The organism is Paraburkholderia atlantica (assembly GCF_000092885.1).
GTDB classification, from domain to species: domain Bacteria; phylum Pseudomonadota; class Gammaproteobacteria; order Burkholderiales; family Burkholderiaceae; genus Paraburkholderia; species Paraburkholderia atlantica.
The window spans coordinates 113354-167707 of sequence record NC_014119.1 but is presented as its reverse complement, the minus strand read 5'-3'; the positions used below and the strand labels follow the sequence as shown (position 1 = coordinate 167707).

The 54354-nt window shown below is 61.5% G+C and carries 56 protein-coding genes, 1 tRNA gene and 10 pseudogenes (2 of these 67 only partly in view); 38 read left to right on the top strand and 29 right to left on the bottom strand.

What is annotated here, in order from left to right:
• Positions 1-513: the 3' portion of a sterol desaturase family protein gene (locus BC1002_RS28385; RefSeq protein WP_013093425.1), read on the top strand. It extends 189 nt beyond the left edge of the window; 513 of the gene's 702 nt are visible here — the last part of the coding sequence; the start codon falls outside the window, past its left edge; its stop codon occupies positions 511-513.
• On the opposite strand, the gene BC1002_RS28380 is transcribed toward BC1002_RS28385, so the two are convergent.
• A complete protein-coding gene (locus BC1002_RS28380) occupies positions 510-1430 on the bottom strand; it encodes a LysR family transcriptional regulator (protein WP_013093424.1) in 921 nt (306 codons plus the stop codon). The genes BC1002_RS28385 and BC1002_RS28380 overlap by 4 nt on opposite strands.
• 117 nt (positions 1431-1547) lie before the next feature.
• Here BC1002_RS28380 and BC1002_RS38020 point away from each other — a divergent pair, with 117 nt between their 5' ends.
• Entirely contained in the window at positions 1548-1715 is a 168-nt protein-coding gene (locus BC1002_RS38020) for a hypothetical protein (RefSeq protein ID WP_013093423.1), read from the top strand.
• Here BC1002_RS38020 and BC1002_RS28375 read toward each other — a convergent pair.
• Complete coding sequence (locus tag BC1002_RS28375) at positions 1704-2279, bottom strand: hypothetical protein (protein ID WP_013093422.1); 576 nt, start codon at positions 2277-2279, stop codon at positions 1704-1706. The two genes, BC1002_RS38020 and BC1002_RS28375, sit on opposite strands and share 12 nt — an antisense overlap.
• A 107-nt stretch (positions 2280-2386) precedes the next feature.
• A complete protein-coding gene (locus tag BC1002_RS28370) occupies positions 2387-2629 on the bottom strand; it encodes a hypothetical protein (protein WP_013093421.1) in 243 nt (80 codons plus the stop codon).
• A 166-nt stretch (positions 2630-2795) separates the two neighbouring features.
• Here BC1002_RS28370 and BC1002_RS39135 point away from each other — a divergent pair.
• The 3 pseudogenes from BC1002_RS39135 to BC1002_RS35760 form a co-directional block, all read left to right on the top strand.
• Positions 2796-3593 (top strand): annotated as a pseudogene (locus BC1002_RS39135) (DDE-type integrase/transposase/recombinase); the annotation flags it as partial.
• Positions 3585-4006, top strand: a pseudogene (locus BC1002_RS39845) (ATP-binding protein); the annotation flags it as partial. The pseudogenes BC1002_RS39135 and BC1002_RS39845, both read left to right, overlap by 9 nt.
• 66 nt (positions 4007-4072) lie before the next feature.
• A pseudogene (locus BC1002_RS35760) lies at positions 4073-4327 on the top strand (transposase); the annotation flags it as partial.
• A gap of 21 nt (positions 4328-4348) precedes the next feature.
• Here BC1002_RS35760 and BC1002_RS28355 read toward each other — a convergent pair.
• Both BC1002_RS28355 and BC1002_RS28350 read right to left on the bottom strand, forming a co-directional pair.
• Positions 4349-5428 (bottom strand): annotated as a pseudogene (locus BC1002_RS28355) (IS30 family transposase); the annotation flags it as partial.
• Between the two features lie 284 nt (positions 5429-5712).
• Positions 5713-6780, bottom strand: a complete 1068-nt coding sequence (locus tag BC1002_RS28350) for a purine-nucleoside phosphorylase (protein ID WP_013093419.1) — start codon at positions 6778-6780, stop codon at positions 5713-5715.
• A 1005-nt stretch (positions 6781-7785) separates the two neighbouring features.
• Here BC1002_RS28350 and BC1002_RS28345 point away from each other — a divergent pair.
• Entirely contained in the window at positions 7786-8529 is a 744-nt protein-coding gene (locus tag BC1002_RS28345) for a ferredoxin reductase family protein (RefSeq protein WP_238538059.1), read from the top strand.
• Here BC1002_RS28345 and BC1002_RS28340 read toward each other — a convergent pair.
• Positions 8526-9086 (bottom strand): annotated as a pseudogene (locus tag BC1002_RS28340) (helix-turn-helix domain-containing protein). The gene BC1002_RS28345 and the pseudogene BC1002_RS28340 sit on opposite strands and share 4 nt — an antisense overlap.
• Positions 9087-9457: 371 nt before the next feature.
• On the opposite strand from BC1002_RS28340, the pseudogene BC1002_RS36840 reads away from it, so the two are divergent.
• The 4 genes and pseudogenes from BC1002_RS36840 to BC1002_RS39440 form a co-directional block, all read left to right on the top strand.
• Positions 9458-9675 (top strand): annotated as a pseudogene (locus BC1002_RS36840) (transposase domain-containing protein); the annotation flags it as partial.
• Between the two features lie 208 nt (positions 9676-9883).
• A complete protein-coding gene (locus BC1002_RS28335; RefSeq protein ID WP_013093415.1) occupies positions 9884-10555 on the top strand; it encodes a DedA family protein in 672 nt (223 codons plus the stop codon).
• A 47-nt stretch (positions 10556-10602) separates the two neighbouring features.
• Positions 10603-11634 (top strand): AI-2E family transporter, encoded by a 1032-nt coding sequence (locus BC1002_RS28330; protein WP_013093414.1) that lies wholly within the window; start codon positions 10603-10605, stop codon positions 11632-11634.
• 121 nt (positions 11635-11755) lie between these two features.
• Positions 11756-11884, top strand: a complete 129-nt coding sequence (locus tag BC1002_RS39440) for a hypothetical protein (RefSeq protein WP_274380070.1) — start codon at positions 11756-11758, stop codon at positions 11882-11884.
• 141 nt (positions 11885-12025) lie between these two features.
• Here the strand turns inward: BC1002_RS39440 and BC1002_RS28325 are convergent, their stop codons facing one another.
• Together BC1002_RS28325 and BC1002_RS28320 are read right to left on the bottom strand one after the other, a co-directional pair.
• Positions 12026-12334, bottom strand: coding sequence for a BON domain-containing protein (locus tag BC1002_RS28325; protein ID WP_083788774.1), 309 nt, complete (start codon positions 12332-12334; stop codon positions 12026-12028).
• Between the two features lie 973 nt (positions 12335-13307).
• Positions 13308-13598, bottom strand: a pseudogene (locus BC1002_RS28320) (SDR family oxidoreductase); the annotation flags it as partial.
• Between the two features lie 30 nt (positions 13599-13628).
• Between BC1002_RS28320 and BC1002_RS28315 the strand changes: the two are divergent.
• The 4 genes from BC1002_RS28315 to BC1002_RS28300 all read left to right on the top strand — a co-directional run bounded on the left by BC1002_RS28315 (position 13629) and on the right by BC1002_RS28300 (position 16037).
• On the top strand, positions 13629-14051 hold the full coding sequence (locus tag BC1002_RS28315) for a helix-turn-helix domain-containing protein (protein WP_083788773.1): 423 nt from the start codon (positions 13629-13631) through the stop codon (positions 14049-14051).
• 249 nt (positions 14052-14300) lie between these two features.
• On the top strand, positions 14301-14642 hold the full coding sequence (locus BC1002_RS28310) for a DUF4148 domain-containing protein (RefSeq protein WP_013093413.1): 342 nt from the start codon (positions 14301-14303) through the stop codon (positions 14640-14642).
• A gap of 155 nt (positions 14643-14797) precedes the next feature.
• Positions 14798-15196 (top strand): RcnB family protein, encoded by a 399-nt coding sequence (locus BC1002_RS38535; RefSeq protein WP_013093412.1) that lies wholly within the window; start codon positions 14798-14800, stop codon positions 15194-15196.
• 196 nt (positions 15197-15392) lie between these two features.
• On the top strand, positions 15393-16037 hold the full coding sequence (locus BC1002_RS28300; protein ID WP_238538058.1) for a hypothetical protein: 645 nt from the start codon (positions 15393-15395) through the stop codon (positions 16035-16037).
• 241 nt (positions 16038-16278) lie between these two features.
• Here BC1002_RS28300 and BC1002_RS28295 read toward each other — a convergent pair whose 3' ends face one another.
• The 6 genes from BC1002_RS28295 to BC1002_RS28270 all read right to left on the bottom strand — a co-directional run bounded on the left by BC1002_RS28295 (position 16279) and on the right by BC1002_RS28270 (position 22958).
• Complete coding sequence (locus BC1002_RS28295; protein WP_013093411.1) at positions 16279-16578, bottom strand: type II toxin-antitoxin system RelE/ParE family toxin; 300 nt, start codon at positions 16576-16578, stop codon at positions 16279-16281.
• On the bottom strand, positions 16575-16817 hold the full coding sequence (locus BC1002_RS36830) for a type II toxin-antitoxin system ParD family antitoxin (RefSeq protein ID WP_013093410.1): 243 nt from the start codon (positions 16815-16817) through the stop codon (positions 16575-16577). The genes BC1002_RS28295 and BC1002_RS36830 overlap by 4 nt, the downstream gene beginning before the upstream one ends.
• Before the next feature lie 1131 nt (positions 16818-17948).
• Positions 17949-19019 (bottom strand): substrate-binding domain-containing protein, encoded by a 1071-nt coding sequence (locus BC1002_RS28285; RefSeq protein ID WP_013093409.1) that lies wholly within the window; start codon positions 19017-19019, stop codon positions 17949-17951.
• A 38-nt stretch (positions 19020-19057) separates the two neighbouring features.
• On the bottom strand, positions 19058-20293 hold the full coding sequence (locus BC1002_RS28280) for an SfnB family sulfur acquisition oxidoreductase (protein ID WP_013093408.1): 1236 nt from the start codon (positions 20291-20293) through the stop codon (positions 19058-19060).
• A 110-nt stretch (positions 20294-20403) separates the two neighbouring features.
• Complete coding sequence (locus BC1002_RS28275; RefSeq protein ID WP_013093407.1) at positions 20404-21462, bottom strand: ABC transporter permease; 1059 nt, start codon at positions 21460-21462, stop codon at positions 20404-20406.
• Positions 21459-22958 (bottom strand): sugar ABC transporter ATP-binding protein, encoded by a 1500-nt coding sequence (locus BC1002_RS28270; protein WP_013093406.1) that lies wholly within the window; start codon positions 22956-22958, stop codon positions 21459-21461. Before BC1002_RS28270 ends, BC1002_RS28275 begins: the two co-directional genes overlap by 4 nt.
• A 277-nt stretch (positions 22959-23235) precedes the next feature.
• Here BC1002_RS28270 and BC1002_RS28265 point away from each other — a divergent pair, with 277 nt between their 5' ends.
• From BC1002_RS28265 to BC1002_RS38005, 3 genes are all read left to right on the top strand, one after another.
• Positions 23236-24477, top strand: coding sequence for an acyl-CoA dehydrogenase family protein (locus BC1002_RS28265; protein ID WP_013093405.1), 1242 nt, complete (start codon positions 23236-23238; stop codon positions 24475-24477).
• A gap of 5 nt (positions 24478-24482) precedes the next feature.
• Positions 24483-25919 carry an LLM class flavin-dependent oxidoreductase gene (locus tag BC1002_RS28260; protein ID WP_013093404.1) on the top strand — a complete coding sequence of 479 codons (1437 nt, stop codon included), beginning with the start codon at positions 24483-24485 and terminating at the stop codon, positions 25917-25919.
• Between the two features lie 153 nt (positions 25920-26072).
• On the top strand, positions 26073-26231 hold the full coding sequence (locus tag BC1002_RS38005; protein ID WP_162094075.1) for a hypothetical protein: 159 nt from the start codon (positions 26073-26075) through the stop codon (positions 26229-26231).
• On the opposite strand, the gene BC1002_RS28255 is transcribed toward BC1002_RS38005, so the two are convergent.
• Positions 26217-27029 carry a CmcJ/NvfI family oxidoreductase gene (locus BC1002_RS28255; RefSeq protein WP_041735848.1) on the bottom strand — a complete coding sequence of 271 codons (813 nt, stop codon included), beginning with the start codon at positions 27027-27029 and terminating at the stop codon, positions 26217-26219. The genes BC1002_RS38005 and BC1002_RS28255 overlap by 15 nt on opposite strands.
• Before the next feature lie 54 nt (positions 27030-27083).
• On the opposite strand from BC1002_RS28255, the gene BC1002_RS28250 reads away from it, so the two are divergent.
• Complete coding sequence (locus BC1002_RS28250) at positions 27084-28670, top strand: gamma-glutamyltransferase family protein (protein WP_013093402.1); 1587 nt, start codon at positions 27084-27086, stop codon at positions 28668-28670.
• A gap of 175 nt (positions 28671-28845) precedes the next feature.
• Here the strand turns inward: BC1002_RS28250 and BC1002_RS28245 are convergent, their stop codons facing one another.
• Genes BC1002_RS28245 through BC1002_RS28235 form a run of 3 tightly spaced genes read right to left on the bottom strand, consistent with a single transcriptional unit; the run spans position 28846 to position 31143 of the window.
• Entirely contained in the window at positions 28846-29436 is a 591-nt protein-coding gene (locus BC1002_RS28245; RefSeq protein WP_013093401.1) for a flavin reductase family protein, read from the bottom strand.
• Entirely contained in the window at positions 29426-30181 is a 756-nt protein-coding gene (locus BC1002_RS28240; RefSeq protein ID WP_013093400.1) for a GntR family transcriptional regulator, read from the bottom strand. Before BC1002_RS28240 ends, BC1002_RS28245 begins: the two co-directional genes overlap by 11 nt.
• Complete coding sequence (locus BC1002_RS28235) at positions 30178-31143, bottom strand: polysaccharide deacetylase family protein (RefSeq protein ID WP_035491589.1); 966 nt, start codon at positions 31141-31143, stop codon at positions 30178-30180. Before BC1002_RS28235 ends, BC1002_RS28240 begins: the two co-directional genes overlap by 4 nt.
• 318 nt (positions 31144-31461) lie before the next feature.
• Here BC1002_RS28235 and BC1002_RS28230 point away from each other — a divergent pair, with 318 nt between their 5' ends.
• The 4 genes from BC1002_RS28230 (at position 31462) to BC1002_RS28215 (ending at position 35848) form a co-directional block, all read left to right on the top strand.
• Positions 31462-32520 (top strand): ABC transporter ATP-binding protein, encoded by a 1059-nt coding sequence (locus BC1002_RS28230; RefSeq protein ID WP_013093398.1) that lies wholly within the window; start codon positions 31462-31464, stop codon positions 32518-32520.
• 81 nt (positions 32521-32601) lie between these two features.
• Complete coding sequence (locus tag BC1002_RS28225; protein WP_013093397.1) at positions 32602-33897, top strand: ABC transporter substrate-binding protein; 1296 nt, start codon at positions 32602-32604, stop codon at positions 33895-33897.
• Positions 33898-34025: 128 nt separating this feature from the next.
• Positions 34026-34940 (top strand): ABC transporter permease, encoded by a 915-nt coding sequence (locus BC1002_RS28220; protein WP_013093396.1) that lies wholly within the window; start codon positions 34026-34028, stop codon positions 34938-34940.
• Positions 34941-34942: 2 nt separating this feature from the next.
• Complete coding sequence (locus tag BC1002_RS28215) at positions 34943-35848, top strand: ABC transporter permease (protein WP_013093395.1); 906 nt, start codon at positions 34943-34945, stop codon at positions 35846-35848.
• A gap of 329 nt (positions 35849-36177) precedes the next feature.
• Here the strand turns inward: BC1002_RS28215 and BC1002_RS28210 are convergent, their stop codons facing one another.
• Complete coding sequence (locus BC1002_RS28210; protein WP_238538057.1) at positions 36178-36720, bottom strand: ABC transporter permease; 543 nt, start codon at positions 36718-36720, stop codon at positions 36178-36180.
• A gap of 142 nt (positions 36721-36862) precedes the next feature.
• Entirely contained in the window at positions 36863-37117 is a 255-nt protein-coding gene (locus tag BC1002_RS39435; protein ID WP_041735567.1) for an ATP-binding cassette domain-containing protein, read from the bottom strand.
• 713 nt (positions 37118-37830) lie between these two features.
• On the opposite strand from BC1002_RS39435, the pseudogene BC1002_RS39840 reads away from it, so the two are divergent.
• From BC1002_RS39840 to ddpX, 3 genes and pseudogenes are all read left to right on the top strand, one after another.
• Positions 37831-38107: pseudogene (locus BC1002_RS39840) on the top strand (MurR/RpiR family transcriptional regulator); the annotation flags it as partial.
• Between the two features lie 92 nt (positions 38108-38199).
• Positions 38200-38680, top strand: a pseudogene (locus BC1002_RS39835) (MurR/RpiR family transcriptional regulator); the annotation flags it as partial.
• Positions 38681-38749: 69 nt separating this feature from the next.
• Positions 38750-39313: a D-alanyl-D-alanine dipeptidase gene (gene ddpX, locus BC1002_RS28195; protein ID WP_013093394.1), complete on the top strand. Its 564-nt coding sequence runs from the start codon at positions 38750-38752 to the stop codon at positions 39311-39313.
• 50 nt (positions 39314-39363) lie between these two features.
• Here the strand turns inward: ddpX and BC1002_RS39430 are convergent, their stop codons facing one another.
• A complete protein-coding gene (locus BC1002_RS39430) occupies positions 39364-39492 on the bottom strand; it encodes a hypothetical protein (protein WP_274380073.1) in 129 nt (42 codons plus the stop codon).
• Here BC1002_RS39430 and BC1002_RS28190 point away from each other — a divergent pair.
• From BC1002_RS28190 to BC1002_RS28170, 5 genes are all read left to right on the top strand, one after another.
• Positions 39434-40984, top strand: coding sequence for an ABC transporter substrate-binding protein (locus BC1002_RS28190; RefSeq protein ID WP_238538082.1), 1551 nt, complete (start codon positions 39434-39436; stop codon positions 40982-40984). The genes BC1002_RS39430 and BC1002_RS28190 overlap by 59 nt on opposite strands.
• Before the next feature lie 55 nt (positions 40985-41039).
• Positions 41040-42110, top strand: coding sequence for an ABC transporter permease (locus tag BC1002_RS28185; RefSeq protein WP_013093392.1), 1071 nt, complete (start codon positions 41040-41042; stop codon positions 42108-42110).
• A 64-nt stretch (positions 42111-42174) separates the two neighbouring features.
• Positions 42175-43089 (top strand): nickel transporter permease, encoded by a 915-nt coding sequence (gene nikC / locus BC1002_RS28180; RefSeq protein WP_013093391.1) that lies wholly within the window; start codon positions 42175-42177, stop codon positions 43087-43089.
• A gap of 1 nt (position 43090) precedes the next feature.
• Positions 43091-43969 carry an ABC transporter ATP-binding protein gene (locus tag BC1002_RS28175; RefSeq protein WP_013093390.1) on the top strand — a complete coding sequence of 293 codons (879 nt, stop codon included), beginning with the start codon at positions 43091-43093 and terminating at the stop codon, positions 43967-43969.
• Positions 43966-44748: an ABC transporter ATP-binding protein gene (locus tag BC1002_RS28170; RefSeq protein ID WP_013093389.1), complete on the top strand. Its 783-nt coding sequence runs from the start codon at positions 43966-43968 to the stop codon at positions 44746-44748. Before BC1002_RS28175 ends, BC1002_RS28170 begins: the two co-directional genes overlap by 4 nt.
• Positions 44749-45329: 581 nt before the next feature.
• Here BC1002_RS28170 and BC1002_RS28165 read toward each other — a convergent pair.
• The 3 genes from BC1002_RS28165 to BC1002_RS28155 form a co-directional block, all read right to left on the bottom strand.
• The gene (locus tag BC1002_RS28165; protein WP_013093388.1) at positions 45330-45701 is read right to left on the bottom strand and encodes a hypothetical protein; all 372 of its coding nucleotides are present in this window, start codon (positions 45699-45701) and stop codon (positions 45330-45332) included.
• 154 nt (positions 45702-45855) lie between these two features.
• Positions 45856-46149, bottom strand: a complete 294-nt coding sequence (locus tag BC1002_RS28160; protein WP_013093387.1) for a hypothetical protein — start codon at positions 46147-46149, stop codon at positions 45856-45858.
• Positions 46150-46841: 692 nt separating this feature from the next.
• Positions 46842-47225, bottom strand: coding sequence for a hypothetical protein (locus BC1002_RS28155; protein WP_013093386.1), 384 nt, complete (start codon positions 47223-47225; stop codon positions 46842-46844).
• A 247-nt stretch (positions 47226-47472) separates the two neighbouring features.
• Here BC1002_RS28155 and BC1002_RS28150 point away from each other — a divergent pair, with 247 nt between their 5' ends.
• The 4 genes from BC1002_RS28150 to BC1002_RS28135 all read left to right on the top strand — a co-directional run bounded on the left by BC1002_RS28150 (position 47473) and on the right by BC1002_RS28135 (position 49163).
• A complete protein-coding gene (locus tag BC1002_RS28150) occupies positions 47473-47913 on the top strand; it encodes an Hsp20/alpha crystallin family protein (RefSeq protein ID WP_013093385.1) in 441 nt (146 codons plus the stop codon).
• Positions 47914-47928: 15 nt separating this feature from the next.
• Positions 47929-48336 (top strand): Hsp20/alpha crystallin family protein, encoded by a 408-nt coding sequence (locus BC1002_RS28145; protein ID WP_013093384.1) that lies wholly within the window; start codon positions 47929-47931, stop codon positions 48334-48336.
• A 148-nt stretch (positions 48337-48484) separates the two neighbouring features.
• Entirely contained in the window at positions 48485-49048 is a 564-nt protein-coding gene (locus BC1002_RS28140; RefSeq protein ID WP_013093383.1) for an Hsp20/alpha crystallin family protein, read from the top strand.
• Positions 49049-49090: 42 nt separating this feature from the next.
• A tRNA-Lys gene (locus BC1002_RS28135) sits at positions 49091-49163 on the top strand.
• A gap of 62 nt (positions 49164-49225) precedes the next feature.
• Here BC1002_RS28135 and groL read toward each other — a convergent pair.
• The 3 genes from groL to BC1002_RS28120 all read right to left on the bottom strand — a co-directional run bounded on the left by groL (position 49226) and on the right by BC1002_RS28120 (position 52049).
• Entirely contained in the window at positions 49226-50848 is a 1623-nt protein-coding gene (groL, locus tag BC1002_RS28130; RefSeq protein WP_013093382.1) for a chaperonin GroEL, read from the bottom strand.
• 76 nt (positions 50849-50924) lie between these two features.
• Positions 50925-51242 (bottom strand): co-chaperone GroES, encoded by a 318-nt coding sequence (locus tag BC1002_RS28125; protein WP_013093381.1) that lies wholly within the window; start codon positions 51240-51242, stop codon positions 50925-50927.
• Positions 51243-51410: 168 nt separating this feature from the next.
• Positions 51411-52049 (bottom strand): hypothetical protein, encoded by a 639-nt coding sequence (locus BC1002_RS28120; protein WP_013093380.1) that lies wholly within the window; start codon positions 52047-52049, stop codon positions 51411-51413.
• Positions 52050-52282: 233 nt separating this feature from the next.
• On the opposite strand from BC1002_RS28120, the gene BC1002_RS28115 reads away from it, so the two are divergent.
• The 3 genes and pseudogenes from BC1002_RS28115 to BC1002_RS39830 form a co-directional block, all read left to right on the top strand.
• Complete coding sequence (locus BC1002_RS28115; RefSeq protein WP_013093379.1) at positions 52283-52525, top strand: hypothetical protein; 243 nt, start codon at positions 52283-52285, stop codon at positions 52523-52525.
• A gap of 130 nt (positions 52526-52655) precedes the next feature.
• On the top strand, positions 52656-52892 hold the full coding sequence (locus tag BC1002_RS28110; RefSeq protein WP_013093378.1) for a hypothetical protein: 237 nt from the start codon (positions 52656-52658) through the stop codon (positions 52890-52892).
• 118 nt (positions 52893-53010) lie between these two features.
• A pseudogene (locus BC1002_RS39830) lies at positions 53011-53184 on the top strand (transposase); the annotation flags it as partial.
• Here BC1002_RS39830 and BC1002_RS38300 read toward each other — a convergent pair.
• Positions 53121-53336, bottom strand: coding sequence for a hypothetical protein (locus BC1002_RS38300; protein ID WP_041735565.1), 216 nt, complete (start codon positions 53334-53336; stop codon positions 53121-53123). The pseudogene BC1002_RS39830 and the gene BC1002_RS38300 sit on opposite strands and share 64 nt — an antisense overlap.
• Here BC1002_RS38300 and BC1002_RS37995 point away from each other — a divergent pair.
• A complete protein-coding gene (locus BC1002_RS37995) occupies positions 53327-53584 on the top strand; it encodes a hypothetical protein (protein WP_013093377.1) in 258 nt (85 codons plus the stop codon). The two genes, BC1002_RS38300 and BC1002_RS37995, sit on opposite strands and share 10 nt — an antisense overlap.
• Positions 53585-53847: 263 nt before the next feature.
• On the opposite strand, the gene BC1002_RS28100 is transcribed toward BC1002_RS37995, so the two are convergent.
• Positions 53848-54354, bottom strand: partial view of an ABC transporter ATP-binding protein gene (locus BC1002_RS28100; protein ID WP_013093376.1) — the end only. It continues 564 nt past the right edge of the window; 507 of the gene's 1071 nt are visible here — the last part of the coding sequence; its start codon lies off the right edge, out of view — the gene reads right to left on this strand; the stop codon is at positions 53848-53850.

The following is a 54354-nucleotide window of genomic DNA, read 5'->3' as shown; positions in this document are numbered from 1 at the left end:
CTCTTTCTGTTCGGCAACTGGGCGGAATGGGCGGCGCACCGCTACGTCCTGCATCGTCCGACGAAGTATTTCAGCATGATCTACAAGCGCCACTGCGCCGTCCATCACCGGTTCTTCACGCATGTGACGCTTGAATACAAGGGCCACCGTCATTGGCGCGCACTGCTGTTTCCGCCTTTTGCGCCGGTTGCGTTCGTGCTGGCGGCCGTGCCGTTCGCGCTCGTGATTGGGTTCGTATTCTCCCGCAACGCAGGTTACATCGCGCTGCTCACGATGGCGGCGTACTTTCTGATGTACGAGGGCCTGCATACGCTTTCACACGTCACCGACAGCCCGTTGCTCGACCGCGTTCCGTTCGTCAACACAGTGCGGCGCCTGCACGCCACACACCACGATCCCGAAGTGATGGCGACACAGAACTTCAACCTCACGTTCCCGATCTGCGACACGCTGTTCGGCACGCGCAGCGACGTTCCGAGCCGTGCGCGCGAACCGTTGGAACGTGGCCGCTAAGGCGCCTGTTTCCCCAAAACACCCGTCGTCACGCGCTTTATCTCTTCAGTGATAATCGTGATGAGCGCCTGGGCGGCCGGTCCGATCGGCCGCTTCGGGTGGGTAACCTGAATGATGTGGCGCACGATCTGCGGCGACGCTATCGTGCGTGCGCGCAAGCGCCCTTCGTCCACTTTCGCCTGCACGACGACGCGCGGCAGGATGGTCGCGACACCGCTCTGCTCGACGAACTGCACGATGGTGCTGAGCAGATCGATCTCGAACTTCGGCTTGATGACGACGTCAGCCGCCATCAGCGCGGCATCGAGCGCGCCGCGCAGGCCGTTGCGGCGCGTGGGCAACACGAATTCGATGTCCGACTGCTGCGTGAGATCGATCTCGTCGGGCAGCTTTGGGCCGTGCTCCACGCTCGTCACCAGCACCATTTCCTCGACCAGCAACGGCTCTACGTGGAGCGTCAGCCGTCCGCGCGGCTTGTTGATGATGGCGGCATCGAGCCGGCCCGATTCGACAGCGTCGATCAGCTGCGCGCTGAAGCCATCGGCGACGGAGACTTCGACTTGCGGGAAAAGCGCATCGAATCGGGCGAGCGATTCGGGCAATACGCTCTGCGCCTCCGACGACACCATTCCCAGCGACACGCGGCCTGTCACGATGACATCGCGACGGCTCAGGTGCTCGCGTGCGTGATCGATGTCGCGCATGATCGGCGTGTAAAGGCGGTACATCAACCGTGCGGCTTCGGTCGGCGCCATGCCGTGCGGCCCCCGCTCGAAGAGCTTCTGCCGGATCTCCGTTTCGAGCTTGGCGATCTGCATGCTGAGCGCCGGTTGCGCGATGTTGAGCCGCCTGGCGGCGCGCGTGACGGTGCCTTCTTCGAAAAGCGCGATGAAGTACTGGATCTGCTTCAGTTCCATGGGACAGGCGTATACGTGACGGGCCGACGAAGATAGTACCGCGCACTGTCTTTCATGAGGTGAGCGTCGGATGACTAACCCACGGTATCGAGTCGCTGTTCGCACCCGAGCGTCCCTATGCGTGCGACGATCGCGCAACTTATCGGCACCGATCTCTCCAGGATTCTGCCCGGCACGCTACGTACGGATGCGCTTGGGATGGTGGTGTGGGGCCAACCTGGCCAGCTTTCGCTCGCGCTGTACCGAGGCTGGCACCTGCCGTCGGCTGACACGTTAGATACTTGAACGAAAGACGCGCAGTTCAGGGTTGTTGAGGGCAACTCGCGAATCGGGCGAACCCTCAAGGTTCCGGCCGCGTTGGACCGAGCGGTGTACTTGCGGGAGCCTGTCGCGGCCGACCGGCAAGCCAATTGCCGAAAGAAAGTATCGGGCGTGCGAGAAGCCGCTTTCGGGGTAGCGCTCGAAAATCCGGTTAATCTCCGCGACAAGCGGACGGACACGCTCTGGCAACGGCGCGTCAGGCCCCAACGTCAACGCGGTCTGTCCAAACCTGACAGGTCCGGCCTTGATCATGGCTCGCAGCGCGGAATTCGCACTGCCGCGCCCAAACAGTTCAGTGCCATATGCACGGATCATGGCCCGCACAATTGCTTCGGCTGCCGGTGCAAGCGGCGGCATGACCTCAATGAGGCGCAGTTGCGATGAACGGACGTCCGGCGCGGTGAAGCGTCCGATATCGTCGATATCGGATTCCAAACGCTGCGCCGGCAGGTCCGCGCTAAAGAGCAGGATCCTGATGCGTTCATAGAGCGCGTCTTCGGCGGGATCGATGACAGCGGTGTCCGTCATTCTCTTTTCCTCGCGGTGAGTTGAGCCCAAGCGGCTCGGGATATCGAACCAGAAGCGGATCGACAGGTGTCCGACTCGCGTCCGGCCAGAGGTTGCTGACCGGCGCGCTAGATCCGTCGAACATACCGGTCCGAAACAACCGAGCGTTGCTGGATCCATGCGATAGCAAGCTCGAGTGCTTCGTCGCGACCCTCCTGGGCGTTGGCAAAGTCCACATCGACGCCGAGCGTGCGTGTATCGCCGGCCCGGTCGGTGACAATTGCCGCCGCCGCGTAGCGACCCGTCTCCGTGGGGGTTACCATCGGCCGGATCTCGTAGCCGTGATACTCCATCACTTTGTCCGTTTGCATATGACACCTCCGCAAAGCGTCGCGGCGCATCCGAGACGCGCGAGGCGACGCGGTTCTTCAACCAGTCCTGCAGCCCGCGGCTTGCCGCGTAGACCTAAGCCCGCGACACCGGCATGCGCGAGCAACGTTTCAATGACCGCGGGCGTCGCCCGCGCGTCCGCCCGGCCTGCTCGAGCAGGTCCATACTGACGGGCACCTACGCACGCGCCTGCGCGGCCTGCAATCGCTGCACGGCAATTTCCTGCGCCAATGCCGCTCGGTCGGCTTGACCGCGGCCGACTATCCGCTGAACACAGCGGACCATGCGATCCGCTCGCTTTCGCGACGGTTGAAGGCAGAAATGCTGCGAAGCTTCGGCACAGCGGCACGCTCAGCGGGCGCCACGCATCTCAAGGGCTTGCCTCGCGTTGACGATACTGGCCCACCCGCGGCAAGCCGGCCATATCAGGTCGTCGAATTCGACGGTCACCGGCTGGACGTTCGTCTCAAGGTGGTGGTTCGCGATCCGCTCGGCTTCGTGCACGAATTCGAGATGGAACGAGTGTGGCTGCTTGTGATCATCGACGTTTGCACCCGTGCGGTACTTGGCTATCACATTGCACTCGGGGAGTACAGCCGCTACGACGTCGTCAAGACCATCGAGAATGCACTGACGCCTCATCGCCCACGAACGTTCACCATACCAGGCCTCGCGTACGGTCCACACGACGGCTTTCCGTCCGGGCACATGCCCGAACTGGCGTATGTCACCTGGGAGTGGATCAGGCTCGACAACGCGAAGGCCAACCTCGCAAACGAGACGATGACGGCGTTGTGTGAGTTCGTCGGCTGCCTGGCTGATGCTGGACCCAAACACAGCCCAGACGAGCGGCCCTATATCGAACGGTTCTTCGGCACGATTGCCAGCCGGCTGTCTTCACGTTTGCCGGGATATACTGGCTCGCACATACGCGACCTTGTGCGGTACCACGCGCCATGCCCCCTGCGCCTCAAGTACGCCCAGTTCGGTGCCGTCAGCCAGGAAAGCGCGCACGGAGAGGCAGTAGGCGATCACGCGCCAAACGCCGGTACCAGCTCGGCCAAACGCTCCCGCCTGTCACTTCGTATTCGCGAGGCCGCCGCACGCTCCGGAAGCAGCGCGGTGCTTTTGTTCTGCGACGAGGCTCAAAGGTACAACGAGAATGAATATGAATGGCTGCGTGATGTGCATGACGTGCTTGATCGCCAGCAGATCAAGCTCTTCACCTTCCTCGTCGGGAGGAACTGCTAGCGCAGAAGACCGGGTTACAGATTGCAGGCAAGACGCAAATCGTTGCACGCCTCATGGTCGACGAATTCGCGTTCTACGGTATCCGCAATGCCCAGGATGTCGCCACATGAGCTTGCCCCCGAAAAACGAACCCCTTGCTGAGCAGGTAAACTCAAGCAAGGAGAAGAAGAACGATGACGAGCAAGGCAAAGCGAGCGCAGTACACGCTCGAGTTCAAAATGGAAGCGGTGCGACTGGTCAAGGCCGGACAAAGCATGGCGGCGGTGGCGGCGACACTGGTGGTGGTTGAATAGACGCTGTACAACTGGGTGAAGGCTGACCGGGAAGGCAAGCTGGCGGGAGCAGGGACGAAGCCTGTGAGCCCGGAACAGATGGAACTGGCGCGGCTGCGTGCCGAAGTGGCTCGCCTGAAGATGGAGCGAGATATTTAAAAAAAAGCGGCGACGGGTTCAACCGGTGAATGCAACACCGATGCTGGCGTTTAGTTTATCTGCAGGCGTCATGAAACCCAATGTCTTTCTGGGGCGTTGGTTCAATTGCAAGGCGATCTTGTTCAGATCGCCTTGCGAGTAGCTGGCCAGAGTGGTGCCTTTGGGGAAGTACTGGCGAAGCAGTCCGTTGGTGTTCTCATTCGTGCCCCGCTGCCACGGGCTTTGCGGATCGCAGAAGTAGACTTGCACGTCGGTGGCAATTGTGAATTCCTTGTGCTGTGCGAGTTCCATTCCTCGGTCCCATGTGACCGATTTGCGTAGCTCTGCAGGCAGTTTGCGGACCTGTTTGCTCAGCGCCGATACGACGCTGTCGGTGTCCTTGCCCTTTACCTTCACGAGAATGGTGAAGCGAGAATGACGCTCTACCAGAGTCGCAATGTGTGTGTTGTTCGAGCCGCTGAGCAAGTCGCCTTCCCAGTGGCCCGGAATCGCTCGATCTTCAGCTTCGGCGGGCCGCTCGCGGATTGATACCGCATCGATTATCTGTCCGCGCGGTTGTCCCTTTGCTGACGCTTTCTTCGAACGACGCATCATCCGGCGCGTGCGCAGGTGCTTCATCAGTTCCGCTTTGAGTACTCCACGGGCCTGAATGAACAGACTGCGGTAAATCGTTTCGTGCGAGACCTGCATGGTTTCATCATCGGGATACTGCAGTTTCAACCAGCCTGCGATCTGCTGTGGCGCCCATTTCAATTGCAGCTTGCGGGCGACTAATCGGCACAGTTTGTCGTTGACGGCCAAGCGGCACGGTTTCGGCCGCTTCGCGAGTTCCCAGGCTCTCGCATCTGCTGAAGTGGCTCTGTATCGGCTCAACCCGCGGTGGCGTGCTATTTCACGGCTGATCGTCGACGGAGACCGACCGAGACTGGCTGCGATCTCACGGATTGAAACGCCTGCATAAATGCCGCGCGAGATTTCCTCTCGTTCGGCAAGTGTTAGCACGCGGGCTGACCGTTTCCTTACCGTTGGCATGATGCCGCCATGCGGTCGAACGATCGCGTGAATCGATGCTGCATGCTTGCCTAGCGAGCGGCCGATGGGAGGTGACGCACCGTCGCATCGACCAGAAAAGAGGATGAGGGCCGCTGACGGGCCGGAACCGCCTGGCTACGAGGCGCACGCGCAACCAACCGCCAGGGCAGACAGGCGAGAGCCCTATCGCCGTGAAAAAAGGGGAGCTTTGCTTTTCATTTTATTTAAACGGTAGCTGGCGGCGCATGGTCGCAGTAGAGAATCGCGCTAGCGCGCCGTACATCAAGATTGAAGTGAAATAAAACCGCAACGAAAGGCACGCGCGGCGCTTCACCCCGCCGCAAAACACGCTACCGCCGAGGCACGCCGTCGCTCCATTCGCCCCAGTGCGTGACGATGTCCTGCACGAGCGGATTGCCGGTCAGGAAAAGATTGTTAATTGCGATCGTGAAGCCGCCCTGCGACGCGTAGTTGAGCAGATTGTCCGCGCTCGACTGGTCCGCGTAAGGCCGGTCGAAGTCCGAGCCGGCGCGCAACACCGCTACACGGGCGAGGTCAACGCGATGCGCGGACGCCGCGCGCGTCAATGCCTCGAAAGTGGCGTTGTCTTCCTGCTGCGTCGTGCAATAGGTGCCCTTGCCGTCTGTCAGGATTTTCGTCCATTGACGCGCGCGCTCTCCTAGATCAGTGCCCGACCACCAGGTGTCGCCCGCCAGCGTGTCGCACTGGATCACTGTCGGCGGACGGTTCGCTGGCGCATAGTTGTATTTGGCGCGGGCAGCCTGCGCCGGTGGGTCGTCCGTGAGCGTCACGTTGCGCGACAGCGCGAATGCCGCATTTGAAAGCGCCGGATTCAGCTGAAACACTTCGGTGCGATAGTCGAGCGGTGGCTTTTGCGTCGGGCCCGTCGTGTTGATGCCGAGATAGCCAGTGTTCCAGCCGGGAGGAATTTCGCGCCCGTCGACTTCCCATTGAATCCCGAAGTCGACGAGCCAGTTGGCCCACGCGGCGGATCCGACGGTCCCCTGAAGCGGATCGATACCTGCGATGCCCGCCACCATGAAATACGTACGGCGCAAGTCGAAACGCGGCGAGAAGGTCAGCGCCATGATCGACGCGGCGGCATTCGCGTGTCCCATGCCCGTCGTCATCACGCAGATCTCCTGGCGATTGCAGTGGACTGCCGGGTAGTCAGGGGAAAGTCCCGCGACGGTGATGTCCTGCCACGGTCCGAGATGATCGAGCCACACCTGGCCTTCCGGACCGAACATCGAAATGATCATCACCTTGACCGGACGCCCATGCGACGCGCCATCGTCCTGCGCGAAGCCGTCGTCGGTATGCGCGATAGCCGGTGAAACTGCTGCGCCCGCCAGCAGCAACGATGAGACTGCAGCACCAAAAGCATGTTTTCGCATAAGAGGCCCCACCTAACATGAAAGAACTGCGTTCCGAAAGGGAAATCGCGTGCCGTATTATCGACTGATGTCTTGGCTTCTTGTCGGCGTGCAGCGTGGAACCTGGACGTCAGCCATTCAGGTGGCTACGAGTATACGCAGAAAAATTGATGGAATGGCAAGCGTTAGTGGAGATCGATGCGCAGATCGAGGATGGCTTGCACCTGTTTCAAGATCCCGTCCCGCCGCCATTCCATGCACCTTGTGTGTGCGACCTGGTCAAGTAGACGCGCCAGGGCGAGAAGAAGAGCCTCGCCCCCCATGCGACCAACGAAGTCGCTCACGATCGGCAAGCATTGACCAGCCCAAATAAAGGAATCGAGATAGCCGGCGCCTCCGTCTATTATTTAAGCCCGTTTGGGCTCGGTACACGGACGCATCAAGATTTCCGACACTAGCGCGGGAGGCGGTCCGTCCGTTCATATCAACGCCGTCGCATTGCAATCGCTCCGCCGGCCGACATTTTTCGTGACTCGTGCCTCGCGGCCGCTTTCGAAGGACCGGTTATTAAAAGCAGGAACACCATCTCTGATGCCAGTGGATATTAGAACTTCGCTAATCTAATTATGCGAAATTTAGGCTGATTAATTATCCGTATCAGTGATCGGCATATGGTGGGGATGTTTTCGAGCAGATCCGAAGGAAGCGCGGCAATAGCGGTGCCATAATGCGTAGCCTAACGCAAAGATAGGTGCCAGCTTCCTCAATTGAATCAGGTGTTATATTGAGCTACGGCGGATTTTTTTCCGAATCCCGGTCGCCCCTCAAACCGATGCCAGAAACGCCAAAACGCCGTTGCAAAATCCAGCGAAAGGCTTGATTGTGCTCGCGCTGATTCGGCAGTTCCCGTATCGGTGGTTCGCGAAGACCCACAACTGGCTCGCCGTTCTGTATCTACCCCTTGCGTTCCACACGGTCGTACTACTGCGCTTCGGCTATTGGCGTGCGCCGGTCGGAGTCGTGGTCGTGGTGCTGCTCGCGGCCGGTATCGTGTCGGTCGTGCGCGTGCTGGGTGGGCATGTCGGTCGCCAGTGTAAGGTTGAAGGTCGCATCGCGTCGCTCACCTGGTATCCCGAGCTGCGCGTGCTGCAGACGGCAATCGATCTACGACCCGGCTGGCCGGGGCATGCGTCGGGGCAGTTCGCGTTTGTCACATCAGACAGAAGCGAAGGTGCACATCCTTATACGATCGCGTCCGCATGGAACCCTCGCGTACCGCGAGTGGTGTTCTTGACGAAGGAGCTCGGCGACCACACGAGTAGGCTAAAGGATCGCCTGCGGGAAGGCATGCCGGTGACGGTGGAAGGGCCTTATGGCTGTTTCACGTTCGCAGACCAGCGTGCGCACCAGATCTGGATCGGCGCGGGGATCGGCATTACACCTTTCGTTGCGCGGATGAAGGAGTTGGCGCAGCATCGTGACCGGCGTCATCGGATCGATCTGTTTCATTCGACCGCCGACTTCTCCCAGAAGGCGATCGATCAGCTCGTCGCTGACGCGAAGGCAGCAGAAGTTCAGCTGCATTTGCTAGTGGATGCCAAGCACGGAAGGCTGAACGGCGAGCGGGTTCGCACGGCGATTCCCGATTGGGCGAGTGCAAGCGTGTGGTTCTGCGGGCCGCCGGCATTCGGCGAAGCCGTCCGCGACGATCTCGTCGCACACGGCCTCGATAGCGCTGACTTTCATCAGGAGTTGTTCCAGTTGCGCTAAGACCTCGTGTCGACGACGGCGGCATTCAGCGCAGAAGGACGACTCTGCGAACCGTGTGGGGCCGTCGACTCGAAGTGCGCGCTGTCACCAGGATCAAGCACAAATGTCCTGCCCTCGAGGTTCAGCGAAACCTGATTGCTGAGCACATGGAGAAACTCCTCTCCAGCATGTGTCGTAGTTCCGACGGCGGCTGACCAGCAGGCATTCGGATGAGAATCGCGTCGAGTTGCCTGCCGAGCGCTGCATTGCTGAGGCGAGCAAACTGATTCGTCGAGTCTGCAAAGCTGAAGTACTGCCTTTCGTTTGCGCGGCGCACGGACTTCGCTTCGGTTGGCGCTTCGGCGAAGTACTGCATTGTTACGCCAAGCGCTTGCGCAATACCGGCTAATGACGGAATGGACGGCGTCGCCTGTCCTCCCTCGACCTGAGAAAGGAACGGCTTCGAGATTCCGGCCGCCGTTGCAGTTTCGTCCAAGGTACGCGAGTCGCTCGTGCAACGCTCTGATCTTGCTGCCCATCACAAGCCGGGCGTTGCTTTTTCTGTCATCACGTTTCATATCTGTAACTTGAGATATCAGTAAAAAAACGGCGTCAAATTTTGTTTGATAACAGCAAACTACATTTGCTTTAAGGCCGCGCTACGCCGATGCGCCGTATTGGCGCTTGCACTCGCTTTAGTTCCCCGCGCCGGTCAAGTTGTGAAGGGAAAGCGGCATTGCACCGAGGCTAATAAACATTGCTCCATATATCGAGTGACTAGCATCGACAGGCAGCAGCCGACGAAAAAACGTTGACCCCGGAAACCCGAAGCTCCAGCTTTCGGTAATTCGCCGTCATGGCGCAACAGGGTCGGGATCATGCACGGTTTGTCGTTAAGGGAATTGAAGTGCGCGGCTTCGGAACCCTTAGAAAAATGAAAGAAGCGGCTGCGCTCACACGCTATTGCGATGAAGGCCAGCTCGAAATCGACAGTCTCCCCGTCGAGGGGGCGCAGCGCGAGTTTCCATTGGCACCGGAAAACTGAACGGCATCGACCCTGAGGCATATCTACGCTTCGTGCTCGCACGCGCAGCCGAGCACGCTATCAAGCGCCTCGACGGACTACCTCAACGAGATCGAGCGGGCATGTCCAACGCGAGAACTTAGCCGTACCCGCGCTAGCAGAGCCTTGCCGCAGGCGATTCGTCCCCCGGACCCGCCAGTTCCCGCACGCGGTACGGGAGACAGCGAGAGCCGGCTGTTCGCGGCGTCATGATGCGCAACGCGATTGCGCCCGTCGGGCCACATTGAACCGGACTAACGCGCGCTTGCCGCTATACTTTCCTCTCGACTAACGCGCTCGTGGCCGACACGCATGGCGATGTTCATCCAATTCGTCTCGCAACTGGAACAGGACCTCGAAACGCTGCTGGCCCAGCATGGACCGTTGGCCTACGCAATCATCGGGGCGATCGTCTTCGGCAGTGTAGGCGTACTCCCTCTCGTCATTCTTCCCGCGGACATGTTGCTGTTCATGTCCGGGGCACTCGCTGCCGTCGGCGTGCTGCACCCTCTGTGGCTCGCGCCGTTGCTGGTCGCTGCCGCGGTTGGAGGAACAGTGTTCAACTATGCGCTGGCACGTGCCGTCGCCTCTGTTTGGAAACCGAAGCGCAGTGGCTGGATCAACAAGGTCAGTGCGCGAACCCGCGCGCTCTATGCACGTCACGGCGCCGCACTGCTGCTGTATTCTCCGTTCATCGCAATCGTCCGCGCCGTCGCGCCCGCGCTCGCCGGCGCCATGAAGATGCCGTTTCGCCGCTTCGTGCGCTTTACGACCGGTGGCGCAGTGATCTGGATATGCTCGCTTGCGGGGCCCGGTTATTTTTTCGGCAACGTGCCGTGGGTCCGCTCGCACCTGCCGGCTGCGATGGCGATCGTGATCGGCGCGGGCGTGGTCGCGCTCGTCGTTAGCCTGCTGTGGCGGGGACGGCGCAAACGCCGTGTCGTCGATTCGATGCTACCCGACGAAAAATCCCGCTGCGACTAAGGCACCCACCCACAACCCAGCAAGCAGCGCTGCTCGCGAGGAAACGCATGAACCAAGGTCTGCTGAAATGCACGTGCGCGGCCATACTCGCCACACTGCTCGGGTGGGGACTGTATGTCGGACGCCCCGTGCTGGTGCCGATTGCGTTCGGCATCATCGCGACTTACGTGGTCTTCGGCCTCGCCAACCTGCTGCGCAGCTTTCCCTACGTCGGTGCACGCCTGCGGGAAGGCCCGCGCCACGCAATTGCCGCGACGCTGATGCTTTTCACGGTCTACCTGTCGGTCAGTCTACTGCTGTCCGACAGGGATCGGCTGATGGCTGTCGCGCCGAAGTACGAGGCGACGCTGCTCGTACTGCTTACCAAGTTCGCCGCGCTGCTCCACATCGAAACGGAGGCGAACTGGACTGCGATACGTCGCGATCTGTTAGCGAGCGTCAACGTGCAGGCGATCATGACCTCTACCCTGTCGTCGGTGTCATCGCTCTTTGCCGCGATCATCGTGGTACTACTTTATGCGACGTTCTTCCTCATCGAGCACGCGAAATATCGGCGCAAGCTGGTGAAGTTCGCGGGCGGCTCGACGCGCATCGTCTCGGTAATCGACGAGATCAACTCGAAAATCGGCGTCTATCTCGCCATGAAGACCCTGCTCGGCGCGATCCTTGGCATCGCAAGCTGGATCTGCATGTGGCTCGTCGGACTTGAATTCGCAGAGCTTTGGGCGGTGCTGATTGGCCTGCTGAACTTCATCCCGTACGCGGGCTCATGGATCTCGGTCGCGGTTCCGACGCTGCTCGCGGCGCTGCAGTTCGGCCAGTGGAACGCGGCAATCGTGCTGTTCATCTCGCTTACGCTCGCGAACTTCGTAGTCGGACATCTCCTCGACCCGTGGCTGATGGGCGGCTCACTGAACCTGAGCCCCGCGATGATCCTGATCAGTCTGGCAGTGTGGTCATCGATCTGGGGCATCGCGGGTGCTTTCCTCGCAGTGCCGATCACTGTCGGCCTGGTCATTGCGCTTACCGCGTTCGAGTCGACACGTCGCTTCGCAGTTCTCCTGACGAACGATGACTAACATTGTTGACGCGACGCGACGCGACGCGACGTGACGAAGCGCTCGCCGGCCTCGACATCGAGCCGCTGATGTCGGTAAGCCATACCGAAGCAATCAAGCGAATGTTGCTGTCCCAGGTGCGATGCTCGCAATCAGCCGGCCGCCGTTCATCGGCGATAAGCCGGGCCTGATTCAGGCGGCCGGCGTGGCGTTAACCGCGATGCTGGCGGGAGCCGGCGCCGTGCGCAATCTCGGACCTACGTCGCTGTAGCTCGCGTACGTTGCATGTGGACGGCTCGATGGTTTCTGGGAGTTTGGCGAAGACGCAAAGCGCCTACCGGTCACTGAAGTTGTGTAGCGTTCATCGGCTGGCTACTCGTGACGTACTCGCTTCATCTTCTCGAATCACTGCCTAACGGCTGTTCCGCAAGGTCAGCTGATTCGTCACCGACCTGACTCCGCGGACGGACCTGGCCGTGTTGCCGGCGAGCGCGATCTGCCTGTGCTCAGGCACCCATCCTGTGAGCGTCACAACTCCCAAGCGCACCCTGACCCGAACGCCTGAAGCATCCAGGCTCGGTGTCCGCCTGAGGGTGCTGCGCACGTCCCGACTCACGGCACTATCCGGCCTGTTCTGAAGCCGCGACGTCGAGTACGCCACCCGATGTGCTGGCGCGCCGGCCGCGGTGTGCGCACCAGCGTGGATCGAGCCACAACTCATGGGGAGCATAACCATGATCGCGCACATTTTGACGTTCGCACCACTCACATTCATGCTCCCTGTCAGAAAAAGGCGATGGACCTGCAAGTGCAGTCTTCGTCTAGATTCGTCGTTATCGGTGAATGACTGAAGAGCCCATGCTTCCTGCATGAGCGAGGCGCGCGAGGGAGTCCAGCATCGCAGACCGTGGGACTCGGTGTGTCGTTATCGCAACCCAGACTACGCAGCGGAAAGGACAGACGCGGCAAGCATGCTCGATGTGTTCGAGAACGAACGCCCCGCTACGATACGACATGGTAGGGCATTCGGTCCAGCCGGTTGCAATATCATCACAGAACTGTGCAGGAAGTCGCCGTTGATCCCGGTGCCACCGCAATGCTCGCGAAATCGACATCGAGCTAGCTGGGCAACGGATCATTCCGGTCAGAGAACGTGCCGATCGGCACCGGTCGGCAGCCACCCACAACGTGATCAGCGCGGTACGCACTTCGTCGTTATAGCGTCTCTGCGGGCCCGGCTTCGCCCTTTCTGGCTGCGGATCGCGCGAAAAGCATCGCAGCTAGTTCATTGTCCGCTCGGTCATTGCTCGATAGCCCCCGATTTCCAAATTTTCGGCCTCGCGATCGTGCTGCTGCCTTCGCCTGGCGGCACGAGCCCCGGCTGGCTCGGCACCGCGATGAACTAGACGCCGTTGATCGCGGCGCCGATCGTGTGGTCGGTGGTCAGGCTGTCAGTCGAGGAAGAGGCGGACCGCGAATTGATGCAACAGGCGCCCCCCCCTCCCCGATAGATTGCATGATCGATCAGTTGCCGCCCTCGGTACCTGCCACGGCCGCACGCGCTGCGGTCATGGCGGTGCGCACGTATGGGGGCGTGATCTTGACGAATGAGCGTGGCGATCCCCGTCATGCATAAATGTACTGAGCATTGATTTGGCACCCGGCCTCGAGCTGCTGCCCCTCGCGACGGCAAGTCAGATGTGAATGCCGCCCGCCACTTCAATGCGCTGCGCGTTTACCCAACCAAAGTCATCCGACAAAAGACCGGCAATCACTGGGCCCACATCCGACGGCAGTCCCGTTCGGCCAAGAGCGGTATGGTCTGCGACGGCCTTGTTGACCTGCGGATTGTCTCGCACGATGCCACCACTGAAGTCGGTCGCGATTGCGCCTGGTGCGACGACGTTGACCGCTATCCGACGCGGCGCGAGCTCGAGGGCCATATAGCGAGTCAGCGCTTCGACGGCTGCCTTCATCGGCCCGTGGACGCTGTCGGAATTCTTTACCCGCTGCTTATGCGGGAGATTTGTTATTGGTTGCTAAGAGGTCCAAAAGGCCCCGTAATCGCGAAGCTGGCGTCGAGCGGGAATACCTCGCACGGTGTTCTGCGCGCGATGGAAAATATCAGAACTCGATTTTCGCAGCCAGTGCGAGTGGAAGATCTGGCTGAGACCGCCCAGCTAAGTCCGTCGGCGTTCCACCGGCAATTCAAGGCGCTGACCGGACTTTCCCCTCTTCAATATCAGAAGCAATTGCGCCTACTCGAGGCACGCAGGCTGCTGCTGTCACAGTCGATGAGCGCTCAGGCCGCCTCATTTGCGGTGGGATATGAGAGCCCCTCGCAATTCAGTCGGGAATACGCCCGGATGTTTGGCGCACCGCCCAAAAGAGACAAAGAGGACTCGACCATTGCGAAGACGATGCGCGTGGCGGCCTGAGTTACTTCGGGTTCCAAGGCTCTCGCTTCGTGAGCCCGCTCTCAGCCCTGCCTGCACGAGGATTGCCATCCAATTCGGACTATATATCTGCCGTGACACCGTAATAGCCTATATTTATTGCATAGAATGCAATAGTCTCTTGCAACGTAGGTGTTTACCCTCGTTTACTATTTCCTTACAATTCTCTTAACGGTTGAAGCCAAGCAGAAGCTTGTAGCGCCCCAACCAACAACCAAGGAGGTAGTAACCATGAAGCCCCTCGTTAAACTCGCCGCCTTTGTCGCTGCCATCGCCTTCGCTGCTCCGATTACGGTTTTCGCCGCAGCAAACGTGGCCGCAAACCATCCACTAACCCGCGCTGAAGTCCGTCAGCAACTGGTCGAAATAGAAGCAGCGGGCTACAACCCGGCCCGTGCGAACCCGCGCGAATATCCGGCGGACATCCAGGCTGCTGAAGCCAAGGTTGCTGCGCAACACGGAGACACGTCCGGAGTGGGTGGCGTCATAAGCGGTTCGTCCGCAGCGGGCAGCCATGCGTACACGAGCGAAGCAGCTCGCACCGGCCCGGGCTCGGTCTACTTCGGTCAGTAACCGGCTGACTGACGGCCCATCGTCCGCCCGTCTTTCCAGGAAGTGCGCAGAGAGCCTGCGCACTGACCATCTCCTCTGAACGGATAGGGAAACATAATCGCCGTCAAACGCCATTGTTTCGTTTCATTTCGATCAATTCTTCTCTCGAGGCAGCCATGAAATCAAAATTGCTCGCGCAACTCATGATTGCAGCCCTTATCGGTGTGTCGATCCCCGCCTTCGCCCAGCCTCACGACAATCAGCGTCACAGTGACTGGTCGGTGCACGGGCCCAAACGACACGACATGCGTCCGCCGCCCGCTCACGGTCATGGCCCCATGCCGCACGAGGCCTATCGCGGGCGGCCGGGCGGCCCGATGCCGCACGCCGACTGGCGTCAGGGCGATCGGCTTCCGGCCGAATACCGCAATCACAACTACGTCGTCGACGACTGGCGCGGCCACGGCCTCCGGCCGCCGCCGCACGGCTATCACTGGGTCGGGGTCAACGGGGATTATGTGCTCGCCGCTATCGCGACTGGCATCATTGCGGACGTCCTGTTCTCCAGCCACTAGCACCGGCGGCAACAATGTCGACGAATTCGATTCATCCGGGCAGATAGCGGCTACGCACCATTTCGGCGAGCAGCCGCTATTCACGCAGTTCAAATCGCGTCGGATCCGTCTGCTATTTCAGGCTTGTCAGTGGGATGATTCGGGTGCCCGATGTCGAGGCTTCGCGTAGGATAATCAAGCAGGATGTGCAGTCGTTTTGAGTTTGCCGCTGGTCCTCGGCCCATTCGCGATGAAACTACTTTCACAACGACTGAACACCCGCCTGCAACTACGCAAGAAACTGCGTCGCGCTAGCGGGTTTCAAATCGCCATTGCTCATCGCCTCCGCCAACTCAATGTGGAGGATTGGCGCTCGGCAACTGCTGGGCAGAGCTTTTATTTTTCGCCGGCATACCTGCAAATGATTGAAGCGGCCGGTCCGGCCAATCTCGAGCCGCGCTACGCCTTGATCTCGGATGACGACGGACCGCGCGCCACGGTCTGCATGCAAATCGTCCAGCTGAGCCTCGACCACTTAGGCGACCAACGCACCCACAAGCTCAAGGTTCCATTCAAAGAGCGCGTGCTTATCTGTGGCAACCTGCTCAGCTACGGGCAGCACGGCGTCTGTTTCGCGCCCGGCAGCACCCCTGCGGAACTGTGGCCCGCCGTGGCGGAGGCACTGTATCGTACCCGTCGATGCGAAAAGCTGGATGGCCAGACCAACGTAATTTTGGTGGTTGACGTAGCCACGCCAATCGCGCGTGGCCGTCCACGCGGCGAACGCCGACTCGAAGCATTCAGCCCCAGGCTCGAGCGCCGCGTCATGGTCCACCGGCGAGCGTTGCTCGTACAATGGTGACTGCTCGACGAGAATCCGAGCGTGATCACCGGCTGCGATCGTGCAGGCTGTGTGCTGATCAACGTGCGCGACGTTGATTGCGATGAGTTGGTTATACTAAGCGAATCGTTTTTGAGATCCGATGCAGACAGGTCACACTCCGAGCCGCCCGGGTCCGCGTTGTCGTATCGGCAGAGCTCGTTGTGGCTCGTGCGCAGACGCACAACTAGCAACGCATCCCAATTGGGGGATTAATACGAGATCAGTGTTCGTTCAGGTGATACGACGGGTCCATTCGTTGGTGGAGGATGCGGATTAGGTCGATCAGGTGCTCGTCTTCCTTGAAAAAAATCACATGCGTTCCGACAAGCACTTTACGGTAACCCGATCGTACATGTTGCGCAGACTGACTCGGCTGCGTACCGTCAGTTAGCCCGATAACCGTGTCCTGGATCATCCGGATATATCGTTCCGCTTGTCGCTGTCCCCAGTTTTCTACCGCGTAGTCCCAGATACTGTCGAGATCTTCCTCGGCCGCGGGCGAGAATACAAAAGCCTTCACGTCGCGGATTTCCGTTTGCGTGCAAGAAAGGCGTCAAAGTCGAACGGTCTTGATTGTCCCGAACGCTCACCCTTCTCCAGTTCAACGCGCAGGACGTCAAGTTTCGCCTCCTGTTCCTCCAGCAAACGCAGGCCGGCGCGAACAACGTCACTCGCAGTGCTGTATCGACCCGCACGCACGCGATCTTCAACGAATTCGGCGAAGTGATCGCCGAGTGAGACAGAGGTGTTTTTGCTCATAATCGTCGCTCCGATATACTGCCATAATACCAAAATTTGGTACTTCCTTCGCCGTTGCGGAGCTGTTCTCGCGACACTGCCAATTTTGTTGTGGAGTCGGCGAAAGGCAGTTAGTTGCGTTCTTTAAACGCTGGCACCGGAATGCAGCGGAGCTAATTCAGCGACACGCGGGGCCTCTCTTTCCCGACAGTTCCCAGACAGCCTTTGTCTTCGCACGACGGTCCGTGGCGAAGCGGCGAGACAAGATTCTCTCCGCACGGCGGAGAGAGTTCTCCATCGTTTCCCAACGTTCCTCCCAACGGCTCGCGCCCTCGCCGCCATAGCCACTGTGCGGACAGCGTTTTCGAACGCGGCCCGGTCGTTCCGCGCCGAGCCGGCCTACTGGGCAACGCAAACCACACTGCGCGAAGTCAGAAAAGCGCCCTTTGCCGCGCATCCCTCGCCGGCGGTAGCGAGGCCCTCGCACGCCGGGCACCACCGCGATGTGCGAGCCTGCGCACGTGAGCGACGAGTTCGACACGTACCTCCCCGATCGCCAGCACCAGTGCATACGGCCGCACCCCTTCCGGGCCGCGTTCCGGGCGCACGCGCAGTGAGGCGCGCAATGCGAACCGGCGCGCGCGGTCGAGCAACTGCGCTCGGCTCATACCAGGCCAGCAGGCCACAATGAACCGTGACACCGGCGCAGGCAACAATTCCGGTGCGCAGTCAGCGGGTAGCGCGAGGGCGACGAGTTGGAGGCGATAGGCCATGTGAAGCGAAGAAGTCCGGACCGGATAATCCTGGCGGAAATCGCGTTGCGCGACAACGATCTCGCGGGCTCTTTTTATAGCCCTCGCGGTCCGATGAAAGTCGGTCGTGACTAGGTCTAGCATCCAAGTGTCGCGCCACAGTGAGACCACCCACCGTCAGTGACGGTCCATACTCTGCGGCTGCATTCGCGAAAAGTGACGGGGTGTCGCCGAATATCAGCTTTTGCGGGATCCTCGTGGATAATCCTGCAACCGTCTACGGTTTTGCGAGCCGGTGATGGTGTGGAACGTGAGTACCGTGATTTGTACGCCGCCTTCGTTTTGAAGCGGTTCGAAGTGACGCTTCGACACTGCCAGCATGTGCCACGTTTCTCGCAGCTTATTGCGCGGCAGGAATCCACGCAGCGGTGGCCGCATCACTCGAACGGAACGCAGGGAATTTCTCGCCAAGGTCCGCAATCGTTTTGATGTCGTTTTTCAACAGATCGTCGCGCGTGATCAGCGTCGGCTTCACCACAATGTGATGACCCGGGTCCTGTCCTGCCACCAGCAGGGCCGCCGCACGTACCGACACGGCGCCGACCACGGCGGGATTGGTCGCCGCTGTCGCCACCCAGGCGCTGCCTGGCGCGCGGATCGCTTCGATATCGGCAGTCGAAATGTCCGCGCTGTAAATGCGCAGTTTCGACGACAGTCTGGCTTCGTCAGCGGCCAGTTTGGCGCCGCGCGCAAACTCGTCGTATGGTGCGAATACGACGCGAATCTCCGGATGCGCGCGGTACGCAGCCGACGCCTGATTCGCAACGGACTGCGCGATCGGGTTATCCACCGTGCCCCAACGCGCCTTCTCCTGCACGTTCGGATGCGCGCGCTTGAAGTCGCGCCACACGGCGTCACGCCTGTCGAGCGGCGCGAAGCCCGCGACATATACGTAACCGGCTGCGAACGCGTCGCCGTTGTCCTTCACGGCCTGATCGAGCAGCAGCGACGCGAGATCGTGATCGCTCTGTTCGATTTGCGGCACCTTGGGGTTGGCGAGATCGACGTCGAACGCGACGACCTTGATGCCTTTGTCCAGCGCGCGCTGCACGACGTCTTTGAGCGATTCCGGCAAGCCGTGATTGACGATGATCGCCGACACGCCCAGGCTGATTGCCTGCTGGATCTGCTCGCGCTGCTCTGACGCATCCTGGCGGCCCTCGTAGATGCGCAAGTCGACACCCAGCGCCCTGGCCTGCTTCTGCGCGCCCGCCTCGTAGGCCTGGAAGAAATCGCCCGTCGACAGATAGTTGACGAGCGCGATCCGCACACCGCCCTTGTCGAACGGCGCCGGTGCGCCTTTGAGCGGCTCGGAATGTGCGGATGCCGCAGACAGCACGGCAGCCGAGCACAACGTCAGTGCGCCCAGCGCACGCACCCAGATCGAACGGCTATGAAACAGCGATTTCATCGAAAGTCCCCTTGTTTGATGCCTGATTACCGGCAGCGTCAGTTCCATGCGTGACGTGCCGGTTTCACGCCGTTCAGATAGTAGTTGCCGACGAGGTGATACTTCCATCGGACAGGATCGTGCAGCGTATGCGTGCGCGCGTTGCGCCAGTGACGGTCGAAGTTGTGTTCGCTCAGCGTCGACTGGGTGCCGGCGAGTTCGAAGAGCTTTTCGCCGGCCAGCAGCGCGATTTCGGTCGTCACTACTTTGGCCTCGCCGACGGCGACCGAGGCACGCGCGACATCGTCTTCCGTGGTCGCGCCTTTGGCCAAGAATTCGTCGAGCACGCGTGCAGCGCGTTCGAGCAGCGCTTCGGCGGCATGCAGCTGGATATGCAGGCGGCCGATTTCACGCAGCGTGAGCGGATCGTCGCCGGCCTTGTCGACGCCGCTGTCGACCCACGGTCGCGCGCGCGTGCGAACGAATTCGAGCGTATCGGCGATGGCGGCTTTCGCGATGCCTGCATCGATGGCAGCCTGAATGATCTGCGACACGGGGCCATTGAGTGTTGGTTCGTCGGAAACGCGCTGCGCAGGCAGCACGTGCGACGCCCGCACGCGCACGTCTTCCAGCGTGACCGTACCGCTTGCCGTCGTACGCTGGCCAAAGCCGGACCAGTCGTCGACGACTTCAAGGCCCGCCGTGCCCTTGGGGATATACGCGAGCCACGCTTTGCGCTCTTCATCGAGCCCAAGCACGGGCACATAGTGCGCGAACAGTGCCCCTGTCGAATAGAACTTCGTGCCGTCGATCACATAGTCGTCGCCATCGCGCCGCACCGTGGTCCTGAGATCGAGCACGTTCTTCGTGCCCTTTTCGGAGAAGCCGTTGCCGAAGCGCTTGCCCGCCAGGATTTCCGCAAAGAAATAGCGCTTTTGTTCTTCGGTACCTGTCAACACAATCACATCGACCAGACCGAAATGATTCTGCGGCAACTGGCCAAGCGACGGATCGGCCGCAGAGACGATCTTGATGACCTCCGTCAGCGTGACGAACGACACACCCGCGCCGCCATACGCCTTCGGCACCGTGATGCCCCACAGCCCCGATTGCGAGAACCACTCGATCTCTTCGCGCGGCAACCGGCGCTCGCGATCGCGCTCGGATGCACCCGCCGCAATACGCCGCGCCAGCTCATGCGCGATGGCAATGGCTTGCGCATCGTCGGCGATCACCCGCACCGCGCGGGCTTGCGCGTCCGTCTGCTGTTGATCGGCTACGTCGGTTTCGGCCATGAATGTCTCCCTTTGATGACTATCTGCACAGACTAGCAACGCTCGTCACGATCACAAACTGAGCGATTTGCAAATGGATATGACGTCGATGCGCAGATGGTTTTCTCGTCTCACAAGCGCGCACCCGAACGCGAGCCGACACTGAATGTGAAAGCCAATGCAAACACGAGCAGCACGCCCTTGATGAAATCCTGCATGTAGTACGGCGCGTTCAGCATCGTCAGGCCGTTGAGCAGCACACCGACGAACACGGCGCCCACCACCGTGCCGGGCACGTTGGGCCGCTTCGCGCCCCATACCGCGTAGCCGACCAGCGCCGCCGCGACGGCGTCGAGCAGCAACGAATGCCCCGCGCTCACATCGCCCCGGCCGACGCGTGCCGCAATCAGCACACCGCCCAACGCGGCAATCGTCGATGACGCGACATAGGCCGCGATGCGGTAGCGGGCCGTCGGCGCGCCGGCGAGGCGCGCGGCCGTTTCGTTGCCGCCGATCGCATAGATCACCCGCCCCCAGCGCGTCGCCTCCATGACGAAGCACGCCACCGCCGTCAACGCCGCCAGCAGCAGAACAGGCAGCGGCACGATGTCCAACAGGCGCGAACGCCCCAGCGCGAGAAACAGATCGGGAAAGCTGCCCGTCGCTTCCGTGCCGTCGGGCAGCACGGTGCCCGTCGCAAGCGAACGCCCGCCTGTCGGAATCAATTGCAGACCCGCCAGCAGGAACAGCGTACCGAGGGTGGCAAGCTGGTCGGGCACGCGCAGACGTGTGATAAGCACACCATTGAAAAGGCCCGCGACCACGCCGAATGCCAGACAGGCCAGCACGGCGCTCCACGCTCCGCCATGCCATACGATCAGCACATAGCTCGCGACCATTTGCGCGGTTGCAGCGACGCTGCCTACCGAGAGATCGAAGCCGCCTGCCGCCAGCGTGATCGTGACGCCTATGCCCAGCAGCGCCACGATCGAAACGGCCTGCAGAATGCTCAGCAGATTGTCGACGTTCAGAAAGGCTGGCTCGCGCACCGCGAACACGACGATCAGCACGGCCAGCAACAGCAGGATGCCCGTGCGTTCCAGATGCACGCGCAGACTGCCCGAGCGCGGGCGCGCCGTCGATTCGGCAGGGACGTTCGTCGTCGTCACGGACGGGGTGGTGGATTTCATGAATGAGGGAGAGCAACAAAAGAAAGAGAATCGGCGGGAGCCGCGCGCTCGAGTGTCGTACCGCGATCGAAATGCACGACGCGATCGGCGATTTCGAACGCTTCTTCGAGATCGCTGACGAACACCAGCGTGGCCCGCCCCGCCGCACGCTTGCGCAGAAGTGCCACGATGTCGGCGCGCGCGCCTGCATCGACGCCCTGAAACGGTTCGTCGAGCAGCAACAGCTTCGATGGTTCCGCGTGCCAGCGCGCGAGCACGACCTTTTGCTGATTGCCACCCGACATACGCGACAGCCGGTCGTCCGGTCCCGTGCAGCGCACGCCGAATGCGGCAATCGCCTCGCCGGCCGCCGCCCGCTCCGTCTCACGACGCACGAAGCCGCCCTTATGCCAGCGTGACAGAAATGGAAAACTGAGCGTGCCGGCGATCGATGCGAACGGCACGCTGTCCGGAAAGAGCGACGAGCGCCAGCGGTCTTCTCCCGCGAGGTAGACACCCGCGCGAATCGCGTCAGCGGGCGAGCGCGGTCGCCATGGCTTGCCGAGCAACTGCATGTCGCCTTGCACGGCGCGCGTTTCGCCAAAAATGACGCGCGCGAGACGCGATTTTCCGCCGCCGATGGGGCCTGCAATCGCCACGATCTTGCCTTCTTCGACGTCCAGATCGAAAGGTATCGAGGCTGGCGTCAGCTTCAGATCGCGCGCGCTGAACACCACGTTGCTGGACGTGCCGCTGTCGTGCGGCGCAGCGCGATCGGCGGGCAGTGCATGGCCGATCATCGTTTCTATCGCGGCGTCGAAATCGATGGGCGGACGCAGATTCGCCACGATGCGGCCATCGCGCATGACGGTCACGCGGTCCGCGATGCGGCGCAAGTCACCTAGCCGGTGAGACACCAGCAATATCGCCGCGCCGTCGGCACGCAAACGCTCGATCAAGGCGAAAAGCCGCTCCGCTTCCGGCGCAGAAAGACTCGCCGTAGGCTCATCGAGAATCAGCAACGACGGATTGCCGGCCAATGCACGCGCCAGGGTCACAAGTTGCTGCCCTGCCAGCGACAGCGTATGCAACGGCGCAGACAGGTCGACTTCGAGTCCGACGCGCAGCGCAAGTGGCCGCGCGGCATCGACGCGCACGGTTGGCGTCATACGCCACGCAGTCGCCGCATCGCAAAGCTGATCGAGCAGCAGGTTATCCGCAACGGATAAGGTCGGGACCACGGCATCGGCGGTGCTCTGATGCACGGTCGCGACGCCAAGCCCTTTGGCCTGCTGCGGCGACCAAGGTGCGAAGGGTTCGCCGCGCAAAGTCAGCGCACCGCTATCCGCTCCGTAGACGCCGCTGATTATCTTGACGAGCGTCGATTTGCCCGCGCCGTTCGCGCCCATCAACGCCACCACCTCTCCCGCACGGATGTCGAGATCGAGATGGGTCAGCGCAGTCGTCGCGCCGAATCGCTTCGTGATGGAGACCGCCTTCAGGACAGGCTGATTCATTGCAGGAGGATCGTTTCTGGATGCATGACCTTTCATGCTAGACAAGCTCGTCCATACCGCAAACGAATCGCTATTCATATGCTTAGTATTCTCAACCGATCGATGGCACTTTCTGTTCCCGCAGTCATACCACCGCTATCGTCGACATAAGTCGCCATACGGATAACGATCTGCCAATCCGTTATTTACGCGCGGCGAGCGGTGATTTTTATACTCGCCTTTGTCCAGCGCTCAATGCGCGTCGTGGGCTTCGCTACCGCTTTTCCAAAGGATCTGCATGACCTCATCGCACGCCGCCGATCTCTCCGTCGGAACCGACTACGAATCACTCGCCAATCGCTTTCGCCCTATCTTCGCGCGTATCGCCGAAGGTGCGGCACAGCGCGACCGTTCGCGCGAATTGCCGCATGAAGCGATTGGCTGGCTCAAGGACGCGGGCTTCGGCGCAGTGCGGATACCTGTCGCGCATGGCGGTGCCGGTGCATCGCTGCCGCAACTGTTTCGTCTTCTGATCGAACTCGCCGCGGCCGATTCGAATCTGCCACAGGCGTTGCGCGCGCACTTCGCTTTCGTCGAAGACTGGCTGAATGTTCCGCCCGGCACCGACCGCAACACCTGGTTCGACCGCTTCGTGAGCGGACAACTGGTGGGCAGCGCGTGGTCCGAGGTGGGCGACGTCGCCGTCGGCACGCTGTCGACCAGGGTATCCCGACGCGATGGCCAGTACGTGCTGAATGGCTCGAAGTACTACAGCACGGGTAGCATCTTTGCCGAGTGGATCGACGTGCTCGCGAAACGCGAGGAAGACGGCGCCGACGTAATCGCCGCCGTCAGCACGAATCAACCCGGTGTGTTGCGCAAGGACGACTGGGACGGGTTCGGCCAGACAACCACGGGCAGCGGCACGACCGTATTCATCAATGCCTCGGTCGATGCGCATAACATCATTGCGTTCGAGCGGCGTTTCAGGTATCAGACCGCGTTTTATCAGTTAGTGCATGTCGCCACACTGGCGGGCATCGGCGCGGCCATCACGCGCGACGTCGGCACGCTGGTGCGGCAGCGCAAGCGCATCTATAGCCACGGCAACGCGCCGCACGTGAGCGAAGACGCGCAGATCCAGCAGGTGGCGGGCGAAATCGCCTCGTGGGCCTATGCGGCACAGGCACTGACGGTGCAGGCGGCGCAGCCTTTGCAACGCGCGTACGAAGCCCGCTTTTCCGACGATACCGAAGCGGAACATCGCGCCAACGTCGATGCCGAAATCGAATCGGCGCAGAGCCAGCTTGTCGTGTCGGAACTCGTGTTGCGCGCGGCGACGCATCTGTTCGATGCGCTCGGTGCGTCGGCGACCAGCACCACTCAGGCGCTCGATCGTCACTGGCGCAACGCGCGCACCGTGTCGTCGCACAATCCCCTCGTCTACAAGGCGCGCATCGTCGGCGACTGGGTGATTAACGGCAAGGAGCCGCCGTTTATCTGGAGTATCGGCAACGGCCCCGGCCAGGGGAGCAAGTGAGCGTCATGACCAAACCCATTCGCTTCAACGCATTCGAGATGAATTGCGTCGGTCACCAGTCGCCGGGTTTGTGGGCGCATCCGCGCGACCGCTCGTGGCAATACAAGGATCTCGAATACTGGACCGATCTCGCGAAGGTATTGGAGAAAGGTATTTTCGACGGCATCTTTGTCGCCGACGTGATCGGCTATTACGACGTCTACAAGGGCAACAACTATCACGCGCTGCATCAGGCCGCGCAGATTCCCGTCAACGATCCACTGCAACTCGCCGCGCCGATTGCGATGGTCACCGAGCACCTTGGCATCGGCATCACGGCGTCGACGAGTTTCGAGCATCCGTACACCTTCGCGCGCCGCCTCTCGACCGCCGATCATCTGACGAAGGGCCGACTCGCGTGGAATATCGTCACGTCGTATCTGGAGAGCGGCGCGAAGAACATCAGCGAAGGCGGATTGCGCGATCACGGCAATCGCTATGAAGTCGCGACGGAATACGTCGAAGTTCTGTACAAGCTGCTGGAAGGAAGCTGGGAAGACGGCGCGGTCGTGCGCGACCGCGAGAAGCGCGTGTTCACGCATCCGGAGAAGGTCCACGAGATCGGCCACAAGGGCAAGTACTTCGAAGTGCCCGGCTATCACCTTTGCGAGCCTTCGCCGCAGCGCACGCCCGTGCTCTTCCAGGCGGGTGCATCGGGGCCGGGCAAGGCATTCGCTGCGCAGCACGCGGAATGCGTGTTCGTCGCCGCGCCGACGCAAGCCGTGCTGAAAAACTACGTCAGCGATGTGCGACGCCAGGCAGCGGAAGCAGGACGCGATCCGGCCAAGCTCCTTATCTACAACCTCGTCACCGTGATCGTCGATGAAACCGATGCGAAGGCGCAGGCGAAGTTCGAAGAGTACAAGCGCTATGTGTCGTATGACGGATCGCTCGTGTTCATGTCGGGATGGACGGGGATCGACTTCGGCCAGTACGCGCCCACCGATCTCGTGAGACGCGTCGAAACCAACGCCATCGTCTCGGCCGTCGAACATCTGTCAGGCGGCGACAAGGCATGGACCATCGAGGAACTCGCGATCTGGGGCGGCGTCGGCGGCATGGGTCCTGTATTCGTCGGATCGCCTTCGACGGTGGCGGACATCCTGCAGCAATGGGTCAAGGCAACCGGCGTTGACGGATTCAACCTTGCGTATGCCATCGCGCACGAAACGTTCGAAGACGTCGTCCATTACCTCGTGCCCGAGTTGCAGCGCCGCGGCGTGTATCCGACCGCGTACACGCCCGGCACGCTGCGCGAGAAGCTGTTCGGCGACGGTGCGCGCCTGCCGCAGACGCATCCGGCTACCCGCTTTCGCGATATCGAGCGGATCAAGCGCGAGTCGCAACAGGCGCAGCACGTCACGGTAACACCGGCCGATGCCGAACCCGCAGCCGTGAGGTAAGCGCGTTGCGGCCAGTCATGCCGCTGTTCACATTCGTTTGCGCGAGATCGAAGCGGAGCTGGCGGGTACCGAAGACGAAAGACCCGTATCGTCGCTTCGCGAAGAAGAGCATCGAAGCATCGGGCGGGCTCGCGGCCTTCGGAAATGCTCGGCGTGAGCGCGGGACTCGACTATCTGATTCTCGATGCACGCGGCCGGCTCGCGTATTCCGAATTGACGACCGTCATGCTCGTGATCGGCGTGCCGCGGTTCCTGCCGGATCTCGGCGGGATATGCTCGTGCACGCTTCGGCAAGCATCAGAAGAACAATAGCGTGCGCAGTTCGATACTCCGACGCGGTCTTGCGTCCGGCGGCGACGACGGATCATCGAATGCCATATGTGCTGTCAGCCGCGCGACACCGTCGCCAGCGGAATCGTAGATTTTCAGCAGCAGGACTTCTTCCGCCTTCATCAGCGGAAAGTAGTACCAGCGATGCTTCGGGTTGAACACGAACGCATAGGTCTCGCCGACTTTGTCCTGATAGATCAGATCCGACGGCACCAGGTCGGTCGGCGCAATACTGCGCGCATCGCACAACGCCAGCGGCGACGATTCGACCGTCGATCCGATGGGACGCCACAGGTTGACCACCCTCCCCTTGAGCAGTTTTTCCGCTTCATGCGGCGGCAGGTGATCGCGCACGCGGCGCGGACCCGACACGAAGGTCTGGTCGTTGTGAATGAACTTGACCGGCTCGCGCACGGTGCCGGGACGCGCCGCATGGCCGTCGCGAATCGTGTGATCGAAGATGACGGCGCGCTTCGCGCCCGTCCAGCCCCTTAGCAGCGCCTCCGACTCCGGATAGTAAATGCGTTCTATCGCAGCAGGGTCCGTGAAATCGCTGAGCACGCTCGCGTGCTGCCGCAACTCCAAACCGTTGCGGTCCAACGATAAACCACCCGGCGGTGGCGAAACCCGCGCATTGACGATGTTCACACGCTGCGGCCGATACACGCCACTGCGCTGCGGCACGCCAGCAGGCGGGTCATAAGCGTAGGTAGCGGGCTTTTCCCCCGTCGCGACGAGATCGGCGTCGATTTTTTTCGACGCGCTGCGTGAACATATAATCCGTACTCCGACGAGCTCACGCGCAGCTCGTCTCCTGCAACGGAGTAGCAATCGATGCGCGACACGCGACTCGCCGGCCCGACCGGCGGCATGGTCACCAGCCCCCACGCGTTGGCGAGCGAGGCCGGCCGCGACGTGTTGCGCGCCGGCGGCAATGCGATCGAAGCGGCTATCGCGATCGGTGCCGCGCTGTGCGTGACGTATCCGCATTTCACAGGACTCGGCGGCGACGCGTTCTGGGTAATCGGCGACCGCGAGGGAACCTTGCGCACGCTGTCGGGCATCGGCCAGGCCCCGGCGCAACTGCCCGCGTTCGACGGCGCGATCCCGTTGCGCGGCGCGGCATCCGCGCTCACCACCGCAGCGACCGTCGATGCATGGCAGCACGCGTACGAGGTCAGCAAAAGCGCATGGGGCGGCACACAGTCGTGGTCGTCGCTGTTCGATCGCGCGCTCAACTATGCCGGCGACGGCTTTCCCGTCACGCCGTCGCAGCATTTCTGGCAAAGCCTGCGTGCCGACGAACTGAATACACTGCCGGGCTTTGCGGCAACCTTCGCTCCGCACGGCAGGATTCCCGCTGTCGACGAGCGTTTCACACAACCGGCGTTGGCAAAGAGCATCGAGCGGATTGCCCGTTTCGGCGCGCGCGAGTTTTATGAAGGCGAACTGGCCGAGCGCATCGCGCGCGGTTTGCAGCAGGCCGGCTCGCCGCTCACTTCGAGCGATCTCGCCAGAACCCGCGCGCGCGACGAAGCACCGCTGCGGGTCGCGTATCGCGGCGGCGAACTGGTAAGCCTGCGTCCGCCTACGCAAGGCGTGACGACGCTGCAAATCATGGGCACGCTGGATCGCTTCGACATCGGCGCGATTCGCGAAGGGAGTGCCGATTACTATCACCTGCTGGTGGAAGCGGTGAAGTGCGCGTTCGTCGACCGTGACCGCTTCGTATCGGATCCCGAGTTCAACATCGTGCCCGTCGAGCAGATGCTGTCGCCCGCGACGCTCGACGCCCATGCTCGTTCGATCGACCCACATCGAGCGCGAGCGTGGCCACATGTGTTCCATCCGGGCGACACGGTGTTCATCGGCGCGACGGATAGCCAGGGCCGCAGCGTCAGCGTGTTGCAAACGGTCTACTTCGACTGGGGCAGCGGCGTAGTCGCGGGCGATACCGGCATTCTGTGGCACAACCGCGGCGCGTCGTTCAGCACGCACCCCGCGCATCACAACGCGGTGCAGCCGGGCAAGCGCCCTTTTCATACGCTCAACCCCGGCATGTATCTGAAAGACGGCCGCCCGTACCTGCTGTTCGGCACACAAGGCGCCGACGGTCAGCCGCAAACGCTCGCCGCCATTCTCACGCGGCTGATCGACTACGGGATGGACCCGCTCACCGCACTCGCCCGTCCGCGTTTTCTGCTCGGCAAGACGTTCTCCGACACGCGCGATGCGCTGAAGCTCGAAGAAGACGCAGGCGCCGACGTGTTCGCGGCGCTCGCCGCGCGCGGCCACGAGGTGAGCGTGATCCCGACGCAGAGTCCGCTCGCGGGTCACCCTGGTGTGATACGCATCGATGCGGACGGCGCGGTGTCAGGCGCGCACGATCCGCGCAGCGATGGCCGCGCGCTCACCGTGTGATGGATCGGCGCGTGGGTTCTTTCCCGCATGCTGGTTCACGCGGGCCGTTCAGGTTCGCCTACGTGGCAGCCTACGCACACGGTCCAGACGCAGTGATTCGCCAGCTAACACAAGCGCGTCTATACGCGCGTTGATCGATGAAGGGGCTAACGCTTGTGGTCCATACGCGTCAACGTCAACCCAACGTAAAGCGGTCACGCGTCGTCACATAATCACTCGCGCCGAAACGGCCCACCGGAAAGTAGTGCTGCAAACGCACGCGCCACGTTTCGGTGTCGATCAACTCGTCGCGCGCATGCAGCCGATGTACGCGGCCAATAAAGATCTGCCGGGTGGTGGTCTCCAGCGTCTCCCATATCGTGCACTCGAACGCAACCGGCGCTTCGGCAATGCGCGGCGGCGCAACGCACGAGCTCGGCACCGGCGTCAAGCCGACCTCGACAAGTTCGCTAACGTTGGGCGGCAGCCTTTCCCCACAGCGATGCATTTTTTCGGCGATCGTCTCGTCGGCGAGATGCACGACGAACTCGCCGGTCCGCACGATGTTGACCGCCGTGTCCTTCAGGGTGCCGTCCGCCACGCGGTTAATGCTGATCATCACGATCGGCGGTTCTTCGCCGAGCATATTGAACATCGAAAACGGCGCGGCGTTGATCGTACCGTCGGCGCCGAGCGTAGTGACGAGCGCGATCGGACGCGGCACGATCAGGCTCGCCATCAGCTTGTAGCGCTGGTATTCGGTGATCGCTTCGAAATCAATTTCCATGTCGGGCCGCCTGGTTCGTCGTCGTGGGTTCAATGATGCCGAGCAATTGGCCGAGGCTTTTCTCGCCGCGCATTCGCGAGGTTTCAATGCGTTCTTCGAGATCGCGCAGATGCGCTTCCATATGCCCCATTGCGCCCGCCGAGTCGCGCGCCTCGATGCAGTCGACAATCGCAGCATGCTCGGCGTGCTCGCACGGCGCATGCCCCGGCGGCTCGTACACCCCGACGATCAGCGAACAGCGCGATACCAGTTCCTTCAGATAATTTTGCAGGATCGAATTGCCGGCCAGCGCGGCGATGCGCATATGAAAGCCGCTGGCGAGCGTCGCCCACGAAGGCTGGTCATAGCGGTGCATGGCGTCATGCTCGCTCGCGAGTTGTTGCCGCAGCGCCTTGATGTCCGTCGCACTCGCGCGCTGCACGGCAAGCTCTACTAGCATCCGTTCGACCGAGCGCCGCGCCTCGAATATCTCGCGCGTTTCCTCGGGCGAGGGCTCGGCGATTACCGCGCCCTTGTTCGGCCGCAATACGACGATGCCGTCATAGGCGAGCTTTTCCAGCACACGACGTACGACCGCGCGGCCCACGCCGAACAGTTGGCACAGTTCGGGCTCCGGTAACTTCGTGCCGGGAATCAAACGATGATTCATCACGCCGTCGAAGATCGACTGATAGATGCGTGCATTGATATCCGTGTCGTCACCGGCGTTTTTCTTCGCGTTGGCCGCGCCGGCTTTCGCGCTCATGCGACGGCCGGGCGCACGATGCCGGCCCGCTCCAGATCGTCCATATGACTCGCGATCTCGCCTGGAGTGGTGATCCACACATCGCCTCGTGCGCGCGCCGTGGCGATATGTTCGAGCGCGCGGCGCAGATGCCGCAACCGGTACGGCTGTCCGACCAGATACGGATGCAGCGCGATGCCCATCACCAGCGCCTGCGCTTGCGCGCCGCGATTGGCCTGTTCGAGCATCTCGTCGAACTGATCGACGATCATGTCGGCGAACGCGCGGCCGTCCATGTGACGGCCCACCATCATCGGCAGATCGTTGAGTTCCTGCGGATACGGAATCGACCACAGCGGCGCGCCACGCGTGGCCATTCGTACGGGGCGGTCGTCGTGACACCAGTTCAACGTGTAGCGATAGCCGGTCTCGGCCAGCAGATCGGGCGTCAGATGCGACTCCGAAATCCACGGCGACAGCCAGCCTTGCGGCGGCGTACCGGATTCTTCCGCGATCCGTTCGCAGCAATGCAAAAGCAGCTCGCGTTCACCGCTTTCGTCGAGGTCGCTCTGCCGGTGCGCGTTCGTGTGGCCGTGGCCGATCAGTTCATCACCACGCGCGACGCAAGCCGCGATCAGTTCAGGACAGTGATCGTAGAGCGCGGTATTGATCAGCGTGCCCGCGGGCAGCGCGAGCTGATCGAACAGTTCGATGCAGCGCCACGCGCCGACGCGATTGCCGTACTCGCGCCAGCTATGGTTCAGCACATCCGGTTGCGGCGAGAGCGGACCGAGTGCCGCACCGAGGCCTTCGCCGAACGCAAAGTGCTCGATGTTGAAGCCGAGATAGACCGCGAGTCCGGTGTCGCCAGGCCAGCGGAACGCGTCACTATCGGTGATCGGGCGGTAGGCAAAGCGGCCATGCGTGGCAAGCGATTGACGCGCGCGGTTCTCTGCCAGGGGCATGTTCCGTGTGTCGTTCATGAGCAAGAAATCGTGGATGACGAAAAGCGCCACGACACGTAATGGATGAACCGGATTGGTCAGTTCATGCCCCGAGACGGATCGAAGACGCACCGTGATCGCGCAATCCCATCCTTCTGATCGCAAACGATCGACGCTGCGGATCGTTTGCAATATGTGAGCCAACTCGTAGACGTTAAGCACGACAGTACGTCGGCAATCGACGAGCGTCGCAATGCGATGGATGGCACGTGTCTTGCGTTTGCATGGCTTCGCATGGGCGGCGCATCGGTTTTCACGCGTGCCCCACTGTTTGCCGTTCACGAGGACACATCCTTCATGATTCAGCCTGCTTCAACGGTGCTCGAAACCAAAGCCGCCGATATCGAACTGGTCCACGTGTCAAAGCAATATGGCGATTCGCTGGCCGTCGACGCGATCGACCTGCGCATCGCCGGCGGCCAGTACTGTTGCCTGCTCGGCCCGTCCGGATGCGGCAAGACCTCGACCTTGCGCATGATCGCCGGTCATGAATCCGTCACTGAAGGTGACATTCTGATCGCGGGCCGCAACGTCACGCGCGCCGAACCCGCCGCGCGCGGCACCGCAATGGTGTTTCAGAACTACGCGCTGTTCCCGCATCTGAGCGCGCTCGACAACGTCGCGTTCAGCCTGAAGGTGCGCGGCGTCGCGAAGGACGTGCGGCGCAAGCGCGCCGCCGAACTGCTCGAACTGGTCGCGATGTCCGCGTATGCCGAGCGCAAACCGGCCCAGTTATCCGGCGGCCAGCAGCAACGCGTGGCGCTCGCGCGCGCGTTGCTGAATCAACCGGGCTGCCTGCTACTCGACGAACCGCTCTCCGCGCTCGACCCGTTTCTGCGTGTGCAGATGCGCGCCGAACTCAAGCGTTGGCAGAAGGATCTCGGCATTACCTTCGTGCATGTCACGCACTCGCAGGAAGAAGCGATGGCGCTGGCCGATCTCGTCGTGGTGATGAGCCATGGCCGTATCGAACAGAGCGGCACACCGCACGAAGTATTCAACCGTCCGCGTACCGAATTCGTGGCCCGCTTCCTCGGTGGCCATAACGTCTTCAATACGAATGGCCGCCTGTTTACCGTGCGCGCCGACCATCTGCGCGTGGTGCCGCACGGCGTCACGCCGGTGCAGAACGCCGGCGGCGAGAGCGGCCTGACACGCATTGGCGGCGTGCCCTGCAGGGTCCGTGAAGCCGAATACCAGGGCACCCATCTGCGCATGACGCTCGACCCGCTCGACGGCTCGCCCGAATTGATATCGCTCGTGAGCGACGGCGACTACGACGCGACACGGCTCGGTCCCGACGCGCGCGTGGTGATCTGGTGGAACGAGCGGGACGCGCATCCGCTGGCAGCCTGAGTGCTTGCATCGCAGCGGATCGCATTGCAGTGAACAGAACGTCGAATAAGCGCGAATTGAACGTCAACTGAGGAGAAAACAATGAGTGAAACGAACGAGAGCCCGGCAGCGGCCGCAACCGATGTGAAGGAAAAAGGCCTGTCGCGCCGCACGTTCATCAAGGGCGCGGTGGCGGCGGCCGGCATTGCCGGCTTTCCGTACGTGCATGCGCAGGAAAAGATCACGTTGCGCTACCTCGGCACCGCGGTCAATCAGAGTGCCGACATCGCGAAGAAATTCAAGGAAGACACCGGCATCGAGATTCAATACGTGCCAGTGACCACCGACGACGTCGCCAAGCGGATCATCACGCAACCCAACTCGTTCGATATTGTCGACACCGAATACTTCGCGCTCAAGAAGCTGATTCCGGCCGGCACGCTCGCGGGCATGGACGCCAAACGCATCAAGCTTGCCGACAAGATCACGCCCGTGTTGACGCGCGGTGAAGTCAACGGCAAGAAGATCGGCGACCAGGGCACCGCGCCCAAGAAGGTGATGTTCCTGACCGGCCCGCGCTCGACCGAGTTCTCAGCGACGCCGACCGAATGGATGACGCTGATCCCCACCACCTATAACGCGGACACGCTCGGCATTCGTCCCGACCTGATCAAGCGCCCGATCGACAGTTGGGCAGAGCTGCTCAACCCGCAGTTCAAAGGCAAGGCGGCGCTGCTGAACATTCCCGCGATCGGCATCATGGATTCGGCGATGGCGATCGAGGCGATGGGTCACATGAAATACGGCGACAAAGGCAATATGACCAGGGCCGAGATCGACCAGACCATCAAGATCCTGATCGACGCCAAGCATGCTGGGCAATTCCGCGCGTTCTGGAAGGACTTCAACGAAAGCGTGAACCTGATGGCGTCGGGCGAAGTGGTGATCCAGTCGATGTGGTCGCCGGCGGTGACGAAGGTGCGCACGATGGGCATCGCGTGCAAATTTCAGCCGCTCAAGGAAGGCTATCGCTCGTGGGCCTCCGGCTTCGGCTTTCCGCGCTCGCTGCAAGGCAAGAAGCTCGACGCCGCGTACGAATTCGTCAACTGGTTCCAGGACGGCTGGGCCGGCGCCTACCTGATGCGCCAGGGCTACTACCCCGGCGTGATCGAGACCGCGAAGACGCACATGCAGCCGTACGAATGGGACTACTGGATCGAAGGCAAAGCGGCCGCGCAGGACATCAAGGCGCCGGACGGCCAACTGCTCGAAAAGGCCGGCGCCGTGCGGGACGGCGGTTCATACACCCAGCGCATGAGTGCGATTGCGTGCTGGAACGCGGTGATGGACGAGAACATCTACATGGTTCAGAAGTGGAACGAGTTCATCGCGGCCTGATCGACGCCACGGTTCGATGTGCTTGCCGAGGTGTGACGCGCCGGCAAGCACGACTCCTTTGAGCAGCGTAGTCACTTCTCGTTCTCGCGCAGCGATGCGCCGCGCAGTCATTCGATAGACACCCGCCCATGGCAACCATCGACCTTCCCTCGCACGCGCAGGACACGACCGTCAAACATCGCCGCGCACCGGCATGGTTGCAGGCGACGCCGCTGTCGCTGACCTTCCTGCTGTTTTTCATCGTGCCGCTGGTCATCACGTTGATCGTCAGTTTCTGGGACTTCAACGAATACCAGATCATTCCCGCGTTCACGCTGAAGAACTACGCGGCGATCTTCAACGGCTGTTCGTCGATGACGGACGTTTGCGTGACATTCAAGACGTACTGGTCGACACTCAAGTTCTGCGCGATCGTGTGGGCAATGACCTTGCTGCTGGGCTTTTCGATCGCCTACTTCCTCGCGTTTCACGTGCGCACGACGAGCATGCAGACGGTGCTGTTCCTCGTCTGCACGATTCCGTTCTGGACCTCCAACGTGATCCGGATGATTTCATGGATGCCGCTGCTCGGCCGCAATGGCCTCGTCAATCAGGTGCTACTCGGCGCGCATCTGATCGACCAGCCGCTCGAATGGCTGCTGTACTCTAACTTCTCGGTGGTGCTCGCGTTCGTCCATCTCTACACGTTCTTCATGATCGTGCCGATCTTCAACGCGATGATGCGCATCGAGCGGTCGCTGCTCGAAGCCGCGCGCGATGCCGGTGCGAGCGGCTGGCAGGTGGTACGCGACGTGGTCCTGCCGTTGTCGAAGACGGGCATCGTAATCGGCTCGATCTTCGTGATCACGATCGTGATGGGCGATTTTCTGACCGTCGGCGTGATGGGCGGGCAACAGATTGCATCGGTGGGCAAGGTCATTCAGGTGCAGACCGGCTACCTGCAATTTCCCGCCGCGGCAGCCAATGCGATCATTCTGCTCGCCGTCGTACTGATGATCGTGTGGGGTTTGACGCGGGTCGTCGATATCCGCAGGGAGCTGTGAAAATGCAGGCCATTCGCGTCAAACATCGGGAACGCCGTCCAGCCAGTTTCTACTGGCTTGCGCTGCTGTTCGGCCTGTTCGTGCTGTTCTTGTATGGGCCGGTGATTACGATATTCATTCTGTCCTTTCAGGGCCCCGAGGGCGGCCTGACGTTTCCGATGCGCGGTGTCTCGCTGCATTGGTTCGCCGCGTTGCGCGACGGTGTCGGCGATGTTGATATTTGGGGCGCGTTCGGACGATCCGTGCGGCTCGCGCTGGCGGTCACGGTGCTGACGGTGTTGTTTTCAGTGGCGGCGGGCCTCGCCTTTCGTCGAAAGTTTCGCGGCGACACGGCGGTGTTCTACGTGTCGGTCGCGAGTCTGATCATGCCGTCCATTATTGTTTCGCTTGGGATCGGTTTGACGTTCCGGCTGCTCGATAATGGGGTGAAGTACCTCGCGTCGACATGGGGGTATCAATCGTTTTCCGATAGCTATACGACGTCGATGGGCCTGTTCACCTCCGCGCTCGGAGCGCATTTGACGTGGACGCTGCCGTTCGGTTTGTTGGTGATGTTCGCGGTGTTTAACCGCTTCAATCCGGGCTATGAAGAGGCGTCGCGCGATCTGGGCGCGACGCCGTGGCAGAGTTTCCTGCATGTCGTGCTGCCGATCATCGGACCGTCGGTGGTCGGCGTCGCAATGTTCGGCTTCACGCTGTCATGGGACGAGATCGCTCGCACCTCGCAGGCGATCGGCGATCAGAACACGCTGCCGCTCGAGCTTCAGGGGCTCACCACGTCGGTGACGACGCCGGTCATATATGCGCTCGGCACGATGACGACAGTGTTGTCGTTGACCGTGATGGGCGGGTGTCTGCTTGCGGTGAGGGTGTTGGCGCGTCGGCGCGCAGTGGCAGGGTTGAAATAACTCGTGGCGTGGCCGCATGGCGAGCGCCAAGCGCCATTGCACGCTCACTGCCAAGAATCAGCAAAATGCTTCGTTGCTAGCGCCCGCGTCCTCCCGTACCGTTCTCCGATTGCGCCTCGCGAGCGTCTTACTGCGGAGAACACACGTCCGCACTCGCATCGCAAAGGGCTCTGTCGCAGTATGCCGATCTGCTATGGTGGTCGGTCTCGAGACGAGCGATGTAACGAATGATCAAGACCCCGAACGCTGCTGTGAGCAAGGTGCTCGAACGGCTGCATTACCCACTGGACATAATGCTGACTCGTCAACGATTTTAGTGGGGTGCGATGCTATGGTCCTGCTTCGACCGACTGGCCTTGTCGGTCACGTGTTGCCAACTGGATAATTGACCTGTGATGGCCCGACGACCGGTGCATAGCGCCCGCAATCCATGTCAAACGAACTGACAAATCTCGCCAGGAGTGAAGATTACCGCCGCTGGCTGCCCGAGCTGGCAATACGACTTTGCGAAAGAGTTGCAACGGCGTGAGTCCCATCGACAACGCCGAGCGGATCAGGAGCGGATCGACGTTGCGCACGCCGCTCACGGTGTTGAGCATGATAGGCCACACGCACGAATAGACGACCACCGACACCTTCGAGGTCTCGTCCATTCCCAGCACCAGCACGAACACCGGAAGCAGCGCGAGCGGCGCGGTATTGCGAAACAGTTCGAGCAGCGGATCGAGCATTTCGGCCAGCGTTCGATACCAGCCAATCATTAAACCGAACGGCACGCCAATCGCGACTGCGATCGTGAACCCCGCGAGCGCTCGCGACGCGCTGGCGAACAGGTGTTGTTCAAGCTCGCCCGAACGCAGCATCTCGACCATAGCGGTCGCCGAAACCGCTCAGGTCCACGAGTCCGAGGAATGCGCGAGCCTTCTCCGTGCGCTCCGGTTTTGCCACGCCTTTCGCCGCGAGGCCGAACTCGATGTTGCGGAGCGCGGTTTGCCACGGAAACAGCGCGTACTGCTAAAACACCACGCCCCGGTCGAGACCCGGCCCTTCGACCGCGCGGCCATCGACGAGAATCTGTCCACGGTCGGGCTTCGCCAATCCGGCGATCAGATCGAGCAGCGTAGTCTTGCCGCAACCGCTGGGTCCGACGAGCGTCACGAACTCGCCAGCGACCACGTTGAACTCCACGTCCTCCAACACGCTGAAGTGTCCGCGCCGCTTCAGATGAAATCCTTTTGTGACGTTGCGCACGCCGATTGCAGCACCCATCGCAGGCCTCGGAAGTCGACGCGATAGCGCCCTAGTGGGACGCCACCGACTGATTGAACGGATTGAACTGGTTCGAGTAGATGCTCTCGGCAGAATCGCGCTTCGCCTGATGTAATCGGCACCGACCGCTTCGTCGCCTTCATGCCGCAGCGGCGCGTTTAGGCACCGGCTCCGTTACTGGAATGGAGTGGCCATCCGACCTGTATTCTCAGCCAGGAAGTTCCTCGCTTTGTCGGGCACTTGATGACCTGCAGCCATGAGGCGCTCCGGACTATCTAGCCATATACGCAGCTGCCAGCTTTAGTCGCGAGGCGAATTCCACCGCTGCGGGCTTGAGGCGATTGCCTCTGCGCGAGAGAAGATAAAGGTCGACGTGCACGACCGGATTTGCTCGGCGCCCTTCCCACGTTAATTGCGGCCTGCGCGTCGATGGTTATCCATATCCGGAGTAGGGATGGCTTCGCTGATCGACATCCAAACCCCGCCAGGTCATCATTAGGGGACAAAAATCTGGGGCCACACAATGAGGGCATCGAATAGCGGCATCCACCCAGGCACGCGGAGGAACCGTGAGCGGAAGTCTCGCCCAGAAGCTATCGAACAGCGCATCCAATTGATTTTTTAAGCTGGCGCTGACTTTATTGGCTTTGTTAGATGCATGTCATCGACGAAATATATGACAGGCAATTAACCAAAAATCGATCCGCGCTGACATGCCGACCGCTTTCGCACAGACCGTCGAGGCGCACTTTGCCGAGCTCACTCCAACGCCCCTGCGCATGGCCAGTTACATGCTGGCGCATCTCGAGCGACGAGGCCTTGCAACGGCTGATCAGATCGCGCAGCAAACGGCCACCAGCGGAATCTCAGTGGGGTGTTTCCTGCGCAGCGTCGGCTATCGCAACCTCGACGACCTCAAGCGCGAACTGCGCGGCGCGCAGGGGCGCCCGTGGATGATTACCGACCGGCTCGACGAATACCGGTGTATGCGCGAGCAGTTGGCCGACGCCCGGCGCCACGGCAAAAACGGCGAAAACCTCCAAACTAGCGCCCTGACCCACTCGCTGCAACTCGTCGAGACGATCCAGCATGTGTACCAGTTGGCGCAATCGCCCATGTTCGCCCGCATCGCGGAGCGCGTCTCCCAAGCGGACGCCGTATATATCCTCGGCATCCAGTCGACCCGCGGCACCAGCAACGCGTTCTACGGCTACCTCGAATGCATTCGTCCGCGCGTCTTGTACTCCGACGGCATGTCCGGCTCATACGTTGATTCGCTGAACTCGGAATTCGCCGCACCGTACCTCGTCATTGCCGACACGCGCGCCTACCCGGTGATCGCGCGCCGCTACAGTGAAGCCGCGGCGCATCGTGGCGGGCAGTTTCACTGGCCACCGACATCTATTGCCCGTTGGCTCGTGAATTCGATTGCGACCTGTCGCAGATCAAATCGATGTCGGCCAGTTTTGGGACTCGCTGGCGCCGCTCAGCTGTCTGTTCAACCTGCTGATGATTACCGCGATCGTTGCTCAACTGGGGGCCGCGATCGACGAACACGTCGCAGCGAGCTGCAAGCGAATTCAACCAGTTCGATCTCTAACCTCTTACATCCGGAATCTGAACGCGCCCGCCATGACACAACCGCGACTCATCGAAATCACCGCCGCCACGCATGGCGTGGACATCGACCTCGTCTATGCCACCGAGCGCAATTTGACAGGCAAGCCCATCTACAAGGAAGCTCACTGCCTGCTGCTCGAACCCGCAGAAGCCGCTTTGCGCGAGGCAGTGGAGATTGCCCGCAACGCCGGCTTGACCGTGCGGATTTTCGATGCGTACCGTCCGCCCCAGGCGCAACAGGTGCTGTGGAATTTTCTGCCCGACCCGACCTACATCGCCGAGCTTGGCCGTGGTTCGAACCATAGCCGCGGCACGGCGATCGATCTGACGCTGCTCGACGCTGACGGCAACGAACTCGACATGGGCACGGGCTTCGACGCGATGACGATCGAGTCCGAACATTTCCATACTGGCCTGCCCGCGCATGTGCAGCGCAACCGCGTGTTACTGCTCGGTATCATGCACGCAGCCGGCTTCATCCACATCAAGAGCGAATGGTGGCATTACGAGTTGCCTGGCTCCCGGGCGCTGCCGTTGATCGATAACAGCGAAAGCGGTCCGTTGCGTCTCATGTAATGGCGTTCGATTTCTCCATCCGTTGTTCCCTGACAGACTCTACCCATTCCTTATGGAGCGGCAATGAAACTGGTATTGCGCAATGCACTGACGGCGGCGGTGATCTCCTCCGCCTTGACCTTGTCGTTCACAGCCGCCGTCCCCGCTGCGGCGGCGACGCCGAAAGACATGTTCGTCATGGCCACACTCCTCGACGAATTCACCACGCTCGATCCGGGCGAAATCTACGAACTGGTGCCGGAAGAATATGTGGCGAATACGTATGACCGGCTGGTGCGCGTCGATCTGAAAGACCCGTCGAAATTCAACGGCGATGTCGCCCAATCATGGAGCGTGAGCCCCGACGGCCTGACCTTCACGTTCAAGATCCGTCCAGGTCTCAAGTTCCACTCGGGCAACGCGTTGAGCGCCGACGACGTCGCGTGGTCGATCCAGCGCACCGTCCTCCTCGATAAAGGCGCGGCGGCCGTGCTGCAGGGCATCGGTTTGACCAAAGACAACGTGCTGGCCAACGTGAAGAAGGTCGACGACACAACCGTCAGTGTGACGACCGACCAGAAATACGCGCCGACGTTTGTGCTGAACGTACTCGGTTCGTGGCCTGCGTCGGTGGTGGACAAGCAGTTGCTGCTCACGCACCAGAAAGGCAATGACTTCGGCAACGAATGGCTGCGCACGAACGAGGCCGGCTCCGGCGCCTACAAGCTCGTCAAATGGACTGCCAACGACAGCATCGTCCTGCAGCGCTTCGACGGTTATCGCGTACCGCTCGCGATGAAGCGGATCGTGTTGCGTCACGTGCCGGAAGCATCGAGCCAGCGCCTGCTGCTCGAGAACGGTGACGTCGATGTGGCGCGCAACCTGAGTCCGGATGATCTCGTCGCGCTGACGAAGTCCGGCAAGGCGCATGTGAGCGCGGTGCCGCAAGCGACGCTTCTATACCTCGGCCTGAACGTCAAGAATCCGAATCTGGTCAAACCGGAAGTCCAGCAAGCCATGAAGTGGCTGATCGACTACAACGGGATTCAGAGCAACGTCGCCAAAACCACCTACAAGGTGCACGAAACCTTCCTCCCCGAAGGTTTCCTCGGCGCGCTGAATACCGACCCCTACCAGCAGAACGTCGTCAAGGCCAAGGAACTGCTGGCAAAGGCCGGCCTTCCGAACGGCTTTTCCGTGACGATGGATGTGCGTAACGGCTACCCGTACAGCGAAATCGCCGAGGCAGTGCAGGCGAACCTTGCCCAAGGCGGCATCAAGGTACAGATCATCCCCGGCGACAACAAGCAGACGCTCGCCAAGTACCGCTCGCGCTCGCACGACATTTATATCGGCGAATGGTCCGCCGATTACATCGACCCGCACAGCAACGCCCAGGGATTCACCTGGAATCCCGACAATTCCGACAAGTCGGCCTATAAGATGCTCGCGTGGCGCAATTCATGGGACATCCCTGGCCTGACGAAGGAAACCAACGCGGCGCTCGCCGAATCGTCGACGGCGAAGCGCGCCGATCTGTACCAGACCATGCAGAAGCAGGTGCTCGCGAGTTCCCCCTTCGTGATCATGTTCCAGCAGGTCTCGCAGGTGGCCGCGCGACCGGGCGTAACGGGTCTCGAGGTGGGTCCGATCAACGACCTCGTGTCGTATCGTGATCTGAAGAAGCAGTAACGTTTGCGGTGGAGGCGAGACTGTCCGGGCTTCGCCTTCGACCGAGGAACTTACCATGTCCACTCGCCTCACGACTTTCGAGCGCATGCGCGCGCTTTCGGTTGAAAGCGCCAGCGTGCGCTGGACCTTGCGCCTCGTGCGCTGGATCGTCACGCTCGTCGTCACCTTCGCCGGGTTGCTGGCGGTCACGTTCGTGATCGGCCGCAAAATACCGATCGATCCGGTGCTAGCGATTCTCGGCGATCGCGCGTCAGCCGCAGCCTACGCGGCGGCGCGTCTTCAACTCGGGCTCGACGCGCCGCTCGCAGTGCAGTTCCTGATCTACGTGCGCGATGTGCTGCATGGCAATTTCGGTATGTCGCTGCTGACCGCGCATCCTGTGATCGAGGACATCCAGCGGGTGTTTCCTGCAACGCTCGAACTCGCGACCCTGTCGACCATCATCGGCGTGCTGATCGGCGTGCCGCTGGGCGTGATCGCCGCCGTGCGCCACAACCGCTGGATCGATCACGTCGCGCGCTTCGTCGGCCTCGTCGGCAGTTCGGTCCCGGTGTTCTGGCTCGGACTGATGGGCCTGCTGCTGTTCTACGCGAAGCTGCATTGGGTGGCGGGGCCGGGACGCGTCGATCCGGTATTCGACGGGATGGTCGATACGCGCACAGGCAGCCTGCTGATCGACTCGCTCATCGCCGGCGAATGGGATGTGTTCTTCAATGCGTTCTCGCATATCGCGCTGCCCGCGGCCATTCTCGGCTACTATTCGGTCGCCTATCTGAGCCGCATGACGCGTTCGTTCATGCTCGATCAACTCAGCCAGGAGTACATCACCACGGCGCGCGCGAAAGGCCTGCCCGAGCGCCGGGTGGTCTGGCGCCACGCGTTCGGAAATATCGCCGTGCCGCTTCTGACCGTGATCGCGCTCACGTACAGCTATCTGCTCGAAGGCTCGGTGCTGACCGAAATCGTCTTCGCCTGGCCCGGTATCGGTTCGTACCTGACGGGCGCCCTCCTGAACGCCGATATGAACGCCGTGCTCGGCAGCACGCTCGTGATCGGCGTCACGTTTATCGCGCTCAACCTGTTGACCGATGCGCTCTATCGCGTGTTCGATCCACGCGCCCGCTGACATTGCGGAGGTCTCTTTCGTGCGTCCCCCTACCGATGAATCCATGCAAACGCAGGACTGGCCGATGAATGCCGCGCCCCGACGATGGAAAGACTGGCTGCTGAGCGACACGCCCGCGTCACGCAAGCAGGCCGCGCTTGGCCTCGCTTACCGGCGCTGGCGACGCTTCGCGGGTAATCCGCTGTCGGTCTTCGGCCTCGTGATTCTGGCCTTGCTGATCATCATCGCAGCAATCGGGCCGCTAATGTCACCGCACGATCCGCTGCAGCAAGTCCTCTCCGACCGCCTGCTGCCGCCGGGTTCGCCATCGCACTGGTTCGGCACCGACCAGCTCGGCCGGGACATCCTCTCGCGTCTGATCTACGGCTCACGCCTCACGCTCTCGATCGCGATTCTCGTCGTGGTGATCGTGGTTCCGGTGGGGCTTTTGATCGGCACCACTGCCGGCTTCTTCGGCGGCTGGGTGGACAACTTGCTGATGCGGATCACCGACGTAGCACTCGCCTTTCCGAAGATCGTGCTCGCACTGGCTTTCGCGGCCGCCTTGGGACCTGGTGTGATCAACGCGGTGATCGCCATTTCGATTACAGCGTGGCCGGCCTATGCCCGCCTCGCGCGGGCGGAAACGCTTCGGCTCGTGCAAGCCGATTTCATTCACGTCGCGCGCTTGCAGGGCGCCTCGCGCAAGCGCATTCTCCTGCTCTACATCATGCCGCTCTGCTCGTCGTCGGTGATCGTGCGCGCGACCCTCGATATGGCCGGCATCATTCTCACTGTCGCGGGCCTCGGGTTCCTCGGCCTCGGCGCGCAACCGCCGAGCCCGGAGTGGGGATTCATGGTCGCATCCGGCCGCAATGTGCTGCTCGATTCATGGTGGGTGGCCACTATTCCCGGTTTCGCCATTCTGCTGGTGAGTCTTGCCTTCAACCTGCTCGGCGACGGTCTGCGAGACGTCTTCGATCCACGCCATGGAGGCTGATATGCCAGTCGAGATGGCCCGGATTTTGTGTGAAATCGACGACCTGCGGATCGGCTTTCGCGGTCATGGCGGCGAATTGAGCGAGGCGGTGCGCGGCCTTTCGCTGACGCTGCGGCGCGGCGAGCGGCTTGGCATCGTCGGCGAATCCGGTTCCGGCAAGTCGCTGACCGGGCGCGCGCTGCTCGGCCTGCTTCCGCCTGAGGCGCAATGTCATGCGAAGGCGATGAAGTTCGACGGTCAGGATCTGCTTGCCATGCCGGCGCGCAAGCGCCGGCAACTGTGCGGCCAGCAGATGGGCATGATCCTGCAAGATCCGAAATACTCACTGAACCCGGTGATGACCGTCGCGCAGCAAATGCGCGAAGCGTTCGAACTGCACGGGTCGAAGTTCGGCCGCCGCGAGATACGCGAGAAAATCATCGAGGCACTGGCAGCGGTGCATATCCGCGATCCGGAGCGTGTCGCCGACTCCTACCCGCACGAGTTGTCGGGTGGCATGGGGCAGCGCGTGATGATCGCCATGATGGTGTCGTCCGGGCCGCGTCTGCTGATCGCCGATGAACCCACCAGCGCGCTCGACGTGCTCGTCTCGATGCAGGTCCTCGGGATTCTCGACGAGATGATCGCAAAACATGACACTGGCCTCATTTTTATCAGCCACGACCTGCCCCTCGTCATGTCATTCTGCGACCGCGTCGTCGTGATGTTCGCGGGACGTGTCGTGGAAACCTGCGCGGCACGCGATCTCGTCCACGCGCAGCATCCCTACACGCGTGCCCTGCTCGCGGCGAATCCTCCGCTTGTCGATCCGCCAGAGCAACTGCCCGTGCTGAAGCGGGACGCGGCATGGCTCACGCAACCGGCAGGAGAATCAGCATGATCGATGTCGACGCTTTGACGGTACGCTTCAAAACCAGGACCGGCCGCTTCGACGCGGTGCGCGCGGCGAGCTTTCATGTCGGAGAAGGTGAGGTGTTCGGACTGGTCGGCGAATCGGGTTCCGGCAAGTCGACGATCCTGCGCGCGTTGACCGGTCTCGCGCCGGTCGCCGGCGGCCATATGAAAATCGGCTCGCATGTGCTCGGAAAAAAGCTCGACCGCTCCTTCCGACGCGACGTGCAGATGGTGTTTCAGGACCCATACGGCTCGCTGCATCCGCGCTTCACAATCGATCAGAGCTTGCGCGAGCCGCTGACCATCAACGGCATCGGCGGGCAGGAAGAACGCATTGTCGATGCGCTGCGCGAAGTCGGCTTGGGTCCCTCTTATCGTTTCCGCTATCCGCATCAGCTGTCCGGAGGGCAGCGGCAGCGCGTCGCAATTGCTCGGGCGCTGATCGTCGAACCGCGCGTGCTGCTGCTCGATGAGCCGACGTCCGCGCTCGATGTGTCCGTGCAAGCCGAAATCCTCAACCTGCTGACACGGCTTCATCGCGAACGCAATTTGACGATGATGCTGGTGAGCCACAATCTGGCGGTGGTGGGCTTTCTCTGCTCGCGCGTCGCGGTCATGCGCCATGGTGAGATTGTCGAGCAACGCGATATCGCATCCATCCGCGCGCAGCAGATCGAGCACGAATACACGCGCAGCCTGCTGCTCGCGACCGCGGGCTACCGGCGCAAGTCGGTCGCGGTAGACGGAGCGGACGCGCTGTCATAAATGTCAGTAGCGCCGAGGTTTCGTCGCCGTGCGTATTCGCGAACTGCCCCAGGCACCCGCGCGGCACGACGAGGGTGCAGCTATCCCATTCGCCTCGGCCAGTTGCGAAACGCTGCCCTGTTCCTCCCAGTCGATCATGCGGGCCGACCGGCGGAACGTCACGCTCCCGGCCACCGCTGGTGAGCTAAGGGGCGCGCGACGCCATTGATGCGTGTCCGAGTGAGTGTTGTGATCCGAATGCTTCGAAGCGGATACGCTCATCGGCGACGTTCAGTGCACGCAGCCCCCGGAAGAGATCACGCATGAACGAGATGCTACGCCGGGCCGCTTCACGCTGATACGGTAGCGGCGGCGATCAGCGTGCCCCGACAATGTGAAGCTCCACACCAGCGGCGCGGCGTGGCCAGGCACGGCAAGCCTTTAGCGCTGGTCGATGCACTGCGGCGGCACGCGTAGCGTGGCAACGGCAGCGGCACGGCCGGCTTGCCTGCCATCGAGCGCGATGGTCCGGACGCCGACCACGGATGTGTGACTCTGGTCAGGCGCTGCCGAAAGGTGATGGTCGTGTGCTTCCCCTTGCCTTACCAGACGGGAAACACGACGTCCGGTTGCGGCGTAAATTGAATCCCCGAGTCAGGGCAGCTTACGCGTCCCTTGACTGCAACCCGCTGGTTCAGGTACGGCAGCAGCAGTGAGGGCGCTGCCTCGCCTCCGTCGGCAAGAGGGATGTCCGAGAGCACCGAGTCGTTGCAGGGGGAAGTGGAAGGTCGATCCAGCACTATCGTCGGATAGTCACCCAGCGCGTACTTCCCGCCCCCACGCTCCACGGTCCCGGTGATCCAGATGTCATGCTGCAGCGGCAACGTCGGCAGGGGGCTGGCCGACATGACGTTCTCTGACCATAACCCAGCGATCATGGCTGCTGGGACAAGGACACACAATCGTCTTTTCATGGCGCAAACCTCTTGACGTCCAGTGACGCTCGCCTGCACGTCACTGCTCCTCTTCCACTTCCCTGATGCGGCTATCGAAACGATGTGAATGCAAATGAAGTTCCACCATGACCTCTTTCGAATTGCGCGTCTCTGCTCACGCTTGACGACGCCATCAGGCGGCATCCGGAAAATCCGGAGGCAGTCCGTCGAATGGGCGCCGCTCGACCAGGTGAACTGCGTAGTCCATCGCCTGCGCTTGGGCATCCTCACGCGTGGCGCAGCGTCTTTGACGCTGCGGCATGTGCCAGTCCACGCAGACCTCGCCGTCACGCGCGATCTGCACGAACGCAGCATAGCCGCCCGCCGAAGTTGCGTCAGCCTCTGGCCTGCCGTTGCCGTCATGCACAAGGACCGTTCTGATACCAATCTCGTATCCGTTGCACCGCTCGATTTTTATCGTCTTCATCGGATCACCGTGTCATCGCCTGGCTAACTGTCGCGCACGCCAGTGGCGCCAACGGCTAAGCGAGCGTGGCGCCCCTGTCCAATTCCCCGCTGTGGTGAAAGGCATCGGCGCCGCATGCTTTGTCAATCACTTTGCGCTAGCGCCTCCGTATGTGCGAGATCCACCGTCGGATCGTCGTTCGCATTGCGGTGACCTGTGCATCGAGCAAGCGACCAGCGCGTTCCCGAAGCGATCGTAGAACGTCGAGAACGGAGGCAGTCGTGCGGTTCAGATGCTCGAACAGATTGGAGTACGGGCGAGGGTGAAGGTCGCTCATTGTCTTCTCCTTATAGGCAGCAAGGAAGAGAACGGGCTTGCGCGCTCCAGTTCGCCTGCCATGCTGCGGGGCAAACAAATCGAAACACGCAGTGTGCAATTAGTGGATGATTCAGCACACTGCCTGAGCTGGATATAAATTAGTTTAACTCACTACAAAATTCAAGTTCTTCAATGCTGCCGAGGCCTTGGTACTGCCGAGGTAAGGCGTCAGCCGCACAGCCGCGCAAAGATAGATCGCAACGCGCGCCACACGGGAAATCGTCAGACTTTCAGGTATCTGAATCCGCGTGACCAGACACTGGCACACCCCGTAGCTAGGGGAGCCTATCGGGGCTGCGCCAGCAGACCGTTGTTCCGCTTGCGAGCGTGCCGTGTCACTGGATTGGCGGCGCCGTACCGAGCTTTTCGGCGAGCATCCTCTCATACACGCCAAAGTGCAAATCCACTTCGGACTGTTCCACCGTCGTGACGATCAGGTTGATGTGGTCCGATGGGAGCCCAAGCACGCCAGCGATAAAAGTTTCGAGTTGTGGCGCACATGCCTTGTCCTTTGCCACTGTTGTGCCAATCGTGACTTCGTAAATCTTCTCCTGGCGGCAGACAACTTCTACGAGGCGCGCGCGGGCGCTCATGTTGCTGTCGACCGCAATGCGTACTACCTCCACCGCTTTGCGCATGGCTTCCGTCGGGAAGCCCTTCGTCGAGCGCAGCCGCACGCGGTGCGGGCCCAGCGTCAACCAGTCTGTATCGAATTCCATGACCTCCTCCTGTGGTCAAACGGCCTCGTCCGCGATAATAGGACCGGCCTCAAAAAATTCAAGCGTGCCCCTGCACTCTTCCCTTGAAAAATCTGCCGCAGAGCCTATTTTAGTTTTCGCTCAGGCAGACGTGCGGTGCTCACGGGATCGCACGCTGCGTGTTTCGTTTTATTTGCCAGACGCTGGCAGGCGAACCGGAGCGTGTAGGCTGGTTCACCTCCATGCGTCACTTGAGGAGAACTACATCATGAGCGATCTCTACTATGGCACTGACCTCTTCAGCGAGTTCGACCGGCTGCAGCGGCAGATGGCACACTTCTTCGGTACTTTCCCCTCCAGTCTTCGGGCAAGCCGCCTCGGCTCGCTCCCGCCCGTCAACATTGGCGCCACCGACGACTCGATTCACATCGTCGCGTTTGCACCCGGCGTCAATGCGGCCGAACTCGACATATCGATCGATAAAGGGCTGCTGACCATCAGCGGTGAGCGCAAGCCAGCGCGACCGGATACCGGCGAGGATGCCCGTGTCTATGCGCAGGAGCGCTTCACTGGCGCGTTCCGGCGGGTCATCGAGCTGCCGGAGAACGCAGATCCCGACAAGGTTGAGGCGCGCTACGAGAATGGCTGCCTGTCGATCGCTATCGGCAAGCGCGAATCGTCGAAGCCTCGCGCGATCACCGTCCAGTAATTCCAGGAGGCGAAAATGAGCGATACCACTGAACTGAGCAAGCGCGAACCGTCCGCGGTGACGCGCAGCGAAAGCGGGTCGTCCGCGCGGCGGATGACGATTACTCCCGCTGTCGATATCTACGAGGACACCCAGGGCGTCACGTTGTGGGCGGACCTGCCGGGAGTCACCAAAGAGAAGCTCGATGTGCGGGTTCATGACGGCAATCTCGCCATCGAGGCCGAGGCGGTCGTGCCGACACCGGCAAATCTGCGGCTGCAGCACGCCGAGATCCGTGAGCCACGCTTCGCGCGAACCTTCACGCTCTCCCCGGACTTCGATACGTCCAAGATCGAGGCGAGCCTGAAGGACGGCGTACTGAAGCTCACGATCCCGCGCCGCGACGAAGCGCGTCCGCGGCGGATCGAAGTGAGTACCGGCTGAAGTCGGCGTGTCGGCGGCAACGCCAGGAAGCACGCGAGGTGGCGGCGGCCTGGCTGCCACCCTCCGACAGCGCAGGCCCGGGTCCTGATCGCGCCGTGACGCAAGAACGCAATCCTGTTCGCTCTGACAGATCACCGAGGAGGAAACGATGAACAGCGATTCGAAGAAGTGGAACCCTTTCAAGTTCCTTCGCGGGACTGCGCCAAAGACCGATGCGGACAACCCGGAGAGCACGCCAGCCGGCGAACAGTGGCGTAGTGCATGGCCCGACATTCCTCGACTGTTCTCCCGCGAGCCGTGGCGCTCAGTGGAAGAGTTCTTTCACGACCCGTTTGCTGGCCACGGCGCGCTCGAACGATGGTTCGGCGACTTCAGTTCATCGCGCTTCCAGCCGCGCATCGACGTTGTCGACGAGGGACCGGTGCTGCGCGTCACCGCAGAACTGCCCGGGATGGAGCGCGAAGACGTGAGTGCAAGCGTCGAGGACGGCGTGATCGTGCTGCACGGTGAGAAAAAGCAGGATGTGCATAGTGAGGAAAACGGCTGCTATCGGCTGGAGCGTGCTCATGGACACTTCGTACGCACGATCCCGATGCCGGAATACGCTGATCCCGGTCGCGCGCTTGCGAAATTCGACAACGGGGTACTCACGTTGACCGTGCCGAAAATCAAGCCGGCACCGTCCGCGAGTCGCGCGAGCGGTATCAGTTAGGGCGAGCGTCCAAAGCGCTATAACGGCGAAAAAGAGAGGATTGGGTCGTTAGCTCAGCTGGTAGAGCAGCGGACTTTTAATCCGTTGGTCACTGGTTCGGATCCAGTACGACCCACATGCCATGAAGAAAATGCACCGGTCAGCCTCGCTGACCGGTGCGGAGCGGAACCGAAGCGGTTAATACTCCAGTTCCGGCGTGCTCGCCTGCGCCGGCTTTTCGTCCTTCGGCGCTTCAGCCACCGTTGCATCCGTCGTCAGGATCAGTCCGGCAATCGACGCGGCGTTCTGCAGCGCCGTGCGCGCAACCTTCGTGGGGTCGACCACTCCCGCCTCGACGAGATCGCCGAACTCGCCAGTGGCCGCGTTGTAGCCGAAGTTGCCCTTGCCCTCCAGCACCTTGGCGATGACCACGGACGGCTCATCGCCAGCGTTCGAGGCGATGACGCGCATTGGCGCTTCGAGTGCGCGCAGCACGATTTGGATGCCCGCGTCCTGATCACTGTTGAGGCCTTTGAGGCTCGTCACGACCGAACGCGCGCGCAAAAGCGCCACGCCACCTCCCGGCACGATGCCTTCTTCCACTGCCGCGCGGGTCGCGTGCAGCGCGTCGTCGACGCGGTCTTTCTTTTCCTTCATCTCAACCTCGGTCGCCGCCCCGACCTTGATCACGGCCACGCCGCCTGCGAGCTTTGCAACGCGCTCCTGCAGTTTCTCCCGATCGTAGTCACTAGTCGCTTCCTCGATCTGCGCACGTATCGACTTCACGCGTGCCTCGATGCGCTTCTCGTCGCCTGCGCCGTCGATGATGATCGTGTCGCCCTTGCGAACTTCCACGCGCTTGGCGCGCCCCAGGTCCTCGAGTGTTGCGTTCTGAAGTTGCTTGCCCGTCTCTTCGGAGATCACGGTCGCGCCGGTGAGCACGGCGATGTCCTCGAGCATGGCCTTGCGGCGATCGCCGAAGCCGGGGGCCTTGACGGCCGCAACTTTCAGGATGCCGCGCATTGCGTTGACCACCAGCGTGGCCAGTGCTTCACCGTCGATATCTTCCGCGACAATCAGCAGCGGTTTGCCGGCCTTCGAGGTCGCTTCGAGAGCCGGCAGCAGGTCCCGGATACTCGAGATCTTCTTGTCGTGCAGCAGGATCAATGCGTCGTCGAGATACGCGGCCTGTTTTTCCGGATCGTTGATGAAGTAGGGGCTCACGTAGCCGCGGTCGAACTGCATGCCTTCGACCACATCCAGCTCATTGTCGAGCGACTTGCCGTCTTCGACGGTGATCACGCCTTCCTTGCCGACTTTTTCCATCGCCTCCGCGATGATCTTGCCGATCGCCTCGTCGGAATTCGCCGAGATCGAACCTACCTGCGCGATCTCCCTGTTGGTGGAAATCGGCTTCGACAGATTGCGCAGTTCGTCGAGCACTGCCGCCACAGCCTTGTCGATGCCGCGCTTGAGATCCATCGGGTTCATGCCAGCGGCGACGTGCTTCATGCCTTCCTGCACGATGGCCTGCGCCAGCACGGTGGCGGTGGTAGTGCCGTCGCCAGCCACGTCAGCGGTCTTCGAGGCGACCTGTTTGACCACCTGCGCTCCCATGTTCTCGAAGCGGTCCTTCAGTTCAATTTCCTTTGCGACCGACACACCGTCTTTCGTGATGGTCGGCGCGCCGAAGCTGCGCTCGATTAGCACGTTGCGTCCTTTGGGTCCGAGCGTGACCTTGACGGCATCGGCGAGGACATTCACGCCCTTGACGATACGGGCGCGAGCGCTGTCATGAAATTTGACGTCTTTTGCACTCATGTTCTTGCTCCTGGTAAAGTCGTCGACTAAACGCATCGCGAACAGCCGGTCGGGTGTCCGCGACCGTAACGCGGTTTCAGGCGGCCTTTCGGGCGGCGCCCGCGTCGGCCTCGAGGACTCCCATGACGTCTTCCTCGCGCATGACGAGCAAATCCTCGCCGTCGACCTTAACGGTCTGGCCTGCGTATTTGCCGAACAGCACGTGATCACCGACTTTCAGTTGGAGCGCGCGCAGCGTTCCATCCTGCAGCAGCCGACCGCTGCCGACCGCGACGACTTCGCCTTGTTCTGGTTTTTCTGCCGCTGAATCGGGAATCACGATGCCCGAAGCCGTCGTCCGCTGCGTTTCGATTCGCTTGACGATAACCCGGTCGTAGAGGGGACGAATCTGCATTTCCATCTCCTGAGCGATTAAAGGATCACCAAAAGGGAATCCGGCTGCGGGGATCCGGGCGCGTAATTCGCCGCGGTGCAGCCGAGCCAATGTCTGGCGGAAAGCGAAATAGAGGCGCCAATGCCGCGCTTCAAGGGGCGTGGAAATGTCTATTTGTAACAGAATATTTCAACGCGGCAGCAGCAGGCGCTGCACCTTGCCGAGGCGATAAACCGTGCGGCCGCGCCGATCCGGGCGAAGGGGTTCAGGCGGCACCGGACAGGGCGGCTGGCGTCCACCATCCGCATCGAGGGTGTCGTCGGGTTCGTTGAGCGTGCCCCAAAGGCCGCCTTTGACCGGGCGGAATAGCCAACGCAGGTAGCCGCTGTGCGCGGCAAGACGCATCAGCGCGTCGCGGTCCATATCGTCACTGACGAGCTGCGGGTCGCGGGCCCCGTGCTCGGGATAGCTTCCGAACGCCTGACGGCAAGCGAGCGCTTCGGCCTCGCTGGCACCGATCACGTTGCAGCCTCGGCGCTCGACGCGCTCGACGTCCCACGCGCCGGATTGCCAGGCGGCATCCAGCAGCATGGCGTCCACGGTCTCGAAGCTGTGCCACGGTGCGTCGAAGCGAAAGGCCGACCCCGGAACGGGACGTCGCGGGATCTCGATGCCGGGCAGGACAAGCGGCGTCGCCCGCCGGAATCCGTGCCAGTGGAGTATCGCAAAAAGCGGGGTATTCACCTGCGCCACCGCCGTGACGGTGACGGCAAAGAGCGGCAGACGCACGGTGTCGATCTGCTCCTGAAGTCTGTCGAAAAGTTCCATGAAGCCTCCCGGATGACATGTTGCAGGGCCTCTTGAAATTTGCGTTCCTTGCGCTATTTTATCCATCGCTCAGGCAGTCGCGACCAAGCGTTGCGTGTTTCGATCTGTTTGTCGGTGGGGCTTCCCACGGGCAGGCGAACTGTAGCGCGTGGTCAGGTTCGCGCTTCGTGAGATGCTGCATATCCCGAATCATCTGTGTCGCCTGAGGTACAACACTCTGCCGGAGGTGTGATATGCAAGCGGAGAACATGATGGAGTATCACGGCTGTGAGATCAGGCCGGTGGTTACCGCCACCGAGAAGGGTCGCTACGCAGCGACGGCCGTCGTCACCGATCGGGCAGGTGAGATACGCACGCTCGGCGTTGATGGAGACTTCTCCAACGTGGAGGAGGCGCGCGATGAAGCGCTGGAGCTTGCGGTCGCCTGGATCCATGGACGCTCGGTCGTTTCTGAACGGTATGTCCGACGGACCTAAAGAGCACCGACCCGATGCCAGCCGCCGAGAAGCGAAGCGGGTACCGTGCGGCACGCCCGCACTGCCCGCCTCGCCTCTTGCAGTTTCGCCCTGGCCCGGTTGGGCCAACGTCGCCGCCCAAGAAAAAGGAATGATGGAGACTACAGTCATCGATCCAGCCGAAGACGCGCTCTACGACCACATACGGCTGCTGCTTTTCAGTGCGGACCTGCCGGTTCATAGGCTGGAGGCCGACATTGAAGATATCGGACGCTTCACCGCGCCGGATGTGCGCTCGCCGCATCTCCGCTTGGTAGAGGCCTTGCCGCCGCTTACACCTGCTGCTGAGGCAATCGTGCGCGCGATGATCCGCGCAGGCTGGTACTAACGTCCAGGTCTGCTACTTCGCCTGGACCAGTTCGTGCAATCGAAGAAGGGGACGGCGCTAATGGAGTCCCAGTCGGCCGAGCGGCCGGGGTTCGTTTCTCGGATTGCGCTGGCCGAGGCTTGCGTTCGACGAGCGCGGCGTGACGTTCCGCTGGAAGGACTATCGTCCGAAGGGGCGGACCCGCTACAAGACCATGACCCTCGGGGCCGGCGAGTTCATGCGCCGCTTCTATGGACTGATTGCGAACCCGGTGACCCGCGCCAGTCTCGCGAAGGTGCCTGAACTGCGGCAGAGGTCATCGACACGGCAGAGACCCTCGCGCTCCTGAAAATCCTGGCTGTCGGCCAGAAACGGATCGAATGCGGCGATCACGTCGATGGCGACGAGTTCTTTGCGGAACTCAACGAGCTCGATCGTCAGGAAAAGCTCCGCTGATGGCGGCACCGCTGCTGAAATACCGCACTCTCCCGACCGCGCGGATCGGCATCGACGAACTCAGAAGCTATGTCGTCCGCCGCTACCGGTCATACGCTTACCGAACTGAGGGCTTTTCGATGACGGTTTCGGGCAGGCCCTTTCTGACAAGAACCGGATCATTTATCAGGTCCGCGACGATGAAATTTTCATTCATCTCGTGGTGGTCGAGCGACGCGACCTGCCCTCCCTTCTTCAAAGAATCGTGCTTCGCCTGATGTAATGGGCACCGACCGCTGCCTCGCGTTCATGCCGCAGCGCCGCGTTGATACTCTGGCGCACACTGCTTCAATTTGCGACCTCTGAGTGAATCTGCTTGTGCGGCTCTGCAAAGCGTCTGCGCAAGAAAGCGCCTCGCCGGTAAGCGGGAACCCCAATCTCGCGATGCCAAGCAGCCTCGTCTATTGCGAAACCGGCAGCCAGAACTTCTAGTATGACCGCGCTCCGCAAAGGTCTGCGAAGATCGTCGTCTCTTTACTCTTTAATTCAACCGGCCTCCGCTGTACGCATCGAACAGATGCGCCCGCTCCCCGCAAGGGAGCAGATGGATCCGGTCCCCCGGCCGGGCGTCGATACGCTCACGATACGCGACGATGAGATCCTGCCCGGCAAAGCGCACCGCTATCTGCGTCTCCGATCCGGTCGGTTCCACTACCACCACTTCAGCCGGCAAGCCGCGTCCACTTGCATCCAGCCGGAAATCTTCAGGCCTCGCGCCATAAACGACGCGGGCTCCTTGCTCCGCGTTGGGCCTTGTCGCCAACGGCAACTGCAGGCCACCGTCCGTTATCACGCGTGCACCATTGTTTAGATCCAGGTGTCCGTGAATGAAGTTCATCGACGGCGAGCCGATGAACCCCGCAACGAACGCATTGCGCGGCGTGTCATACAGTTCGAGCGGCGTGCCCACCTGTTCGATCAATCCATCCTTGAGTACGACGATACGGTCAGCCATCGTCATCGCTTCGACCTGATCGTGCGTTACGTA

What these genes read in the sequence shown, in the direction of transcription:
- BC1002_RS28225 (WP_013093397.1), top strand. Translation starts at nt 32,602, where the DNA reads ATGAGTGAAACGAACGAGAGCCCGGCAGCGGCCGCAACCGATGTGAAG.
- BC1002_RS28335 (WP_013093415.1), top strand. Translation starts at nt 9,884, where the DNA reads ATGGCGATGTTCATCCAATTCGTCTCGCAACTGGAACAGGACCTCGAA.
- ddpX (WP_013093394.1), top strand. Translation starts at nt 38,750, where the DNA reads ATGACACAACCGCGACTCATCGAAATCACCGCCGCCACGCATGGCGTG.
- BC1002_RS28245 (WP_013093401.1), bottom strand. Translation starts at nt 29,436, where the DNA reads ATGGAAATTGATTTCGAAGCGATCACCGAATACCAGCGCTACAAGCTG.
- BC1002_RS28350 (WP_013093419.1), bottom strand. Translation starts at nt 6,780, where the DNA reads ATGCGAAAACATGCTTTTGGTGCTGCAGTCTCATCGTTGCTGCTGGCG.
- BC1002_RS37995 (WP_013093377.1), top strand. Translation starts at nt 53,327, where the DNA reads ATGGCGGCACCGCTGCTGAAATACCGCACTCTCCCGACCGCGCGGATC.
- BC1002_RS28285 (WP_013093409.1), bottom strand. Translation starts at nt 19,019, where the DNA reads ATGAAATCGCTGTTTCATAGCCGTTCGATCTGGGTGCGTGCGCTGGGC.
- BC1002_RS28370 (WP_013093421.1), bottom strand. Translation starts at nt 2,629, where the DNA reads ATGCAAACGGACAAAGTGATGGAGTATCACGGCTACGAGATCCGGCCG.
- BC1002_RS28260 (WP_013093404.1), top strand. Translation starts at nt 24,483, where the DNA reads ATGACCAAACCCATTCGCTTCAACGCATTCGAGATGAATTGCGTCGGT.
- BC1002_RS39440 (WP_274380070.1), top strand. Translation starts at nt 11,756, where the DNA reads ATGCTCGCAATCAGCCGGCCGCCGTTCATCGGCGATAAGCCGGGCCTG.
- BC1002_RS28380 (WP_013093424.1), bottom strand. Translation starts at nt 1,430, where the DNA reads ATGGAACTGAAGCAGATCCAGTACTTCATCGCGCTTTTCGAAGAAGGC.
- BC1002_RS28145 (WP_013093384.1), top strand. Translation starts at nt 47,929, where the DNA reads ATGAGCGATACCACTGAACTGAGCAAGCGCGAACCGTCCGCGGTGACG.
- BC1002_RS28280 (WP_013093408.1), bottom strand. Translation starts at nt 20,293, where the DNA reads ATGGCCGAAACCGACGTAGCCGATCAACAGCAGACGGACGCGCAAGCC.
- BC1002_RS28160 (WP_013093387.1), bottom strand. Translation starts at nt 46,149, where the DNA reads ATGAAGACGATAAAAATCGAGCGGTGCAACGGATACGAGATTGGTATC.
- BC1002_RS28275 (WP_013093407.1), bottom strand. Translation starts at nt 21,462, where the DNA reads ATGAAATCCACCACCCCGTCCGTGACGACGACGAACGTCCCTGCCGAA.
- BC1002_RS28270 (WP_013093406.1), bottom strand. Translation starts at nt 22,958, where the DNA reads ATGAATCAGCCTGTCCTGAAGGCGGTCTCCATCACGAAGCGATTCGGC.
- BC1002_RS28185 (WP_013093392.1), top strand. Translation starts at nt 41,040, where the DNA reads ATGTCCACTCGCCTCACGACTTTCGAGCGCATGCGCGCGCTTTCGGTT.
- BC1002_RS28175 (WP_013093390.1), top strand. Translation starts at nt 43,091, where the DNA reads ATGCCAGTCGAGATGGCCCGGATTTTGTGTGAAATCGACGACCTGCGG.
- BC1002_RS38535 (WP_013093412.1), top strand. Translation starts at nt 14,798, where the DNA reads ATGAAATCAAAATTGCTCGCGCAACTCATGATTGCAGCCCTTATCGGT.
- BC1002_RS28315 (WP_083788773.1), top strand. Translation starts at nt 13,629, where the DNA reads ATGCGGGAGATTTGTTATTGGTTGCTAAGAGGTCCAAAAGGCCCCGTA.
- BC1002_RS39430 (WP_274380073.1), bottom strand. Translation starts at nt 39,492, where the DNA reads ATGACGAACATGTCTTTCGGCGTCGCCGCCGCAGCGGGGACGGCGGCT.
- BC1002_RS39435 (WP_041735567.1), bottom strand. Translation starts at nt 37,117, where the DNA reads ATGGGTGCTGCAATCGGCGTGCGCAACGTCACAAAAGGATTTCATCTG.
- BC1002_RS36830 (WP_013093410.1), bottom strand. Translation starts at nt 16,817, where the DNA reads ATGAGCAAAAACACCTCTGTCTCACTCGGCGATCACTTCGCCGAATTC.
- BC1002_RS28230 (WP_013093398.1), top strand. Translation starts at nt 31,462, where the DNA reads ATGATTCAGCCTGCTTCAACGGTGCTCGAAACCAAAGCCGCCGATATC.
- BC1002_RS28165 (WP_013093388.1), bottom strand. Translation starts at nt 45,701, where the DNA reads ATGAAAAGACGATTGTGTGTCCTTGTCCCAGCAGCCATGATCGCTGGG.
- BC1002_RS28215 (WP_013093395.1), top strand. Translation starts at nt 34,943, where the DNA reads ATGCAGGCCATTCGCGTCAAACATCGGGAACGCCGTCCAGCCAGTTTC.
- BC1002_RS28150 (WP_013093385.1), top strand. Translation starts at nt 47,473, where the DNA reads ATGAGCGATCTCTACTATGGCACTGACCTCTTCAGCGAGTTCGACCGG.
- BC1002_RS28125 (WP_013093381.1), bottom strand. Translation starts at nt 51,242, where the DNA reads ATGCAGATTCGTCCCCTCTACGACCGGGTTATCGTCAAGCGAATCGAA.
- BC1002_RS28155 (WP_013093386.1), bottom strand. Translation starts at nt 47,225, where the DNA reads ATGGAATTCGATACAGACTGGTTGACGCTGGGCCCGCACCGCGTGCGG.
- BC1002_RS38020 (WP_013093423.1), top strand. Translation starts at nt 1,548, where the DNA reads ATGCGTGCGACGATCGCGCAACTTATCGGCACCGATCTCTCCAGGATT.
- BC1002_RS28250 (WP_013093402.1), top strand. Translation starts at nt 27,084, where the DNA reads ATGCGCGACACGCGACTCGCCGGCCCGACCGGCGGCATGGTCACCAGC.
- BC1002_RS28220 (WP_013093396.1), top strand. Translation starts at nt 34,026, where the DNA reads ATGGCAACCATCGACCTTCCCTCGCACGCGCAGGACACGACCGTCAAA.
- BC1002_RS28240 (WP_013093400.1), bottom strand. Translation starts at nt 30,181, where the DNA reads ATGAGCGCGAAAGCCGGCGCGGCCAACGCGAAGAAAAACGCCGGTGAC.
- BC1002_RS28120 (WP_013093380.1), bottom strand. Translation starts at nt 52,049, where the DNA reads ATGGAACTTTTCGACAGACTTCAGGAGCAGATCGACACCGTGCGTCTG.
- BC1002_RS28140 (WP_013093383.1), top strand. Translation starts at nt 48,485, where the DNA reads ATGAACAGCGATTCGAAGAAGTGGAACCCTTTCAAGTTCCTTCGCGGG.
- BC1002_RS28330 (WP_013093414.1), top strand. Translation starts at nt 10,603, where the DNA reads ATGAACCAAGGTCTGCTGAAATGCACGTGCGCGGCCATACTCGCCACA.
- BC1002_RS28265 (WP_013093405.1), top strand. Translation starts at nt 23,236, where the DNA reads ATGACCTCATCGCACGCCGCCGATCTCTCCGTCGGAACCGACTACGAA.
- BC1002_RS28110 (WP_013093378.1), top strand. Translation starts at nt 52,656, where the DNA reads ATGATGGAGACTACAGTCATCGATCCAGCCGAAGACGCGCTCTACGAC.
- groL (WP_013093382.1), bottom strand. Translation starts at nt 50,848, where the DNA reads ATGAGTGCAAAAGACGTCAAATTTCATGACAGCGCTCGCGCCCGTATC.
- BC1002_RS28310 (WP_013093413.1), top strand. Translation starts at nt 14,301, where the DNA reads ATGAAGCCCCTCGTTAAACTCGCCGCCTTTGTCGCTGCCATCGCCTTC.
- BC1002_RS28210 (WP_238538057.1), bottom strand. Translation starts at nt 36,720, where the DNA reads ATGGTCGAGATGCTGCGTTCGGGCGAGCTTGAACAACACCTGTTCGCC.
- BC1002_RS28375 (WP_013093422.1), bottom strand. Translation starts at nt 2,279, where the DNA reads ATGACGGACACCGCTGTCATCGATCCCGCCGAAGACGCGCTCTATGAA.
- nikC (WP_013093391.1), top strand. Translation starts at nt 42,175, where the DNA reads ATGAATGCCGCGCCCCGACGATGGAAAGACTGGCTGCTGAGCGACACG.
- BC1002_RS28325 (WP_083788774.1), bottom strand. Translation starts at nt 12,334, where the DNA reads ATGAGTTGTGGCTCGATCCACGCTGGTGCGCACACCGCGGCCGGCGCG.
- BC1002_RS28235 (WP_035491589.1), bottom strand. Translation starts at nt 31,143, where the DNA reads ATGAACGACACACGGAACATGCCCCTGGCAGAGAACCGCGCGCGTCAA.
- BC1002_RS28170 (WP_013093389.1), top strand. Translation starts at nt 43,966, where the DNA reads ATGATCGATGTCGACGCTTTGACGGTACGCTTCAAAACCAGGACCGGC.
- BC1002_RS28115 (WP_013093379.1), top strand. Translation starts at nt 52,283, where the DNA reads ATGCAAGCGGAGAACATGATGGAGTATCACGGCTGTGAGATCAGGCCG.